The sequence below is a fragment of the Ilumatobacter coccineus YM16-304 genome (assembly GCF_000348785.1).
Classification (GTDB): Bacteria; Actinomycetota; Acidimicrobiia; order Acidimicrobiales; family Ilumatobacteraceae; genus Ilumatobacter_A; species Ilumatobacter_A coccineus.
Genome location: NC_020520.1, coordinates 1089669 through 1147339, shown reverse-complemented (window position 1 = coordinate 1147339; position 57671 = coordinate 1089669). Strand labels below are relative to the sequence as shown.

General features: G+C 67.3%; 48 protein-coding genes (2 of these 48 cut by a window edge). 28 read left to right on the top strand and 20 right to left on the bottom strand.

The features are described from left to right. From YM304_RS25370 to YM304_RS22040, 6 genes are all read left to right on the top strand, one after another. Nucleotides 1-1053 carry the end of a carbohydrate ABC transporter permease gene (locus tag YM304_RS25370; RefSeq protein WP_015440587.1) on the top strand. The gene continues 1275 nt to the left of window position 1, outside the view, so the window shows 1053 of its 2328 coding nt (coding positions 1276-2328); its start codon lies beyond the left edge, outside the window; the stop codon is at nucleotides 1051-1053. Between the two features lie 3 nt (nucleotides 1054-1056). Next, nucleotides 1057-2028, top strand: coding sequence for a carbohydrate ABC transporter permease (locus YM304_RS05135; RefSeq protein WP_015440586.1), 972 nt, complete (start codon nucleotides 1057-1059; stop codon nucleotides 2026-2028). 46 nt (nucleotides 2029-2074) lie between these two features. Then, nucleotides 2075-3343: an aminotransferase class V-fold PLP-dependent enzyme gene (locus YM304_RS05130; RefSeq protein ID WP_015440585.1), complete on the top strand. Its 1269-nt coding sequence runs from the start codon at nucleotides 2075-2077 to the stop codon at nucleotides 3341-3343. Nucleotides 3344-3424: 81 nt separating this feature from the next. Beyond that, nucleotides 3425-4324, top strand: a complete 900-nt coding sequence (locus YM304_RS05125; protein WP_015440584.1) for an aldo/keto reductase — start codon at nucleotides 3425-3427, stop codon at nucleotides 4322-4324. Next, nucleotides 4321-5448 carry an LLM class flavin-dependent oxidoreductase gene (locus tag YM304_RS05120; RefSeq protein ID WP_015440583.1) on the top strand — a complete coding sequence of 376 codons (1128 nt, stop codon included), beginning with the start codon at nucleotides 4321-4323 and terminating at the stop codon, nucleotides 5446-5448. Before YM304_RS05125 ends, YM304_RS05120 begins: the two co-directional genes overlap by 4 nt. A 39-nt stretch (nucleotides 5449-5487) precedes the next feature. Beyond that, the gene (locus tag YM304_RS22040; RefSeq protein ID WP_051071318.1) at nucleotides 5488-6333 is read left to right on the top strand and encodes a hypothetical protein; all 846 of its coding nucleotides are present in this window, start codon (nucleotides 5488-5490) and stop codon (nucleotides 6331-6333) included. A gap of 87 nt (nucleotides 6334-6420) precedes the next feature. Here the strand turns inward: YM304_RS22040 and YM304_RS05110 are convergent, their stop codons facing one another. Further along, entirely contained in the window at nucleotides 6421-7584 is a 1164-nt protein-coding gene (locus YM304_RS05110) for an ABC transporter ATP-binding protein (protein ID WP_015440581.1), read from the bottom strand. Nucleotides 7585-7645: 61 nt separating this feature from the next. Then, on the bottom strand, nucleotides 7646-8059 hold the full coding sequence (locus YM304_RS24570) for a PPOX class F420-dependent oxidoreductase (protein WP_015440580.1): 414 nt from the start codon (nucleotides 8057-8059) through the stop codon (nucleotides 7646-7648). A gap of 24 nt (nucleotides 8060-8083) precedes the next feature. On the opposite strand from YM304_RS24570, the gene YM304_RS24565 reads away from it, so the two are divergent. Further along, the gene (locus tag YM304_RS24565; RefSeq protein ID WP_015440579.1) at nucleotides 8084-8680 is read left to right on the top strand and encodes a hypothetical protein; all 597 of its coding nucleotides are present in this window, start codon (nucleotides 8084-8086) and stop codon (nucleotides 8678-8680) included. A 30-nt stretch (nucleotides 8681-8710) separates the two neighbouring features. Here the strand turns inward: YM304_RS24565 and YM304_RS25650 are convergent, their stop codons facing one another. The 3 genes from YM304_RS25650 to YM304_RS05085 all read right to left on the bottom strand — a co-directional run bounded on the left by YM304_RS25650 (nucleotide 8711) and on the right by YM304_RS05085 (nucleotide 12179). Then, nucleotides 8711-9226 carry a methylated-DNA--[protein]-cysteine S-methyltransferase gene (locus YM304_RS25650; protein WP_015440578.1) on the bottom strand — a complete coding sequence of 172 codons (516 nt, stop codon included), beginning with the start codon at nucleotides 9224-9226 and terminating at the stop codon, nucleotides 8711-8713. Continuing rightward, nucleotides 9223-10803 (bottom strand): DNA-3-methyladenine glycosylase 2 family protein, encoded by a 1581-nt coding sequence (locus YM304_RS05090; RefSeq protein WP_015440577.1) that lies wholly within the window; start codon nucleotides 10801-10803, stop codon nucleotides 9223-9225. The genes YM304_RS25650 and YM304_RS05090 overlap by 4 nt, the downstream gene beginning before the upstream one ends. 92 nt (nucleotides 10804-10895) lie before the next feature. Next, on the bottom strand, nucleotides 10896-12179 hold the full coding sequence (locus YM304_RS05085; RefSeq protein WP_015440576.1) for an MFS transporter: 1284 nt from the start codon (nucleotides 12177-12179) through the stop codon (nucleotides 10896-10898). Nucleotides 12180-12346: 167 nt separating this feature from the next. Here YM304_RS05085 and YM304_RS05080 point away from each other — a divergent pair, with 167 nt between their 5' ends. Further along, a complete protein-coding gene (locus tag YM304_RS05080) occupies nucleotides 12347-12961 on the top strand; it encodes a type IV toxin-antitoxin system AbiEi family antitoxin domain-containing protein (protein WP_015440575.1) in 615 nt (204 codons plus the stop codon). Here the strand turns inward: YM304_RS05080 and YM304_RS05075 are convergent, their stop codons facing one another. Next, a complete protein-coding gene (locus YM304_RS05075) occupies nucleotides 12962-14197 on the bottom strand; it encodes an acyl-CoA dehydrogenase family protein (protein ID WP_015440574.1) in 1236 nt (411 codons plus the stop codon). 561 nt (nucleotides 14198-14758) lie between these two features. On the opposite strand from YM304_RS05075, the gene YM304_RS05070 reads away from it, so the two are divergent. From YM304_RS05070 to YM304_RS05040, 6 genes are all read left to right on the top strand, one after another. Then, nucleotides 14759-16069, top strand: coding sequence for an ammonium transporter (locus tag YM304_RS05070; RefSeq protein WP_015440572.1), 1311 nt, complete (start codon nucleotides 14759-14761; stop codon nucleotides 16067-16069). A 41-nt stretch (nucleotides 16070-16110) separates the two neighbouring features. Then, entirely contained in the window at nucleotides 16111-16449 is a 339-nt protein-coding gene (locus YM304_RS05065) for a P-II family nitrogen regulator (protein WP_015440571.1), read from the top strand. Between the two features lie 230 nt (nucleotides 16450-16679). Beyond that, entirely contained in the window at nucleotides 16680-17882 is a 1203-nt protein-coding gene (locus YM304_RS05060) for an ammonium transporter (protein ID WP_015440570.1), read from the top strand. Nucleotides 17883-17968: 86 nt separating this feature from the next. Then, on the top strand, nucleotides 17969-18307 hold the full coding sequence (locus tag YM304_RS05055; protein WP_015440569.1) for a P-II family nitrogen regulator: 339 nt from the start codon (nucleotides 17969-17971) through the stop codon (nucleotides 18305-18307). A gap of 304 nt (nucleotides 18308-18611) precedes the next feature. Further along, complete coding sequence (locus tag YM304_RS05045; protein ID WP_154723309.1) at nucleotides 18612-21707, top strand: glycosyltransferase; 3096 nt, start codon at nucleotides 18612-18614, stop codon at nucleotides 21705-21707. Beyond that, nucleotides 21704-22969, top strand: coding sequence for a Coenzyme F420 hydrogenase/dehydrogenase, beta subunit C-terminal domain (locus YM304_RS05040; protein ID WP_015440566.1), 1266 nt, complete (start codon nucleotides 21704-21706; stop codon nucleotides 22967-22969). The genes YM304_RS05045 and YM304_RS05040 overlap by 4 nt, the downstream gene beginning before the upstream one ends. Nucleotides 22970-23034: 65 nt before the next feature. Here the strand turns inward: YM304_RS05040 and YM304_RS05035 are convergent, their stop codons facing one another. Beyond that, on the bottom strand, nucleotides 23035-23343 hold the full coding sequence (locus YM304_RS05035) for a hypothetical protein (RefSeq protein WP_015440565.1): 309 nt from the start codon (nucleotides 23341-23343) through the stop codon (nucleotides 23035-23037). A 46-nt stretch (nucleotides 23344-23389) separates the two neighbouring features. On the opposite strand from YM304_RS05035, the gene YM304_RS05030 reads away from it, so the two are divergent. Both YM304_RS05030 and YM304_RS05025 read left to right on the top strand, forming a co-directional pair. Continuing rightward, nucleotides 23390-24316, top strand: coding sequence for an alpha/beta hydrolase (locus tag YM304_RS05030; RefSeq protein ID WP_015440564.1), 927 nt, complete (start codon nucleotides 23390-23392; stop codon nucleotides 24314-24316). Between the two features lie 230 nt (nucleotides 24317-24546). Next, nucleotides 24547-30462, top strand: a complete 5916-nt coding sequence (locus YM304_RS05025; RefSeq protein ID WP_041298023.1) for an RCC1 domain-containing protein — start codon at nucleotides 24547-24549, stop codon at nucleotides 30460-30462. A gap of 34 nt (nucleotides 30463-30496) precedes the next feature. Here the strand turns inward: YM304_RS05025 and YM304_RS05020 are convergent, their stop codons facing one another. Continuing rightward, on the bottom strand, nucleotides 30497-31186 hold the full coding sequence (locus tag YM304_RS05020) for a uracil-DNA glycosylase (protein ID WP_041298022.1): 690 nt from the start codon (nucleotides 31184-31186) through the stop codon (nucleotides 30497-30499). An 8-nt stretch (nucleotides 31187-31194) separates the two neighbouring features. On the opposite strand from YM304_RS05020, the gene YM304_RS05015 reads away from it, so the two are divergent. Genes YM304_RS05015 through YM304_RS05000 form a run of 4 tightly spaced genes read left to right on the top strand, consistent with a single transcriptional unit; the run spans nucleotide 31195 to nucleotide 34241 of the window. Then, a complete protein-coding gene (locus tag YM304_RS05015) occupies nucleotides 31195-31935 on the top strand; it encodes an MSMEG_4193 family putative phosphomutase (RefSeq protein ID WP_015440561.1) in 741 nt (246 codons plus the stop codon). Between the two features lie 25 nt (nucleotides 31936-31960). Continuing rightward, complete coding sequence (locus tag YM304_RS05010) at nucleotides 31961-32467, top strand: DUF3090 family protein (protein ID WP_015440560.1); 507 nt, start codon at nucleotides 31961-31963, stop codon at nucleotides 32465-32467. Then, nucleotides 32449-33324 (top strand): SCO1664 family protein, encoded by an 876-nt coding sequence (locus tag YM304_RS05005; RefSeq protein ID WP_197536931.1) that lies wholly within the window; start codon nucleotides 32449-32451, stop codon nucleotides 33322-33324. The genes YM304_RS05010 and YM304_RS05005 overlap by 19 nt, the downstream gene beginning before the upstream one ends. Before the next feature lie 2 nt (nucleotides 33325-33326). Further along, nucleotides 33327-34241: a 50S ribosomal protein L11 methyltransferase gene (locus tag YM304_RS05000; protein ID WP_015440558.1), complete on the top strand. Its 915-nt coding sequence runs from the start codon at nucleotides 33327-33329 to the stop codon at nucleotides 34239-34241. 4 nt (nucleotides 34242-34245) lie between these two features. Here YM304_RS05000 and YM304_RS04995 read toward each other — a convergent pair whose 3' ends face one another. Together YM304_RS04995 and YM304_RS22035 are read right to left on the bottom strand one after the other, a co-directional pair. Next, nucleotides 34246-34806, bottom strand: coding sequence for a cupin domain-containing protein (locus tag YM304_RS04995; RefSeq protein ID WP_015440557.1), 561 nt, complete (start codon nucleotides 34804-34806; stop codon nucleotides 34246-34248). Between the two features lie 53 nt (nucleotides 34807-34859). Next, nucleotides 34860-36368, bottom strand: a complete 1509-nt coding sequence (locus tag YM304_RS22035; protein ID WP_015440556.1) for an alpha/beta hydrolase — start codon at nucleotides 36366-36368, stop codon at nucleotides 34860-34862. Between the two features lie 64 nt (nucleotides 36369-36432). Between YM304_RS22035 and YM304_RS04985 the strand changes: the two genes are divergently transcribed. Both YM304_RS04985 and YM304_RS04980 read left to right on the top strand, forming a co-directional pair. Beyond that, nucleotides 36433-37008, top strand: a complete 576-nt coding sequence (locus YM304_RS04985) for a hypothetical protein (RefSeq protein ID WP_015440555.1) — start codon at nucleotides 36433-36435, stop codon at nucleotides 37006-37008. 45 nt (nucleotides 37009-37053) lie between these two features. Continuing rightward, nucleotides 37054-38055, top strand: a complete 1002-nt coding sequence (locus YM304_RS04980) for a hypothetical protein (protein ID WP_015440554.1) — start codon at nucleotides 37054-37056, stop codon at nucleotides 38053-38055. A 97-nt stretch (nucleotides 38056-38152) separates the two neighbouring features. Here the strand turns inward: YM304_RS04980 and YM304_RS04975 are convergent, their stop codons facing one another. Both YM304_RS04975 and YM304_RS04970 read right to left on the bottom strand, forming a co-directional pair. After that, on the bottom strand, nucleotides 38153-39118 hold the full coding sequence (locus YM304_RS04975; RefSeq protein WP_015440553.1) for an electron transfer flavoprotein subunit alpha/FixB family protein: 966 nt from the start codon (nucleotides 39116-39118) through the stop codon (nucleotides 38153-38155). 2 nt (nucleotides 39119-39120) lie between these two features. Next, nucleotides 39121-39870 carry an electron transfer flavoprotein subunit beta/FixA family protein gene (locus YM304_RS04970; protein ID WP_231897629.1) on the bottom strand — a complete coding sequence of 250 codons (750 nt, stop codon included), beginning with the start codon at nucleotides 39868-39870 and terminating at the stop codon, nucleotides 39121-39123. Between the two features lie 137 nt (nucleotides 39871-40007). Here YM304_RS04970 and YM304_RS04965 point away from each other — a divergent pair, with 137 nt between their 5' ends. Further along, entirely contained in the window at nucleotides 40008-40970 is a 963-nt protein-coding gene (locus YM304_RS04965; RefSeq protein ID WP_051071315.1) for a diacylglycerol/lipid kinase family protein, read from the top strand. Nucleotides 40971-41030: 60 nt separating this feature from the next. Here YM304_RS04965 and YM304_RS04960 read toward each other — a convergent pair whose 3' ends face one another. Next, on the bottom strand, nucleotides 41031-41744 hold the full coding sequence (locus YM304_RS04960) for a glycerophosphodiester phosphodiesterase (protein ID WP_015440550.1): 714 nt from the start codon (nucleotides 41742-41744) through the stop codon (nucleotides 41031-41033). Between the two features lie 249 nt (nucleotides 41745-41993). On the opposite strand from YM304_RS04960, the gene YM304_RS25530 reads away from it, so the two are divergent. After that, on the top strand, nucleotides 41994-42311 hold the full coding sequence (locus YM304_RS25530) for a WhiB family transcriptional regulator (RefSeq protein ID WP_015440549.1): 318 nt from the start codon (nucleotides 41994-41996) through the stop codon (nucleotides 42309-42311). A gap of 218 nt (nucleotides 42312-42529) precedes the next feature. On the opposite strand, the gene YM304_RS04950 is transcribed toward YM304_RS25530, so the two are convergent. The 6 genes from YM304_RS04950 to YM304_RS04925 all read right to left on the bottom strand — a co-directional run bounded on the left by YM304_RS04950 (nucleotide 42530) and on the right by YM304_RS04925 (nucleotide 48581). Then, a complete protein-coding gene (locus tag YM304_RS04950) occupies nucleotides 42530-43873 on the bottom strand; it encodes a hypothetical protein (protein ID WP_015440548.1) in 1344 nt (447 codons plus the stop codon). After that, nucleotides 43857-44402, bottom strand: coding sequence for an RNA polymerase sigma factor (locus YM304_RS04945; protein WP_015440547.1), 546 nt, complete (start codon nucleotides 44400-44402; stop codon nucleotides 43857-43859). The genes YM304_RS04950 and YM304_RS04945 overlap by 17 nt, the downstream gene beginning before the upstream one ends. A gap of 198 nt (nucleotides 44403-44600) precedes the next feature. Beyond that, entirely contained in the window at nucleotides 44601-46115 is a 1515-nt protein-coding gene (locus YM304_RS04940; RefSeq protein WP_015440546.1) for a sensor histidine kinase, read from the bottom strand. Nucleotides 46116-46140: 25 nt separating this feature from the next. Continuing rightward, on the bottom strand, nucleotides 46141-47325 hold the full coding sequence (locus YM304_RS04935) for an ArsA family ATPase (protein WP_015440545.1): 1185 nt from the start codon (nucleotides 47323-47325) through the stop codon (nucleotides 46141-46143). Further along, nucleotides 47322-48287, bottom strand: a complete 966-nt coding sequence (locus YM304_RS04930; protein WP_015440544.1) for an ArsA family ATPase — start codon at nucleotides 48285-48287, stop codon at nucleotides 47322-47324. The genes YM304_RS04935 and YM304_RS04930 overlap by 4 nt, the downstream gene beginning before the upstream one ends. Before the next feature lie 60 nt (nucleotides 48288-48347). Beyond that, nucleotides 48348-48581: a DUF3107 domain-containing protein gene (locus tag YM304_RS04925; RefSeq protein ID WP_015440543.1), complete on the bottom strand. Its 234-nt coding sequence runs from the start codon at nucleotides 48579-48581 to the stop codon at nucleotides 48348-48350. A gap of 108 nt (nucleotides 48582-48689) precedes the next feature. On the opposite strand from YM304_RS04925, the gene YM304_RS04920 reads away from it, so the two are divergent. From YM304_RS04920 to YM304_RS25270, 3 genes are read left to right on the top strand one after another with little or no spacing between them, the layout of a single operon-like run. Then, nucleotides 48690-50234 (top strand): YncE family protein, encoded by a 1545-nt coding sequence (locus YM304_RS04920; RefSeq protein ID WP_154723307.1) that lies wholly within the window; start codon nucleotides 48690-48692, stop codon nucleotides 50232-50234. After that, nucleotides 50231-51769 carry a YncE family protein gene (locus tag YM304_RS25275; RefSeq protein ID WP_015440541.1) on the top strand — a complete coding sequence of 513 codons (1539 nt, stop codon included), beginning with the start codon at nucleotides 50231-50233 and terminating at the stop codon, nucleotides 51767-51769. Before YM304_RS04920 ends, YM304_RS25275 begins: the two co-directional genes overlap by 4 nt. Beyond that, entirely contained in the window at nucleotides 51766-53310 is a 1545-nt protein-coding gene (locus YM304_RS25270) for a collagen-like protein (RefSeq protein WP_015440540.1), read from the top strand. The genes YM304_RS25275 and YM304_RS25270 overlap by 4 nt, the downstream gene beginning before the upstream one ends. 177 nt (nucleotides 53311-53487) lie before the next feature. Here YM304_RS25270 and YM304_RS22030 read toward each other — a convergent pair whose 3' ends face one another. Continuing rightward, on the bottom strand, nucleotides 53488-57225 hold the full coding sequence (locus YM304_RS22030) for a beta strand repeat-containing protein (protein WP_015440539.1): 3738 nt from the start codon (nucleotides 57223-57225) through the stop codon (nucleotides 53488-53490). Between the two features lie 307 nt (nucleotides 57226-57532). Here YM304_RS22030 and YM304_RS04900 point away from each other — a divergent pair, with 307 nt between their 5' ends. Beyond that, nucleotides 57533-57671, top strand: partial view of a GlxA family transcriptional regulator gene (locus tag YM304_RS04900; RefSeq protein WP_015440538.1) — the beginning only. 902 nt of this gene lie beyond the right edge of the window; the window shows 139 of its 1041 coding nt (coding positions 1-139); its start codon is at nucleotides 57533-57535; the stop codon falls past the right edge of the window.

Sequence of the window (57671 nt, the reverse complement as noted above, 5' to 3'; positions counted from 1 at the left end):
TGGTGGGTCGTGGTCGTCACGCTCTTCTCGACGGCACTCGGACTCGCCGTTGCGGTGCTCGCTCAAGACGCGCCGTTCGAACGCCTCGCCAAGTCGATCATCTTCCTGCCGATGGCGATCTCGCTCGTCGGCGCCTCGGTGATCTGGCGTTTCATGTACGTCGCCCGAGACTCGTCGAAGGAACAGACCGGCGTGCTGAACGCGCTGTGGGTCGGGCTCGGACGATTGTCGACCGGCCAAGGCATCGCCTCGGTCGTGCTCGTGTTCGCCACCATGCTGATCGGCGCCTCGTACGTGCTCCGATCGCTCAAGGCCCGCAAGTGGCTCTACGCCATCGTCGCACTGATCCTCACACCGCTCGCCATGTTCCTCGTGATGATCGTCTGGAACAGCTTGGGCGGCAACGTCATGAAGGCGGTCGTCGGCATCCCGTTGACGCTGATCTTCGTCGCACTCGTCGCCTACGGCGGCCAGCAGTTGACCCGACGGGCCTACGGTTCGGCAGCGATTCCCGCTGTCGCCGCACTCGGCCTCGGCTGGTTCCTCGTTCGATACTGGGGGATCATCGGCGGCGGCGTCGGCGGCCAGCGACGCAACGACGCCGGTGTCCTGTTGGCCGACCCGATCAACTTCGTGCAGGAGCAGCCGTACAACAACGTGTTCCTGATGGTCGTGCTCATCTGGATCCAGACCGGTTTCGCGATGGTCATCCTGTCGGCTGCCATCCAGGCGGTCCCCGACGAGATCATCGAGGCCGCTCGGGTCGACGGTGCCACTCAGTCGCAGATCTTCTGGCGGGTCACGCTGCCGCAGATCGGCCCGACGATCGGCGTGGTCGTCACCACGATCATCGTGCTGGTGATGAAGGTCTACGACATCGTGAAGGTGATGGCCAACGACAAGTTCGAGACGTCGGTGCTCGCCAACGACATGTACAACCAGGCGTTCCAATTCGGCAACACCGGTCGTGGCGCCGCCCTGGCGATGCTCATCTTCGTCAGTGTGATGCCGATCATGATCACCAACATCCGACGCATGCAGCGGGAGAACTGAGCGATGTCGAACGTCCCTCTCATCAGCCCATCCTCGGTCGGCAGCGACGCCGCGTCGTCCGACAGCGGATTCGTCACACGGGTGTACTCGAAGCTGCGCGGTCTCCCCATGTGGGTGCTGTGGGGCATCGTCGTCGTGTGGAGCCTGCCGACCATCGGTCTCGCCGTCAGCGGGTTCCGGTCACGCGATGCGCAGCGCCAGAGCGGTTGGTGGACCGCCGGCTTCGACGACGGTTCCCTCGAGAACTACCGCACCATCCGCGACGCGTCGGCGAGCGGCACCATCGGCGATTCGCTCCTCAACTCGATGGCGATCGCGATCCCGGCGACGATCATTCCGATCGCCATCGCCGCATTCGCCGCCTACGCCTTCGCGTGGATCGACTTCAAGGGCCGCAAGGGACTCTTCATCGCCACGGTCGCCTTGCTCGCCGTTCCGCTGCAGGTGGCACTCATCCCGCTGCTCCAGTTGTACGTCGGCGGGTCGCACCTGACGATCCCGTTGATCGACAAGACGATCACGTTGTTCCCCGACCTCGATCTGCAGGGGACGGCGGCGGCGGTGTGGCTGACGCACACGGGTTTCGCGCTGCCGTTCGCGATCTTCCTGCTGCACAACTACATCTCCGGGCTTCCCGGTGACGTGTTCGAAGCCGCTCGCATCGACGGTGCCGACCACTTCACCATCTTCTGGCGCCTCGTACTCCCGCTCTCGGTTCCGGTGCTGGCCGCGTTCGCGATCTTCCAGTTCCTCTGGACGTGGAACGACTACCTGGTCGCCAACACCTTCGCCGGCAACAACAAGGACGCGAGACCGACGACGATCCTGATCGCGAACCTCGCGGGCGACTTCGGTGCGAACGAACACCTCCTCCCGGCCGCGGCATTCGTGCAGGCGTTCTTCCCGCTGATCGTGTTCTTCGCGCTGCAACGTTTCTTCGTGCGCGGTCTGCTCGCCGGTTCGGTCAAGGGCTGACACTCCCCAAACCTCCGTCGGCGTCAGGCGATGTACGTTGACGCCCATGTCCGATCACGCATCAACTCCGACGCTCGACCTCGACGTCGTGCGGGCCCAGTTCCCTGCGTTCGATCAGCCGATCAACCGTGACCAGTCGTTCTTCGACAACGCCGGCGGGTCGTACGCCTGCCGGCACACGATCGACGCGCTGACCGCGTACTACACCGCCAACAAGGTGCAGCCGTACAGCGAGTACGCGGCGTCGGCCGATGCCGGCGAGCAGATGGATGCGTCGCGTCGACGGTGGGCCGAGGCGCTGGGGGTGGCCACCAACGAGGTCGTGTTCGGCCCGTCGACGTCGATCAACACCTTCGTGCTCGCCGATGCGTTCGCACCGCTCCTCGGGCCGGGCGACGAGGTCATCGTCACCAACCAAGACCACGAGGCCAACACCGGAGCGATCCGGCGCATGGCCGAACGGGTCGGCGCAACCGTGATCGAGTGGCGGATCGACCCCGAGACCGGGCTGCTCGACCCCGACGAGTTCCGGTCGCTGCTGTCGTCGGCGACGAAGCTCGTCACCGTCCCGCACGCCTCGAACATCGTCGGACAGGAGAACGACGTCGCGCAGGTCTCCGCCGCCGCGCACGCCGTGGGGGCCCGGGTGATCGTCGACGGCGTGTCGTTCGCCCCACACACGATTCCCGACGTCGCCGCACTCGACGCCGACATCTACCTGTTCAGCCTCTACAAGACGTACTCGGTGCACCAGGGGCTCATGGTCGTGCGCAACGGACTCCTCGGCGAACTCCCGAACCAGAGTCATTTCTTCAACGCCGACGTTCCCGACAAGCGGCTCAACCCGGCCGGTCCCGATCACGCGCAGGTCGCTGCGGCGGGAGCGGTGCTCGACTACGTCACCGACCTGCATCGTGCGCACGGAGGGTCGAGCGACGACTCACTGCGTGTGATGTGCAGCACCGTGTCGAGCCGGTGGCGCGACCACGAGGATGTGCTGACCGGCCGGCTGCTCGACGAACTCGGCTCCCACGACCAACTCCGCGTCCTCGGCCCCCGAACCGTCGACGCCGCGGGTGGGCACCGCTGTCCGACCATCGCGTTCTCGCCGCTCGATCGCGAGCCGACCGACGTCGCGCACCGGCTCGTCGAACGCGGTGTGCAGACGAGCGCAGGTCACTACTACGCCGTGCGTGTGCTCGAGGGGCTCGGCCTCGACCCGGCACGCGGCGTGGTGCGACTGTCGTTCGTGCACTACACCTCGGCCGCCGACATCGATCGTGCGTGCGAAGCGATCGCCGCCGAGTTCGGCTGAGCCGACGGTCGGCACACTCGGTCACCGATCCTCGATCACCGACGCTCATGGGCACCCGCCGACGGGCGATAGATTCGAGTCGTGACGCTCGTTCAAACGCAGTCCCGGGTCCTCGGCTCGCTTCCACCCGTCGGCCCCATCTCGTACGGATCGTGGCGGTTCACCGACGACGATCTCGCCACGGGGCAGATGCTGCTCGAAACGGCGATCGGGGCGGGCATGAACCTGATCGACACCGCCGACGTGTACGGCTTCGACTGGGGCGGCACCGGTTTCGGCCAGGTCGAAGAGATCCTCGGACGGATCCTGGCCACCACGCCCGGACTGCGCGACAAGATCGTGCTCGCCACGAAGGGCGGCATCGCGCCACCCACCCCGTACGACTCCTCGCCGAAGTACCTGCGGTCGGCCGTCGAGGCGTCGCTCACGCGTCTGCAGACCGACGTGATCGACCTGTACCAGATCCACCGTCCCGACATGTACACGCATCCGGCCGACGTCGCCATCACGCTCAACGCGCTGCGCGAAGAAGGCAAGATCCGTGAGGTCGGCGTGTCGAACCACACGCCCGCACAGGTGGCGGCCCTGCAAGCCCACCTCGAGTTCGGCATCGCCTCCAACCAGCCCGAGTTCTCGGCCACCCACCTCGACCCGATGCGCGACGGCACGTTCGACCAGTGCATGGAGCTCCGGATCACGCCGATGGCGTGGAGCCCGCTCGCCGGCGGCAGCCTCGCAACCGGCGAGGGCGTCTCGCCCGACCTGCTCTCGGTGCTCGACCGTCTCGCCGAGCGTGAAGGCGTCGATCGCAGCCAGATCGCGATCGCATTCGTGCTCGCTCACCCCTCGGCGCCCATCGCCATCGTCGGTACGCAGAACCCCGACCGCATCCGATCGTCGACCGCCGCGCTCGGGGTCAGCCTCGATCGCGCCGACGTGTACGCCATCGTCCAAGCTTCCGAAGGAGTGCCCCTGCCATGAGTCACGTGACTCGTCCCGACGTTCCCGAGATCTCGTGGTTCAGCGCGCTGTGCGACGACGACTACGAGTTTCTCGGCGTGCCCGACGCATCGCTCGCCGCCTCGTGGCCTCACTGCCGTGACATCGTGCAGGCCGCCGACCGGGGCGGTTTCGACAACGTGCTCTTGCCGTCGGGGTATCAGCTCGGCATCGACTCCACTGCGTTCGCCGCAGCGATCTCCACGCACACCGACGACATCAACCTCCTGCTCGCGGTTCGCATGGGTGAGATGTGGTTGCCGCAGCTGGCACGACAGCTGGCGTCGATCGACCAGTTCTCCAACGGCCGCCTGACGATCAACATCATCTCGTCCGACATCCCCGGCGAAGCACTCGACTCGGCACCGCGCTACCAGCGCACCCGCGAGTGGATGCAGGTACTGCGCAAGCTGCTCGACCGCGAATCGATCGACTTCCACGGCGAATACGTGAACCTCGAACTCGACCCACCGCGGGTCGGCACCACCACCGGCACGTGCCCTCCGTTCTACTTCGGTGGCTTCTCCCCCGCCGCGAAAGACGTCGCCGCCGCCGAAGCCGACGTGTTCCTCACGTGGCCCGACACCGTTGCGTCGGTCGGCGACACGGTCACCGAGATGAACGCGCTCGCCCGCGAACGGTACGACCGCGACATCCTCTGCGGGCTTCGTGCACACGTCATCGTCCGCGAGACCGAGGCCGAGGCACGCGCTGCCGCCGAACGACTGGTGTCGAAGCTCGACGCCGACACCGGCGACGCGATCCGCAACAAGTCGCTCGACGCTGCATCGGTCGGTGTGTCACGCCAGGCCGAGCTGCGCGAATCGGCGGCCGACGACGGCTTCGTCGAAGACAACCTCTGGACCGGGGTCGGCCGGGCTCGGAGCGGCGCCGGCGCGGCGATCGTCGGCGACCCCGACCAGGTCGTGGCCAAGCTGCGCGCCTATCAGGAGGCCGGAGTGAGCGCCTTCATCCTGTCGGGCTACACGCACCAGGCCGAGTGCGATCTGGTCGCCGAGCACGTGCTGCCGGCCATCGAGCACGCACCGATTCGGCCGCGTTTCACCTCCGACCTGTCGACCGGCCAGACGACCGGCTCGGCATAGAAGCCTCATCCACACTCCCGCATCGGCCATGATGTGGGGATGAGCAACGACGACGCGAACGGGTTCCCGCCCCAGCCAGGTCAACCGAACGACGGATCGGGCTTCCCCGCCGCGCCGAACTACAACGACCCACCGGCAGCGCCGGGCCAGCCGCCCGCGCCGGGCACCCCGCCGACTCCCGGCACCCCGCCCGCTCCCGGTCAGCCGCCGGCACCGAACTACGGACAGCCCCCGGCCGCGCCGCAGTACGACCAGCAACCCCCGGCCCCGCAGTACGGCCAAGCTCCTCCCCCGCCACAACCCGACTACGGCCAGGCACCCCCTCCTCCGGGCGCCGGCCAACCGCCGCAGCAGCCCGGCTTCGGTGCCCCTCCGGGCTATGTCGCCGCCGGACAGGGCGGCATGGTCAAGGCGCCGCGTCCCGACGTCAAGATCGGCGCCATCCTCGTCATCGTCGGCTCGGTGCTCTCGATCATCGGCGTGTTCCTGCCGTGGGCGTCGGGCGGCGGCGAGTCGGTCAACGGCATGGACGACTTCATCTTCATGAGCGACGGCTCGCTGTACTTCGCCGAGAGTCCCGGCACGATCCCGATCGTGTTCGCCGTCATCATGCTGGCCTTCGGTGTGACCCTGCTGCTCGCCGGACGCGTGTTGGCCGTGGCGATCCTGGCGATCATCGGTGCCGTGATCGCGCTGTTCATCGGACTCGCGATGATCGGCATCGCCACCGGGCTCACCGACGACATCAGCTCGGCTGATCTCGGCATCGGAGCCATCATCCAGCCGATCGCTCCGCTCGTCAGCCTCGCCGGCGCGATCGTCGCCACGTCGAAGCGCCGCAAGATGGTCCCGGCAGAAGGCGTGCAGCCGCCGTTCTACGGCTGATCGGATTCACGAGACATCGAGCGTCTCCGACCCGGTGCCCTCGGTGGCCCGGTCGGAGCGTTCGATGGTCTCAGTGCGGGGCGCCGCTCAGCGGATGGCCTGCTGGTCGGCGAAGTCGAAGAAGTGCATGTTCTCGGTGTTGACCGCAACCGTGACCGGTTGACGCATCCGAGCGGTCGAGCGGGGGTGGAACCGACCGACCGTGTTGGCGGCACCTTCCTGCTCTTCGCCCGCATCGGGGTCACCGGAGTCGACCGTGCGGGCGTCGATGTTGAAGTGCACCATGATCTCGGAGCCGAGCGCTTCGATGAGCGTGACCTCGGAGGTGACCTGGCGATCAGACGTGTCGTGCTCGACCATCGAGGCATCTTCGAAGTCTTCGGGGCGGATGCCCACGATGACGTTCTTGCCGTCGTGATCCCGCAGGCCCGGACGAGCCTCGACCGCCTTCGCATCGAGCCGCAGCGAGTTCGAGCCCAGCTGCACGTTGGCGCCGTGGTCGTCGAACGTGACGACGCCTTCGAAGAGGTTCATCGACGGCGACCCGATGAATGCCCCCACGAACACGTTCTGCGGGAAGTCGTAGAGGTTCTGCGGCGTGTCGACCTGCTGGAGGTACCCGTCTTTCAGGACCGCCACGCGGTCGCCCATCGTCATCGCTTCGATCTGGTCGTGGGTGACGTACACGGTGGTGACCGCGAGCTCACGCTGCAACGCCGCGATCTCGGCACGCATCTGCACACGCAACTTCGCATCGAGGTTCGACAACGGCTCGTCCATCAAGAACGCCGCCGGCTGACGCACGATCGCCCGACCCATCGCCACACGCTGACGCTGACCGCCCGACAACTGACCCGGCTTACGATCGAGATTCGCGTCGAGCTCGAGGATCTTCGACGCATGCCGCACACGACGATCGATCTCGTCCTTGGGCACCTTCGCCAACTTCAACGCAAAACCGATGTTGTCGTACACCGTCATGTGCGGATACAGCGCATAGTTCTGGAACACCATCGCGATGTCGCGGTCCTTCGGCTCCACGTCGTTGACGACCTTGTCGCCGATCTTCATCTCGCCACCCGAGATCGACTCGAGCCCCGCAATCATCCGCAACGCCGTCGACTTACCGCAACCCGACGGCCCGACCAGAACGAGGAACTCCTTGTCGGCGATCTCGAGGTCGAGGTCGTGGATGGCGTGATAGCCGTTCTCGTAGATCTTGTTCACCTTGTCGAGCGTGACGGTTGCCATTGAGGATCCTCCAGAAAGAATGAAAGCGGTTGCAGGTTAGCTCAGAAGCCGGATGAAGGGCTCATGAAGTCGGGGCGTCGAGACGGATCAACACGGCGGCGTTCGACTGTGTCTCGCCCTTCTTGAACAGTCCGCGCACGGCGTTCATCGCCTTGATCACGGTGACCCAGATGCCGTACTTGTCGGCGACCAACGTTCGGACCTGTTCGAACTCCGGGCCTTGGGTCACCTCGGCGGTTCCGGTGACCTCGACGGCGTCGTCATCGACGTTTCCTCGTTGATCGCACGGACGCAACGTGACCTTCGGGGTCTTCTGGATCCGCTTGACTTTCCACGAATCGATCGACGTGGTGAAGCCGACGCGCCCGTCGGGGAGTTCGACGATCCAGACCGGGAGCGGTTTCGGGGTGCCGTCGCTCGTGTACGTCGTCAACGACACGTACTTGTTGGTCGAGATCGCGGTCGTGTTGGTCATGGGCTCACGGTAGCGTCGCTGCCCATGGCCGTGAACCAGATGAAGAACCGTATGCAAGCACTGGGCTTGCTCGATCGCGCCTTCAAGGCGACGACCGACGACGAGTTGATGACCGCGGTCGACGCGCTCGACGACGACCACCGCGAAGGACTCGAGTCGTTCGTCGACGAGATGACCGCCGACGGCATCCGTGCCGGCGTCAAGGCGGGCCGCATCGACGGTGGGATGGAAGCCATCGCCGCCATCACGACCGATGCCTGTCTCGCCGACTGCATCGAGCAGCTCGGCGACCATGCCGACAACCCCTCGACCGATCAGCTCAAAGAGGTGCTGCCGGGTCTCATCGAGCGCCACAGCGTCGGCATCGTGCGCATCATGCTCGCCGGAACGGTCGCCGGTGAGGCGCCCGCCGCAGCAATCATTCGCGACCTGCTGAAGAACGACGACGCGGTTGCGCTGCCCAAGGCCGAGGTGACCGAGATCGCCCCGCTGATCGACACGGCCAAGCGCTCCGACGACGAGCAGGCCGAACTGCGTGCCAAGCGCAAGGCCGCCAAGAAGGCCAAGCAGGAAGAGGCCCGTCTGCGCAAGGCGCAAGCGGCCGCTTCCCGCCGCAAGTAGTCACGATCTTCCGGCGCCGAGCGGTGCGCGTCAGAGCAACGTCTGGCCGGCGACGCGTCGTTCGTGGTCGAGCAAGAATCGCTTGGTGTCGACGCCGCCGGCGAAGCCGGTGAGCGAGCCGTTCGAGCCGACCACTCGGTGGCAGGGCACGATGATCGAGATCGGGTTCTTCCCGTTCGCCGCGCCGACGGCTCGGGCCTTGTTCTTGTCGCCCATCCGTTCGGCTTGCTCGCCGTAGCTCACGGTGGCGCCGTACGGGATCGTGCGGAGTGCGAGCCACGCCTGTTGCTGGAACTCGGTGCCGATCGGGTCGAGCGGCAGGTCGAAGTCGGTGCGGTTGCCGTCGAAGTACTCGCCGAGTTGGCGTTGAACGTCGTCGATCACCGGGTGGGTCCCGGCCGCGTCGGCATCGAGCGAACCGGCGCTGGGCACCCGCCGCTCGTCGTCGGCTGGCCAGAGCACGGCGCGTACGCCGCGGTCGGAGACGACGACGGTGAGTGGACCGACCGGGCTGTCGATGATGGCGGAGACGAGTCGTTCGGTCATGAGCGTGCTTTCGTGCGGGTCGAGCTGACTGGGTTCTTGGTGGTTGGCTTGCTGGTGGTCGGCTTGCTGGTGGTCGGCGGTTGGTCGAGGCTGGCCCAGAGGTGATGGACGGCGTACGAGCGCCAGGGGGCACACGCGTCGAACACGGACGACGACCGGTCGTCGAGACCGAGCGCACGGAGTGCGTGGACGACACCGAGGTCGCCGCCGAGCGGCGTGTCGGGATGGCCGAGACCGCGCATCACGACGTAGTCGGCGGTCCAGGGCCCGATGCCCTTGAGGCCGAGCAGGCGCGCTCTCGCTTCCTGTGGGTCGACGCCGACGTCGAGCCGGAGCGAGCCGTCGGCGACCGCGGCGGCGAGGCGTCTGATCGTGTCGCGCCGAGCCGTCGGCATCGAGAACGCGTCGTCGGGAGCCTCGGCGAGCGCCGCCGGTGTGGGAAACGCGTGCGTGAGCACCGGGTCGTCGACGGCGAGCGGAGCGCCCACGGCCTCGACGATCCGGCCCGCGACCGTGCGTGCTCCGGCGACCGAGATCTGCTGGCCGATGATCGCCCGGACAGCGGTTTCGTACGGATCGACGCTCGCCGGGGCGCGACGGCCGGGCGCGAGTTCGACGAGCGGGGCGAGGTCTGCCTGTGACCGCAGGTGCTCGTCGACCGCCTGCGGGTCGGCATCGAGATCGAAGAGGCGTCGCAGGCGGTGGACGGCCGTGCCGAGGTCGGCCCAATCGGTGAGCACGACCTTCGCGACGAGATGGTCGGCGGCTGGCGCGTCGGGCGTGCCACCAGTGCGCAGGTCGACGATCCCGTGTCCGCCGGGCAGATCGAGCACTCGCCGATACACCGCCGGTTGCTCCGTCTGGTCGTCGGCGCCGTCGTACCGTTCCGACCCGGGGATCGCCCGGCCGCCGATGAAGTCGAGCACCTCGACTGCGGCGAACGGCGGGCGGGTCGGCAGACGAAGTTGTACCGACGCCGCTCCGTTCGCGGCACCATCGGCGTCGCGTCGCGTGGCCGAGGCGGCTCGCAACTCGCTCGGCGCCGCAGCGAATACCTCGCGAATCGTGTCGTTGAACTGGCGCACGCTGCCGAAGCCGGCAGCGAAGGCGACGTCGGTGAGGGTGAGTTCGGTCGTCTCGATGAGGATGCGGGCCGTCTGCGCTCGTTGCGCTCGGGCGACGGCGAGCGGGCCGGCACCGACCTCGTCGGTGAGCAGTCGGTTGAGGTGTCGCTCGCTGTAGCCGAGTTGTCTGGCGAGGCCGGGCACGCCGACTCGTTCGACGACACCGTCGGCGATGAGTCGCATGGCCCGTCCGACGACGTCCTGGCGGATGTTCCAGTCGGGCGACCCGGGTGTCGCATCGGGGCGGCACCGCTTGCACGCTCGGAACCCTCGCTGCTGGGCAGCCGCAGCCGTGTGATGAAACTCGACGTTGGTCTGCTTCGGGGTGATGGCAGGACAGCTCGGGCGACAGTAGATACCGGTCGTGCGAACGGCGGTGACGAACCACCCGTCGAAGCGTGCGTCGCGGCTCGCTGCGGCGGCGTAGCAACGGTCGTGGTCGAGGGGTGGCATGTCGCCAGTGTGGCGGAAATCAGCCGCCCCCACCAGCGGGAATCAGACACGACGATCGCGACCCGCAGGCGCACGTCCTCGGCCAAAGTTGATTACGCGGCTCCCGGAGCGATGTAATCAACTTGGTCGGTGGCTGGGGACAGGGGAACGACTTTGGTGCGCAGCACCCAGATGCCGACGACGCACATCGCGGCACCGGCGAAGAACGCGCTGCGCTCGCTGACGAGTTGCGCGAGTGCTCCGACGAACAGGCCGCTCACGGCCGAGCCGATCTCGAAGAACATCGTGAACGAACTGATCGCGACGGCGCGGTCGGCGTCGGAGACGCGGTTCACGGTCAGCGCCATCAACGACGGGTAGTTGAATGCTGCACCGAGGCCGATGAACACGGCCCCGACCCACAGCGACGGCGCCGTGGCAAACGTGCCCACGATGACGAGTCCAATGACGAAGAAGCCGAGCGCCATCGTGACGGCGCGGCGCGGTCCGAGACGTTCGGGAAGCGTCGCACCGAAGATGCGGATCAGCACGGAGACCACCGAGTAGACGAGGAACAGGCCGCCCGACGAACCGAGTCCGACCGTGCGTGAGAAGTCGGGGATGAACAGGAAGAACGACGTGAGTCCGCCGACGCCGAGCGCCAAGACCGTGCCCGGAAACACGGCGGCCGGATGCACGTACTTGCCGATGCCTCGACGGGGCGGTGCATCGGGTTCGACGACGTCGTCGCCGGTCTGCGCGTCGGGCGACACCACTCGCGACGGCACGAACAAAGCGATGAGTCCGGCCGCGATCGCAAAGCATCCGGCGGCGACGAACGTCCGCTCGAACTGCGTGTCGTCGAGGAGCCACTCGCCGAAGACCGGGCCGACGCCGAGCCCGGTGAACACCGCCACCGAGAAATAGCTCGCCCCTTCGGCGCGCCGATGCCTCGGCGACAGGTCGGCGATCAGCGTGGCCGCACCGACGAACATCGCCGCTTCGCCGATGCCGGTGAGCGCTCGGAAACCGAGCAGGGCGCCGAGTGACGAGATCTGGCTCATACCGAAGCCGCCGGTCGACGCGATGAACGCGCCGCCGATCATGATGACGCGACGCCCGTAGCGGTCGGCGATCCGGCCGAGGAGTGGTCGAGCGACTACTGCTGCCACCGCGAAGACCGCGGCGTTGACCCCCACGCCGAACTCGCCGCCATCGAGCGGGCCTTCGATGTAGAGCGGAATCAACGGCAGCAGCGTGCCGATGTACATGAAGAACGCGAACGCGCTGACCGTGACGGTGACGAACGGCACGGTGATCAGGCGGTCGGGCGGCGCGACGTACGCGCGCTGACGACGAGACGATTCGGTGCTCGTGGAGTCGGCGGCGTCGGACACGCGGTCATCCTGTCGATCAGATCGCGGCGCGACGCGATCCAGGCCGCCGGCATGCCGCATGTCACAGCGACGCCGCTAGCGTTCGCATCTCGGTTGCTCGTCAACTCCCTCGGACTCCCAACACCGGTTGGTCGACGTCCTTCGCCATCTACCGAACGGGAGCTCCCATGAGCCATTTCTCACCCCACCTGCAGCGTTGCGTCCGGCGGCAGCACGGCGTCGTCACCGGCGACCAGTTGCGCGCCGACGGCATCTCGCCGTACACGATCGAACGCTGGCGACTCCGACATCTCCTCGAACCGGTGCACATCGACATTTACCGGCTCGAAGCGGCCCCCGACACGCTCGAAGCCCGGTGTGTCGTGCCCACGCTCGCCCATCCAGGCGCCGTCGTCGGCGGGGCCTCGGCGGCCGCGCTGTGGGACTTCGATCACGTCTTCCGTCCCACGCGCGCCGACTGCGTTCATGGTCGTGATGTCGTCATCGGCCGCCCGGTGGGTGGTGTGTCGTACCGGCCGATGCGTTGGTTGTCCGACTGCGATGTCGTCGAGCGAGGCGACGCCATCCGCGTGTTGAGCCGAGCCGCCACGTGGCTCGATTGCGTGGGTCAGATGAGCATCGAGCACGGCGCGACGTTCACCGAGCACGTCCTCGATTCGCAGTGCGACGTCGACGAACTGTGGAACGTGGTCGAACGACGAGAAGCGGCGAGGCGCGGGCGACCTGGTCGCGCGCACATGCTGCTCAGCGCCGTGCGCCGCCGTGGCCCGCAGGCGGCGTGATCAGGCCGGCTTGGGCTCCTTCGGCAGACCGAGGACCCGCTCGCCGACGATGTTGCGCTGGATCTGGCTGGTGCCACCCCAGATCGTCTCGGAGCGGGAGAAGAAGAATGCCGACATCATCGGGCTGACCGGGTAGCCCTCGCGACGCTTGTCGCGTCCCGAGCCCGGCCAGCTCGCCGGCTCGGGGCCGCTGTCGACGAGCATCGCGTCAGCGCCGAAGATGTCGAGCGCGAGCTCCATCGCCCGCTGGTGCATCTCGGTCCAGAACATCTTGTTCGTCGCACCGAGCGCTGCCGTGCCCATGTCTTTCGTCTTGTTGAGGGTGGCGGTGAGGTTGCGGAACCCGTTCACGCGCAGGATCTGCACCTTCGTGTAGAACTCCATCAGCCGCTGGCGGATGAGCGGATCGTCGATCTTGCCGTTGTCGGTGGCGACCTCGACCATGATGCGATATTCCTCGGCGAAGCGACGGAAGCCGGTCGTGGCCGATTGTCCTCGCTCGAAACCGAGCGTCGAGTTGGCGACCTTCCAACCGTTGTTGACGCCGCCGACCACCGCGTCCTTCGAGCAACGTGCGTTGTCGAAGAACACTTCGCAGAACTCGGCGGTGCCGTCGGGCTGGGTGATCCCACGGACCTCGATGCCCTCCTGCTTCATCGGGACGAGCATGTACGAGATGCCGGCGTGCTTCTTCGCGTCGGGGTCGGTGCGGGTGAGCAGGAAGCAGTAGTCGGCGTGGTGCCCCTGCGTGGTCCAGACCTTCTGACCGTTGATGACCCACTCGTCGCCATCGAGCACGGCCGTCGTCTTGATCGATGCGAGGTCGGAGCCCGAGTTCGGCTCGGAGAAGCCTTGGCACCACTTCGTCTCGCCTTTGAGGATGCCGGGCAGGAACTCCTTCTTCTGTTCCTCGGTGCCCCACTGCAGGATCGTCGGGCCGACGAGCGTGTCGCCGAAGAAGTCGCCGCGCATCGGTGCCTTGGCGCGGGCGAACTCCTCTGACAGCGCAACACCCTGCATGGTCGTGAGGCCCTTGCCGCCGTACTCGGCCGGCCACGTGGCGCAGATCCATCCGCCGGCGAACAGCTTCGCGGGCCATTCGCTGTTGAACGCCTTGCGTTCTTCGTCGGTCATCTCGAAGTCGTCGTCGAACCAGCCTGCGGGAAGGTTCTCTTCGAGCCAACCACGGATCTCGGCGCGGAATTCTTCTGCCTCGGCTGGGTAGTTCAGGTCCATTGGAACAGTGTTGCAGGTCACCCAGAAGTCGCCCCAAGCCACCCGACGAATTCTGCCCAGGCCAGAAATCACCCTCGCGCGACCACATCGAGCCAGGCCAGAAATCACCCCCACGCGACCACATCGAGCCAGGCCAGAAATCACCCCCACGCGACCACATCGAGCCTGGGCAGAAATCACCCCCACGCGACCACATCGAGCCTGGGCAGAAATCACCCCCACGCGACGACATCGAGCCTGGGCAGAAATCATCCTCACGCGACGACATCGAGCCTGGGCAGAAATCATCCTCAGGGGTGTCGCTGGCTGGGCACTTCATGTTGCCGAAACATGTTGAACACGCCGACGTGACGGGCGTTCACCAACACGAAACGTCGGGGCGACAGTCGAGAAACCCCGGCCCCTTAGCTTGCGCATCTGATCCGGGCGGCAGCGTGGCACCTGGCATCTGCATGTATTCAGATTCCGCATTACGCGACTTATTGGAGGACTACCACCGTGCGCAACAGAGCACTACGAATCGTTTCAGGCCTGGGAGGTGTCACTGCGCTCGTCGCATTGATGCCTGGCACAGCACTCGCCCAGGAAGCACCTGAAGTCCAAGCTGTACTCGACAACATCTGGGTGTTCATCGCCGGCTGTCTCGTCTTCTTCATGCAGGCGGGCTTCGCACTCGTCGAAGCAGGCTTGACCCGAGCGAAGAACGTCGTGAACATCTTCGCCAAGAACATGGCGGACGCGATCATCGGCATCCTGGCGTTCTTCGCCACCGGCTACGCCCTGGCGTTCAGCAGCGGCAACGACTTCTTCGGAACCGACGGCGGTTCGTTCTTCATGAACGACCTCGACATCAACGCCCTCGGCGGCAGTGGTGTCATCAACCTGTCGCACGGAACGTTCTTCTTCTTCCAGGCCGTGTTCGCTGCAACCGCAGTGACCATCTGCTCCGGAGCGATGGCAGAACGCACGAAGTTCGTGTCGTACCTCATCTTCGGTGTCGTGATGTGCGCCGTCATCTACCCGGTCGTGGTCCACATGACCTGGGGCGGTGGCTTCATCGCCAACATCTCGATCGGTGATGCCGTGTACTCCGACTTCGCCGGCTCCGGCGTCGTGCACATGACCGGTGGCGTCGCCGCCCTCGTCGGTGCGTTCCTCGTCGGACCCCGCAAGGGCAAGTTCGCCGAAGACGGCACGCCTCGAGCGATCCCGGGTCACAACGTCCCGTTCGCCATCGTCGGTGTGTTCATCCTGTGGCTCGGCTGGTTCGGCTTCAACCCCGGTTCGGAGCTCGCCGCCGACAACTTGGTGACCGGTATTGCCCTCAACACGATCCTGGCAGCGGCCGCCGGCGGACTCGCCACGACCGTGCTCATCTGGGTCAAGACGGGCAAGCCCGACATCGCCTTCATCGGCAACGGCGTCCTCGCCGGCCTCGTGGCCATCACCGGACCGTGTGGCACCGCCACCCCGATCATGTCGATCGTCATCGGCGCCGTCGGCGGCATCATCGTCGTCTTCGCTGTGCTCTTCTTCGACAAGATCAAGATCGACGACCCGGTCGGCGCCATCAGCGTCCACGGTGTCGTCGGCATCTGGGGCGTGCTCTCGATCGGCATCTTCGCCAAGTACGACGATGCGTTCCTCGGTCGTGACGATGCGGGCCTCATCTACGGCGGCGGCTTCGAGCAGCTCGCTGTCCAGTTCCTCATGGTCCTCACGATCATCGTCTGGGTCGGCGTCGCCAGCTTCGCCGTCTTCTCCGCACTCAAGGCCACCCTCGGCCTGCGAGTCAGCGAAGAGGAAGAGATCGGCGGACTCGACATCCCCGAGCACGGCATGGCCGGCTACACGGCAGACGCAACCGCCTGAGCGGTACACACCAAACGACTGACTGAGAAGGAACCAACAACATGAAACTCATCACCGCAGTCATCAAGCCGTTCAAGCTCGATGACGTGAAGGATTCGCTCAAGGAGGCCGGCATCGCCGGCATCACCGTGAGCGAGGTTCGCGGCTTCGGCCGACAGGGCGGACACACCGAGACCTACCGAGGCGCCGAGTACAAGATCGACTTCGTGCCCAAGGTGAGCGTCGAGGTCGTCGTCGACGAGAGCGGTGTCGACACCGCGATCGAGGCGATCAAGAAGGGCGCTGCAACCGGCAAGATCGGTGACGGCAAGATCTGGGTGAGCGACGTCGAGCGCATCATCCGTATCCGCACGGGAGAGGAAGGGATCGACGCGGTCTAGGCCCCACCGGACCTCATACACGTTTCCCCAACGAGGACACGTGCTCCCGGTCCCCCCAGCCGGGAGCACGACACATCGAGATGCAACGCTGCGTCTCTCGAACCCCGGGCCACGGTCATCGTCCTCTGACCATTGGCCCGGGGTTCACCCATTTTCGGCACGTTTCGAACGTGTGAACGCCGCGTTTCGCCTCTATCACCTCGCAGCGATCCGTCCTAGGTTCGCCCGCCATGGATTCAGGCAACACCGCATGGGTGCTCATCGCAGCCGCCCTCGTCCTCTTCATGACCCCGGGCCTCGCCTTCTTCTACGGCGGCATGGTCCGCTCGAAGAACGTGCTCGGAATGCTGATGCAGAACATCTTCGCGATGGGCATCGTCTCGACGCTGTGGGCGGTGATCGGGTTCTCGATCGCCTTCGGTGGCGACAACGCGATCGTCGGCAACCTCGATTTCGCGTTCATGAAGGACGTCACCACGCTCGACGGTGACATCCCCGGATTCGCGTTCTTCGCATTCCAGATGATGTTCGCCGTGATCACGCCGGCGCTGATCACCGGCGCCACCGCCGACCGCCTCAAGTTCGGGTCGTACGCGCTGTTCATCGCGATCTGGAGCATCGTGGTCTACGCCGTCGCCGCCCGTTGGGTGTTCAACGGCAACGGCTGGATCTTCGAGATGGGCGCGCTCGACTTCGCCGGTGGCGCGGCGATCCACATCAACGCCGGACTGGCGGCGCTCGCCGTGATCATGGTGATCGGCAACCGCAAGGGTCACGGCACCGAGCCGATGCCGCCGCACAACCTGCCGCTCACGGTGCTCGGCACCGGCATCTTGTGGTTCGGTTGGTTCGGGTTCAACGCCGGTTCGGCGCTCGCCGCCGACGGTGTCGCTGCGCAGGCACTGGTCAACACGCAACTCGGTGCGGCGACGGGCATGCTCGGCTGGCTGCTCGTCGAGCGGATCAAGACGGGCCATGCGACCACGCTCGGGGCGTGCTCGGGTGCGGTCGCCGGACTCGTCGCCATCACGCCGTGCGCTGGTTTCGTCGGCGGTGTCGCGCCGCTCATCATCGGGTCGATCGCCGGTGCGGCGTGCTACTTCGCACTGTTCATCAAGGCCAAGATGAACTGGGACGACAGCCTCGACGTGATCGCCGTGCACCTCGTCGGCGGCATCATCGGCACCCTGCTGCTCGGCTTCTTCGCCGACACCGCCGTCAACGGCGAGTTCGACGGGCTGTTCTTCGGCGGCGGAGCCGAACTGCTCAAAGACCAATTCGTCGCCGCGGTGGGTGTCGGCGTGTTCTCGTTCGTCGTGACGTACATCATCGCCCTGGCCATCCAGAACACGATCGGACTCCGTGTCGAAGAGGAGTCCGAACTCGTCGGACTCGACCAGTCGGAGCACGCAGAATCCGCGTACACGTCGTGAGCTTCGCGCCGATGGCGAGGCAGCGAGCGTGGCGTCGAGCGCGCTGTGACGAACACGTCATGGCACACTGAGATCAGGAGATCACCATGAAACTCATCACCGCTGTCATCAAGCCGTTCAAACTCGACGAGGTCAAGGACGCGCTCAAAACGCATGGCGTCACCGGCATCACCGTCAGCGAAGTTCGCGGGTTCGGGCGCCAGGGCGGTCACACCGAGACGTACCGCGGCGCCGAGTACCAGATCGATTTCGTTCCGAAGGTGAGCTTGTCGATCGTGATCGACGACGAGCAGGTCGATGGTGTCGTCGACGTCATCGCCAACGCGGCACGGAGCCAGAAGATCGGCGACGGAAAGATCTGGGTCACGAACGTCGATCGCGTCGTTCGCATTCGCACCGGCGAAGAGGGCATCGACGCCGTCTGAGCAGGCGTTGCGCTCGGTCGCCGCGCTCACGACAGACAGCGACGACCGCGGAGCGTACGCATCGGAGCGCGTTCCGTCGCTCCACGTCACCGACGCACCGACTCGCGCCATCCAGCCCGACGTCGTTCGCCCAGGGTCGGCGCCCGGCGCCGGGGTGACGGCTGACACCCCCAGATCACGGGCTCCGCGGCACGATCGTCGCCGATCCTGACGAGCATCGGCGCGCTCACACGCGTCATCGACGACCACGCTGTGCCCTCGAAATCCTCAAGAAGTGCACAAGTGTCGCCGAAACACACAGAAGATGACCTGGTCTCCGCCAACCCTCGATGCACCGCGTCGCGACGACGTGCCGCCGCCGACGCCCGCGTCTCGCGAGTGGACGCCGATCCGCGTACCGGATCGCGCTGACGCCACCGACCGCCTGACGCGCCGACGCCTCACCACCGACACCGAACACCTCCACGGCTGGGCTCGCCGATCGTCTGGCGACTTCGTGGTCTTCCACACGGGTCCGAAACCCGACACCCGCCAGGTCGAGCGCATGATCGACACCCTCGTCGAGGGCGACGACCCGCCCAGCATCTGCATCGCCGACGACCGGTCGAACGAACTCCTCTCGCGTCTCTGGCAGGTGCCGGCTCGGCGCGGGGTGCGCACCGCCACCATCCGCACGCATGCCGATCCGCTCGATCGGTCGGGTGACGAGCGCATCGCATCGCCGATGGTGGTCATTCGACGGAGCCGACTCGATGCTGCGATCGACACGTCGCCTCGCGAAGCGTGGAAGCGTCCGTCGTGGTGGGCTGCCGCGCTCACCCTCGGGCTGTACGGGCTCGTCGAGATGATCCGAACCCTGGCCGCCGAGTCGGGACCCGACCTCTCGGAGCAGGCGTGGCTGCCCGCAGTGGAGGTCGGCTCGGCCTCCGGGTACACCGGCGGCCTGCCCAGCGGATCGAGCGCGTGGCCGGCACTGATGGAACCCGTCTTCGATCTCGGCGGGATCAACGCCGTCCGGATCGTGTCGCTCATGTTCGCGCTGGTCACGATCGGCTGCTCGGCGAGCGCCGCGTCGCGCCTGTTCGGACGGTGGGCCGCACGGCTCACCACCGTCGTGCTCAGTCTCGTGTTCGCGATCAGTGCGGCACCCACCTCGGCGACGCCGACGATGTTGGCCGCTGCCGCCCTGTCGGTCGCGCTGCTCGGCATCGCGCTCGCCGAGTCCGTCGACCGGCCGTCGTGGCTGCTCATGTCGGGTGGCGCCGTTGCGTTCGCGATCGCGGTCGAGTTCCAGACCGTGATCGTCGCGGCAGCGATCACCCCGTTCTTCCTCGTGGTCGGCCGCCGAGACGGGCGCATCGCGACCACGCTCTTCGCCACGACGTGGATGGTCTGTGTCGGCTGGTGGGCGATCCCGCTGCGTGACGGAATCCGCGGGTACGCCGACGCCGCCCAGGTGCAGCTCAGCTCGGGCTCCACGCTCGACAACGCAGTCATCGGAACGAGCGGCCTGATCATCGCGATCGTGTCGACGCTGACGGCTCTCGTCCTGCTCGCACGGGTGAAGTCGAGCCCGGTCCGCCGACGGGTCATCGCCATCGTGTTCGCCGGAGCGCTGCTTCCCACGATCCGGCTCGCGGTCGGAGCGGGTGTGTCGGGCGACGACGTCGTGCTCGCCCTCGTGATGTTGGCCCCCGCCTTCTGCGGGCTCTTCGCCCACCAGATCGCGGCCGCGACCGCCGGACGAGAGGTGGTCCCGCGCCGACGAGACGGCCCCGACCTGCTCACCAACGACTCGTCGAGCGGTCGCTTCGACGGCAACAGCATCCGCTACACCCACCGACAGATGGCCCTCGCCGGCATGTTGCTCGTCGCCATGACAGCCTGGTTCGTGCCGTGGGCACTGGCGCACACCGACTGGGGCAACTGGTGGCTCGCGATTCCCTTCGTCGGGTGCAACGTGTTCGTCGCGTGCACGGCGTTGCTCCTCGCCTTCAACAACAGCAAGCGCTCGATTCCACTGCGCGTCGAGGTCGCCCGGGGGCACGAACCGCTCGTCGGCGTCATCGTTCCCACCGCATCCGAGCCCGTCGACATGGTCATGGCGACGGTCGGGTCCGTGATCGACCAGCGCTGGCCGGAGGACCGACTGCGCGTCGTCGTGTCGGACGACGGCTACTCCGACGAACTCCAGGCCCGTGTCGCAACGCTCGCCGCCGAACTCCCCCACGGCGTGGTCAGCTACTTCCGTCCGCCGAAGCGCGGCAGCGCAGAACGCATCGGCGAGTCGAAGGCCGGCAACCTCAACGCGGCGATCCGTCTCCTGTCGGATGCCAACTGCGAATTCGTCGAGACTCGCGATGCCGACGATCTCGTCGCCGACCCCGAGTTCCTCCGCCTGACGGTGTCGCACATGATGCTCGACGACCGCATCGGATTCGTCCAGACCATCAAGGAGTCGAAGACCAGCGAGGGCGACCCGTTCAACAACAACGAACTGCTCTTCTACCGCGGGATGATGCTCTCGCGGAACGCCGACCACTGTGCCTTTCCGTGCGGCTCGGGCCTCGTGTGGCGACGCGCTGCCTTGCGCGAGATCGGCCACTTCCCGGTGTGGAACCTCGTCGAAGACATCCACTCCGGCGTGCTCGCGCTCCGCCTCGGTTGGCGCGGGCTGTACGTGCCGATCGTGGGCGCCTTTGCTCAGCACGCCCCCGAAGACGTCGCCAACTACTTCAAGCAGCGCGGCACCTGGGCGATCGACTCGATCCGCCTGTTCGCGTTCGACCGATTCCGACACATGCCGTGGCGGATGCGCCTGCACTTCATCGAGCAGACCGCGTTCTACCTGCTGAGCCTGCCGATCATGGTGCTCCTGATCATCCCGATGGCCGGGCTCGCGTTCGGTCAGTTCCCGATCGACGCGGCGCCGATGGACTACGCCGTCCACTTCACCGGGTTCGCCGTGGCGATGGAGTTGACGATGCTCGCGTTCGCCGCCGACCGCCCACTCGGAGCGTTCGTGCGCACCCGTGTGTTCCTGATCGGGATGGCGCCGCTCTATGCGGCGTCGACGATTCGGGCGTTCTGGTACGGGGCGAAGAAGAAGCCGATCTACATCGTCACCCGCAAGACCGACGAACACCGCGTGTACGTCAGCATGTTGAAGGCCCACTGGTTCCTCATCGCGATGATCGTGTTCGTGCTCGTCATGTCGGCCCGACGCGACGACTTCCTGCTCGACTTCGATCCGGGGTCGATCTACTGGGCAATCGTCGGCTTGACCGGGCTCGGCGCGTTCGTGCGCCTGAGCTGGTTCGGCGTCGACGTGAAACGCAACATTCTCTCCCGGCTGCAGTTGAGGTCGAAGCCCGACTCTCACGTACAGTCGGACACATGACGACCGTCGAATCCGACGCCCCTTCGACCTCCGGCGACTCGCCGACGCCTCCCGCAGAAGCCGGACGCTGGACGGCGCAGTGGAAAGAGCTGTACGCCGAGGTCATCACCAATGATCTGTGCACGGGCTGCGCCGGATGCGTGGTGACCTGCCCACACGACGTGATCGGCTACGAACACGAAGAAGGCAAATACATCCCGTTCCACCTCGAAGACGAGTTGGGTCTCGACGACTGCGTGCACGGCTTCGGGTCGGGCGGCGGTTGTACCACCTGCACACGAGCATGTCCGCGCTTCCGTGCGTGGGAGCCGGCTGCCGACATGCACCTGTTCGGCCGCGTTCGCGAACCCGACGAGATGGCCGGAATCTGGAAGCAGCTCTACCTCACCCGCGCCTCCGACGACATGGTCCACAAGATGGGTCAAGACGGCGGTCTCGTCTCGGCGATGCTCATCTGGCTGCGCGAGAACGACTACATCGACGGCGCGCTCGTGTCGGGCGTGGAAGAAGACGACCGGTGGAAGGCCAAGCCCGTCGTCGTCGAGTCGAAGGAAGAGATCCTCGCCACGGCCGGTTCTCGCTACACGTACTGCGCCAACCCGCTCGCGCTGCCCGAGGCCAAGGAGCGCGGCATGGAACGCCTCGCCCTCGTCGGCATGGGCTGCCAGACCTCGTCGCCGCCCGTCATGTGGGACCGCAAGGCCGGCAAGGTGTCGAAGCCGTTCCTGTTCAACATCGGTCTGCTCTGCTCGAAGACGTTCGACGACGCCATCTTCGAGGAACTCTTCGAAGCCAAGTACGGCTTGAAGAAGCAAGACATGGTGAAGATGAACATCAAGGGCGCCTTCCAGATCTGGATGAAGGACGGCTCGTACCACGAGATCAACCTGAAGGAATGCCACGCCTGGACGCGTGAGGGCTGCAAGTCGTGCCCCGACTTCGCCGCCGAACACTCCGATGTCGCCACGGGCGGCATCGGCGAAGACAACGACTGGACGCTCACCATCGCGCGCACCGAACTGGGCCACGAGGTCATCGAGCGGATGATCGCCGACGGTTCGATCATCGCTCGCCCTGCTCAGACCGACGAGACAGCGATGCGACTCCTCCGTCTACTGTCGATCGTCAGCCGTCGTCGTTGGCCCGACAAGGCCGACCCCGCTCCCGCGATCGGCGTCCCGCCACCCAAGAAGAAGAAGGCTGCCGCCGCCAAGGCCGACGACGCTCCGAAGCCCGACAGCGACGCGAAGCCCTCGACCTGACCCACTTGTTTCCTTTGGACCGGGTCTGAGGGAAACAAGCGGATGGCGCGGGGCGCGCTGGTTGCTCAGATGCAGCGGGCGAGCGAGAGTTCGAAGGCGGCCAGCGCGGCTTCGCCTTCGGCGTTGCGATCGGAGTTCTCGGCTTCGATGTTCTCGTCGATCGCCTTGAGTTCGCCGTCGCTGAACTTGTCGAGTTCGTCGAGCAGGCACTGCTCGTCGAGGTCGGGGTTCTCGATCGCTTCGGCTTCGATGATGTCGCGGGCGACACGCTTCGGGCCGGGATCGGACGTGCACGCCGAGAGGCCGACCAGGGCAACGACGGCAGCGGCAGCTGTTGCGCGGATGCGTCGCTTCGAGGGGCCGGAGTCGGTCATACGGTTCGCCTTCACAACGGAGAAAGGCTACTGCCACTATTGAGCGATGCCGCTGAACGCCGAAGCCCGCACGTTGCTCGAGTTGATCGAGCAGATCGGCGCTCCCCCGTTCGAGCAGCTCGAACCTGCGCAGGCCCGTGCGGCTCGCGCCGACATGGCGCCACCGGTCCTCGACCCGTGCCACTCGACCGAGCCGGTCGACGCAGGTGGTGTGCCTGCCCGGCTGTACCGACCGAGCGCTCCGGGCGGGGAGCCGACCGGCCTGCTCGTGTACTTCCACGGCGGCGGCTGGGTCATCGGCGACCTCGAATCGCACGACAACGTCTGCCACGCACTGTGCTCACGCTCAGGACATGCAGTGCTGTCGGTCGACTATCGGCTCGCCCCGGAGCATCCCTTTCCGGCGGGACTCGACGATTGCATCACCGCCACCAGGTGGGCTCACGACAACGCCGCCGCGCTCGGCTGCGACCCTGCTCGAATCGCTGTCGGTGGAGACTCCGCGGGCTCGAACTTCGCCGCGGTGATCGCCAACCTCGCCATGGTGCCGCTCGCGTTCCAACTGCTGATCTACCCCGTGACCGATGCGCGGATGAACACCGCGTCGTACGACGAGAACTCGACCGGCTACTTCCTCACCCGCAGGGGCATGGAGTGGTTCGTCGAGCACTACCTCTCGGGCGATTCGGGGTCGGCCGACGATCCGCGCGTGTCGCCGCTGCTGGCCACCGACGACGAGCTCGCGGCCGGGCCGCCGGCGCTGGTGATCACCGCCGGGTTCGATCCGCTGCGCGACGAAGGCGCGTCATACGCCGATCGGCTCGGCGAACTCGGCGTGCGCACGTCCCACGTGCACTACCCCGGCCAGTTCCACGGCTTCTTCTCGCTCGCGCACATGCTCGCCGACGCACGGGCGGCGCATGCGCTCGCCGCCCAGTTGCTCGCCGACGCACTGGCCCCACCGATGACCTGACCGATCGTCTCCCCTTCGGTCTGGACCGAGGGAGACGAGCGGGCCGCCCGAGCGATGATTTGACAACTCCTCGCCCCGATCACGACGATTGTTGTACGGTCGGCGGCGGCGGTGGCGGCGGACGGTCGTGGCCGAAGGGACGGGGAACAATGGGCGCACGGTCTGGCCACGCGAGAACGACGAATCGTTGGGGGCTCGCAGCGGCGTGTGCCCTGCTCGTGAGTGTTGTGATGGTCGGCGTACCGTCGCCGCCCGCGGCGGCCGATGTCGCCGGCGCCGAACCGGGCTCACCTCGCGGTGCGGCCGCGGTGATCGCTGCGGGTAGGGAACACACGTGTGCCATCGACGAGACAGCCGCCGTGCGATGTTGGGGCGCCAACGGCGACGGACAGCTCGGACTCGGTGACTCGGTCAACCGTGGCGATGATCCTGGAGAAATGGGCGGAGCCCTCGAGGCAGTCGACTTCGGCCCAGGGCGCACCGCCACCGCCATCACCGCCGGCGCGGCGCACACCTGCGCACTCCTCGACAACCACACCACCAAATGCTGGGGCAACGGCTTCGACGGCCGGCTCGGCAACAACGCCACCACCAACATCGGCGACGGCACCGGACCCACCATCGCCGCCAGCCCACCCATCGACTTCGGCCCAGGACGCACCGCCACCGCCATCACCACCGGCAGCGCTCACACCTGCGCACTCCTCGACGACCACACCACCAAATGCTGGGGCTACGGCTTCTACGGCCGGCTCGGCAACAACGCCACCACCAACATCGGCGACGGCACCGGACCCACCATCGCCGCCAGCCCACCCATCGACTTCGGCCCAGGACGCACCGCCACCGCCATCACCACCGGCAGCGCGCACACCTGCGCACTCCTCGACAACCACACCACCAAATGCTGGGGCTACGGCTTCTACGGTCAACTCGGCAACAACGCCACCACCAACATCGGCGACGGCACCGGACCCACCATCGCCGCCAGCCCACCCATCGACCTCGGCCCAGGACGCACCGCCACCGCCATCACCGCCGGCGCGGCGCACACCTGCGCACTCCTCGACGACCACACCACCAAATGCTGGGGCTACGGCTCCGACGGTCAGCTCGGCAACAACGCCACCACCAACATCGGCGACGGCACCGGACCCACCATCGCCGCCAGCCCACCCATCGACCTCGGCCCAGGACGCACCGCCACCGCCATCACCGCCAGCGGCTTCCACACCTGCGCACTCCTCGACAACCACACCACCAAATGCTGGGGATACGGCTTCTCCGGTCAGCTCGGCAACAACGCCACCACCAACATCGGCGACGGCACCGGACCCACCATCGCCGCCAGCCCACCCATCGACCTCGGCCCAGGACGCACCGCCACCGCCATCACCGCCGGAGAGTTCCACACGTGCGCACTCCTCGACGACCACACCACCAAATGCTGGGGCAACGGCTTCGACGGTCAACTCGGCAACAACGCCACCACCAACATCGGCGACGGCATCGGTCTCTCGGTGGCCGCCAGCGACCCGGTCGACCTCGGGCAGGTTGTCGGCGTCGACGCGCCCCCCGTCACGACGCAGATCGCTACCGGCGGCGCGCACACCTGCGCGATCCTCGACGACCACACCACCAAATGCTGGGGCAACGGCTTCGACGGTCAACTCGGCAACAACGCCACCACCACCATCGGCGACGGCACCGGACCCACCATCGCCGCCAGCCCACCCATCGACTTCGGCCCAGGACGCACCGCCACCGCCATCACCACCAGCAGCGCGCACACCTGCGCACTCCTCGACAACCACACCACCAAATGCTGGGGCAACGGCTTCGACGGCCGGCTCGGCAACAACGCCACCACCACCATCGGCGACGGCACCGGACCCACCATCGCCGCCAGCCCACCCATCGACCTCGGCCCAGGACGCACCGCCACCGCCATCACCACCAGCAGCGCGCACACCTGCGGACTCCTCGACAACCACACCACCAAATGCTGGGGCGACGGCGGCTTCGGCCGGCTCGGCAACAACGCCACCACCAACATCGGCGACGGCACCGGACCCACCATCGCCGCCAGCCCACCCATCGACCTCGGCCCAGGACGCACCGCCACCGCCATCACCGCCGGAGAGTTCCACACGTGCGCACTCCTCGACGACCACACCACCAAATGCTGGGGCTACGGCTTCGACGGTCAACTCGGCAACAACGCCACCACCAACATCGGCGACGGCACCGGACCCACCATCGCCGCCAGCCCACCCATCGACCTCGGCCCAGGACGCACCGCCACCGCCATCACCACCGGGCGCTTCCACACCTGCGCACTCCTCGACAACCACACCACCAAATGCTGGGGCGACGGCGCCTACGGTCAGCTCGGCAACAACGCCACCACCAACATCGGCGACGGCACCGGACCCACCATCGCCGCCAGCCCACCCATCGACCTCGGCCCAGGACGCACCGCCACCGCCATCACCACCGGCAGCTTCCACACCTGCGCACTCCTCGACGACCACACCACCAAATGCTGGGGCAGCGGCTTCGAGGGCCGGCTCGGCAACAACGCCACCACCAACATCGGCGACGGCACCGGACCCACCATCGCCGCCAGCCCACCCATCGACCTCGGCCCAGGACGCACCGCCACCGCCATCACCGCCGGCGTCTTCCACACGTGTGCACTCCTCGACGACCACACCACCAAATGCTGGGGCCGCGGCTTCTTCGGCCGGCTCGGCAACAACGCCACCACCAACATCGGCGACGGCCCCACGCGCTCCGTCGCCGACAGCGCTCCGGTGCCGATCGGCGGCCACACGTCTCGATCGCTCGACGCGGGTAGCGAGCACACGTGTGTCGTGCTCGAAGACGGAGGCGTCGCATGTTGGGGTGCGGCCGGGTCGGGCCGTCTGGGCATCGGTGGCGTCGACGATGTCGGCGACGACCCTGCTGAGGTGTCGGGCGGATTCACGCGTGTCGATCTCGGTTCTGGCGTGACGGCCGATGCGGTCGCTGGTGGTTCGGCGCACACGTGCGTGTTGCTCAGCGACGGGACCGTCAAGTGTTTCGGCTCGGGCGGCAACGGCCAACTGGGCAACGATGCGACATCGAACATCGGCGACGGTGGTGTGAGTGTTGCTGGAAGCAGCCCGGTGGTGCTGGGTGCCGCGGCGCGTGAAGTGGCGGTGGGTGGCTCGCATTCGTGTGCGCTGCTCGACAATGCGTCGCTGAAGTGTTGGGGCGCGAACGGTGCCGGCCAGCTCGGGCAGAACGATGCCGCTTCGCGTGGCGACAGCACCGGTGACATGGCCGCGCTGGCGCCGATTCAACTGGGTTCTGGGCTGACCGCGTTGACGGTCACGGCCGGCGAGAACCACACGTGTGCACTCCTCGATGACCTCGCGGTGAAGTGTTGGGGTGCGAACGCCGACGGTCAACTCGGTCAGGGCGACACCGATGCTCGGGGCGACGCCGGTGGCGAAATGGGGGACTCACTTCTCGCAGTGTCGCTCGGCACCGATCGTGTCGCTGTTGCGGTCGCGGCGGGAGCGAACCACACGTGCGCGTTGCTCGACAATCGCGACGTGAAGTGTTGGGGCAACAACGGCGCCGGTCAACTCGGTCAGGGCGACACCGATGCTCGGGGCGATAACGGTGGCGAAATGGGGGACTCACTTCTTGCCGTACCGCTCGGCCAGAAGGCAACCGCGATCGCAGCAGGCTCGTTCCACACCTGTGCCTTGCTCGTCGATCACTCGGTGGTGTGCTGGGGTGGCGGAGCAAACGGTCGACTCGGCCACGGCGGCGGCGACAACGTCGGCGACTCGCCCGGTGAAGTCGCCGCTCAGATTCCGGTCGACCTCGGCGCCGGTCGGCGGGCGGTGGCGATCACCGCCGGCGACGCTCACACGTGTGCGCTGCTCGACGACCAGACCGTCAAGTGCTGGGGTGACGGCGACAACGGACGGATCGGCCAGGGCGACACCGTCGACCTCGGTGACGGGCCCGGCGAGTTGGGTGACGACCTGCCGCCCATTCGGATCAGCGCCGACACCCGCGTGCTTTCCGTGGCGGCGCCGCCCGCAGCTCCGACCGCGGTGACACCCGCCTACAACCCGACCTCGTCGGACATCGCTTTGTCGTGGACGGACCCCGGCGACGACGGTGGCGCAGCGATCACCGGCTACATCGTCCAGACCTCGACCGATGCGTCGACGTGGACCACACGAGCGACCACGGCATCCGCCACTACCAGCGAGAACATCGCGGGTCTCACGCCGGGCGTGCCGCAACGCTTCCGCGTCGCCGCCGTCAACGGTGTCGGGCAAGGGCCGTGGTCGATGAGTTCCGAACTGTTCGTGCCGTCCGAACCGCCGACGGTCATCATCGCTGCGGCCGCCGCTCAGTCCGACCCGACCAACGCCGACAGCGTCGACTTCACCGTCACCTTCGACACCGCCGTCACCGGGTTCACCGCCGACGACATCATCCTCGACGGCACCGCCGGAGCGGCCATCGCAGCGGTCTCCGGCAGCGGCGCCACCTACACGGTCACGGTCTCCGGCATGTCCAGCGACGGCACCATCACCGCGGAGGTGCGTCCACTCGCTGCGCTCACCAGCAACGGCCAGGTCAACCCCCTCGGCTCCAACGTCGCCAGCATCAGCCGCGACGCCACCGGGCCGGTCGCCACCGTCGCGCTCGAATCGGGCCAGGCCGCGACGACCAGCGACCTCCCCGTCGAGTTCTCGATCACCTTCGACGAGAACGTCACCGGGTTCACCTCCGACGACCTCGCCGTCGGAGGCACCGCCGGCGCGACCACCGGCACCGTCACCGGATCGGGCGCCACCTACACCGCCGCCATCGCCGACGTCACCGGCAGTGGCACCGTCACGCTGACCGTCGAGCCGGGAGCGGTCACCGACGCGCTCGGCAACTCATCGACCACCATCGTCACCACCGGCACCGTCACCTACGACGCCACCCCCGTGGTCTCGTCATTGTCGCCGTCACGGTTCGTCGACACCCGACCCTCCGGCACCACCCTCGACGGCCAGTTCGAAGCCGCCGGCAAACGCGACGCCGGATCCGAGTACACCGTCCAGATCACCGGACGCGGCGACGTCCCCGACGGCGCCGAAGCCGTCATCATCAACGTCACCGCCATCTTCCCCGAGAGCGTCGGCTACGTCACGGTCCACCCCTGCGTCACACCGCTCCCCACCGCGTCGTCGCTCAACTACACCGCCGGCGTCAACCTCGGCAACGAGATCATCGCCCCGCTCTCGGCAACCGGAACCATCTGCCTGTTCACCTCGGCGGCATCGCACCTGGCCGTCGACGTCACCGGCTACGTCGCCAACGGCTCCCCGGTCACGCCCATCACTCCTGGCCGGTTCCTCGACACCCGACCCTCCGGCACCACCATCGACGACACCGCCGTCGGCGGCACGAAGCCCGCCGCCGGTTCCACCACCACCATCCCGATCGCCGGACGCGGCGACGTGCCGACCGACGCAGCAGCCGTCATCGTCAACATCACCGCCATCGGCGCCGAAGGCACCGGCTACATCACCGCCCACCCCTGCCTCGACACCCCACCCAACGCGGCGTCACTCAACTACGTCGCCGGCACCAACCGAGGCAACGAGCTCATCGCCACCCTCGACGAATCCGGCGACCTCTGCCTCTTCACCTCCACCACCACCCATCTGTCAGCCGACGTCGTCGGCTACCTCCCCGCCGGCACGACCGTGACCCCGAACGGCCCAGCCCGACTTCTCGACACCCGACCCTCCGGCGTCACCATCGACAGCGAGCACCAAGCCATCGGCAAACGCACGGCCGACGACGAATACACGCTCCAGATCAGCGGACGCTCGAACGTCCCGACCGACGCAACCGCCGCCGTGCTCAACATCACCGCCATCGCGCCCGAAAGCACCGGTTTCGTCACCGTCCACCCCTGCGAACCCACGCTGCCCACTGCGTCGTCGCTCAACCACATCACCGGCGTCAACGGCGGCAACGAAATCATCGCCCGGCTCTCCTCCGCCGGCACGATCTGCCTCTACACGAGCAGCAACACCCACCTCACCGTCGACATCGTCGCCCACATCACCTGACACACCGAACGCGCATCACCCGGCGGCGGAGCGCTCAGACGCCGTCGGCGATGGTGCGGGCTCGGGCGAACACGTCGTCGAGCATCGGTTCGGTGAGACGCTTCGTGAACGTGTTCTGCTGGCTCACGTGATAGCAGCCGAGCAACATCGGCCCGTCGGGAACCTGCACCTCGACGCCGTGACCGAACTTCGGCTTCGGGCGGATGCCGAAGTGCCGGAGCGCAGCGTCGAAACCGAAGGTGCCCAGGCAGATGATGACCTTCGCTTCGGTCAACGCGCCGAGTTCGCGCACGAGAAAGGGCTGGCAGGCGTCGCGCTCGTCGATGGTGGGCTTGTTGAGCGGTGGGGCGCACTTGACCGCCGAGGTCACCCATGCGTCGGTCAGCGCGAGGCCGTCGTCGGCCGACACCGACTCCGCCTGATTGGCGAGACCGGCTCGATGCATGGCGCGAAACAGCCAGTCGCCGCTGCGATCGCCGGTGAACATCCGGCCCGTTCGGTTCGCTCCGTGAGCGGCCGGAGCGAGGCCGAGAATCACGATCCGGGCGGCGGGATCACCGAACCCCGAGATCGGTTTGCCCCAGTAGTGGTCGTCGCGAAACGCGGCTCGCTTCTCGACCGCCACCCGCTCGCGCCACTCGACGAGACGAGGACACGCACGGCAATCGTGAATGTCACGTTGGAGGACGACGAGCGGAGCCACGGCACTCGACAGTAGATTCATTGGTGCTCATGACGACAAACAACGCACGCAAGCAGGCTCCGGCACGCAAGAAGGCCGCCGCCAAGCCCGCCTCGGCACGCAAGAAAGCGGCGCCGAAGGCGGCCGCTGCGAAGCAGGCCGCGCCGGGAGCGACCACCATTCTCCTCGTTCGACACGGCCAGACGCCCACGACGGGCAAGGTGCTCCCCGGCCGCGCCAAGGGCCTGCATCTCGCCGACGAAGGTCGCAAGCAGGCCGAGATCGCCGCCGAACGCATCGGCGCGCTGGGCAAGGTCGACGCCGTGTACTCGTCGCCACTGGAGCGGGCGAAGGAGACCGCAGCTCCGATCTCGAAGGCACTCGGCCTGCGGACGAAGGTCGATCGCGGCCTGTTCGAATGCGACTTCGGCGACTGGACCGGTGCCGAGTTGAAGAAGCTGATGAAGCTGCCCGAGTGGCAGACCGTGCAGCGTGCCCCGTCCACGTTCCGGTTCCCCAACGGCGAGAGCTTCACCGAGATGCAGACCCGCATGGTCACCACGCTCGACCGGCTGCGGCTCGCTCACCCCGGCGGCACGATCGTGTGCGTCAGCCACGCCGACACGATCAAGGCAGCCGTTGCTCACGCCCTCGGCACGCACATCGATCTGTTCCAACGCATCGTCATCAGCCCGGCCTCGGTCAGCGCACTCACCTGGCATGCCGGTGGACCGATCGTGCTGGCCGTCAACTCGACGGGCCGACCTCTGACCGAACTCCGTCCCGCGTGACCGGAGCACTGGCGAAAGGCGACCGATGACCGTTTTCTACGAGTTCGACGAAGTCGACATGTTCACCGTGGGCACGATCGGCCAGCCCGGCTCGCGCACGTTCTTCCTGCACGTGCGCGCCGACGGGAAGCGCATGGCGGTCAAGTGCGAGAAGCAGCAGGCGGCGGCGATCTCGCAGTACCTCGAGAAGGTGCTGAGCGACCTGCCGCCCGTCGAAGACCGCCCGATCTCCGGTGCGATGGAACTGAACGATCCCGGCGAGACCCTGTTCGTGCTCGGTCCGATCGGGCTCGGCTACGACCGCTCCAACGACAAGGTGCTGCTGCAGCTCGAAGAGATGGGTGAACTCGACGACGACGGCGAGGTCATCGACGACGAGAACCGCGGGCACGTCCGGATCTACATCACCCGCGGGCAGGCCGCCGCGTTCGCCGCGCATGCCGGCAACGTGATCGAGTCGGGTCGCCCCGAGTGTCGCTGGTGCGGAAACCCGATCGATCCCGACGGCCACCCGTGCCCGCGGATGAACTGAGCACCGTGCCCGCCGACGACCCCGGCCCGACCGACCACGACGCGCCGCCCGATGTCGATGACGGCGAGTTCGACGAGTTCGACGAGTTCGACGACGAAGACGATGCCGACGAGGAGCCGCGCGGCGTGGAGCTGCGCGTCGACGACGTCGACGACCAGGTGGAGCATCTTCTCCGGGGCGAGATCGAGGTCGAGGGCCGGATGCCCTACAGCTCCAACGGCACGTTTCTCGTCCACGTCGTGCACGACGGCAAGTCGCACCCGGCCATCTACAAGCCGACGAAGATGGAGCGGCCGCTCTGGGACTTCGAGCCCGGCTTGCACCGGCGCGAGGTCGCGGCGTACCGGTTGAGCGAAGCGATGGGCATCGGCATCGTGCCGACGACGGTGCTGCGCGACGGGCCGATGGGCGAAGGCTCGGTGCAGTGGTTTGCGGTCGCCGACCACTCCGAGCACTACTTCACCATCTACGAGAGCATGCCCGAGCTGCACGACCGGCTCCGCGACTTCGCGGCGTTCGACGTGCTCGCGAACAACACCGACCGCAAGAGCGGGCACTGTCTGCTGATCCCCGAGCACGGCGACACGCCGGCCAACGTCTGGGGCATCGACCATGGTCTGTGCTTCGCGGCCGAGTTCAAGGTCCGCACGGTCATCTGGGAATTCGGCGACGAGCCGCTCCCCGACCACATCATCGACGCCGCGAACCGGCTCGTCAGCCGGGTGCCGCTCGACGTGGCCGCGCTGCTGAGCGACAGCGAGGTCGAAGCGATCCAAGGGCGCGCTGCGTGGATGGTGAAGGAACGACGGTTCCCCACCGACCCCACTGGCCGCCGCTACCCGTGGCCACTGGTCTGACGATGACGACGGCTTCCGGCGATCAGCCGCCGCTCGACGGGCTCAACACCGACGGGCTCGACCTCGGCGGTACCGAGACGATCATCGGCGTCACCGTGCCGAGCGCGCTCGGCGACATCGTTGCGGATCGCTTCTGGCAGCTCGGAGTCCGAGCCGTGAGCGAGGTCGACGTCGGCGATGGCCTCGTCGAGGTCTCGTCGTCGGTCGGCAACGAGCAGGCCTCGGTCGACCGCGCGATCGCCACGTTCGATGCCGACTGGTCGGTGCGCGTCACCTCTGCACCCGTGGCCGGGGCCGACGACTGGAAGCAGTTCGCGCGACCCGTCGAGTACGCACCGGGCGCGTTCATCGTGCCCTCCTGGAACCCCACGCCCACCGAGCCACACGTCGAGCGTGTCACCGTCATCGAGCCGGGCAGCGCGTTCGGGCTGGGCGACCATCCGACCACCACCGGTTCGATGCAGTTGGTCGCCGACGTGCTCAGCGGTGCGGCACGTGACGACGAGTCAGCGGTCGAGAGCGTGCTCGATGTCGGCTGCGGGACGGGCGCGCTCGCGATCCTCGCCGCGCAGATGGGGGTCCCGACCATCAGGGCGATCGACGTGGCGATCGCCGCCGTCGACGCCACGCTGCACAACGCCGACCTCAACGACGTGGCCGGCCGCATCGACGTCGACACCACACCGATCGCGGCACTCGAGCGCACCTACGACCTCGTCGTGGCGAACATCCTCGCCCCGGTACTGGTGTCGCTCGCCGACGACCTCGTGCGCCTCACGGCACCGGGAGGTTCGTTGATCATCAGCGGCATTCTCGAGGAGCGCCACGATCATGTCCTCGCGGCGCTCGCTCCACTCGCGCCGTCGCAGTCGGTCGTCCGCGACGGGTGGATCACGATCCGCCTCACGCACCCCTGACCGGTCAGTCGAGCGGCGCCGGTGGCGGGCCGAGCACCTCGATGCCGTGCGCTGCGCACACCGCGGCGACCTCCACCGGGTCGATGTCCATCGGCGCCGGCAGGACCGGCTCGTCGGTGTGATCGCCGAGCGCAGCGACCATCTGGGCGAACTTCGGCGGGGTGCTGCGTGACGCAGTGATCGACACCATGCGGGCCGTGTCGGACAGCACCTGGAACGTGTGCGGCACCCCGTGGGGCAGGTGCACCGTGGCACCGGGCCGAGCGACCGTCTCGATGTCGCCCGATCGGAACACGATCTCGCCGTCGAGGATCACCATCATCTCGTCTTCGTCGTCGTGCTGGTGCAGCGGCGGACCGAACCCCTTCGGCGCCACGAACTCGACGGCGCTCATCGCTCCCCCAGCCGTCGCGCCGATCTTCGTCGTGGCCAGATTGTCGAGGAAGTGATGATGGACGCCCTCGTCGCGCTGCAAGACGTACGGGCGGGACGGATCGGGCAGCACGTGCGCCGTGGTCGTGTGGGTCGTCTGGGCCGTCTGAGTGGTGTCGTTGCTGTTGCTCATGGCCTGATCATCCAGGCCGACTCTTTCGAAATCCTTCCGACGGCGCTGGACGGTCAGCCGGGAGCGGCTGCGCGCCACTCGTCGCGCGCCCGTCGTGCGGCCGCGTCATCGCCGGCGGCCTGGAGCGCGTCGACGAGGGACGCGTGTGCGAGTTCGTCGGTGGGGTCGGCGACGAGCACGCGTCGAGCGAGGTCGATGGCCTCCGACGTGTCATCGGCGTCGATCGCTGCCGTGATCCGACGGTGCGCGGCCGTCGTGAAGATCGATCGCACCCGTTCACGCATCGGTGCCGCCCAGTCGTCGTAGCGCTGCTCGGGCAGGAACTCGCCGTAGTGCTCGACCACCGTGGCGTCGGAGCCGGCTGCAGCGGCATCGAGGTAGTCGAACAGGTCGACGCGTACCTGGTCACGATCGAGCGCCACGGAGTCACGGTCGGCCCGCACGCCACCGCCCAAGACCTTGCGAACGGCCGACAATTGCACCGACAGACGCGCCCCGAGCCTGGTCCGATCCGTCTCGTCGGGCCACAGCAGATCGAACAGTTCGTCACGTGTCACCGGCGCCCCCTCGGCGACGACCAGTCGCTTGAGGAGCACTCGTGCCCGCCTCGATCCCCACGACGCAGCATCGACCTCGACGCCCCCGACCTCCACGGCGAAGCGACCGAGCGTCGTCACCTTCGGCGAGCGCGGCCCCTCGTCGACCGGTCGCTCGCGAACGGTGCCGGTCACCCATCGTTCGACCTCGGTCATCCACGTGTCGATGTCGCCCACGAACGCGAAGTGGTCGGCACCGTCGAGTTCGACGAGCGTCGCGTCGCGAGCGAGGCCGACCAACTCGTGGGCGTACTCGACCGGCATGGCCGTCTCGTCGGACCGGTGCAGCACCAGCATGGGCGCCTCGATCTCGCCGACCACGTCGCGGACGTCCATGTCGAGCATCTGGGTCATCAGGTCGAACACGCCCTGCGCCGACGCTGCGGTGCGTTCGTAGCGCACGAACCACTCGATGAACGCGCGGTCGCCGACCTTCGATGGAGCGAACAACCCGATCGACGACGTGTCGGGGGTCCCCCACGCGTCGGCGAATTTCCGTCGCTTCTCGATCTGATCTCGCCGGACCTCCGGGTCGGCCGCGAGCTCGCTCGGCACGACGCACGCGCCGGTGCCGTGGAGGATCAAGCTCTTCACACGGTGCGGATACGTGGCGGCGAACAGCAACGCCGTCGGTCCGCCTTCACTCTGCGCGAACAGGTGGGCCTGTGCGACACCGGCGTCGTCCATCACCGCTCGCAGATCGTCGACGCGCGTGTCGAGACCCGGAACCTCGTCGCCGCGATCGGAGGCACCGGTGCCTCGCTTGTCGAAGTGCACGTAGTGCGCGAACGATCCGAAGCGCTCGAGCATCGCCCGGATCTCGTGCCACTCCCAGGCCGTCTCGATGTTCTGCGCCGCAGGCGGGATCGCCACGATCGTCTCGTCGCCATCACCCCAGGCCTGCCACGCCAAGCGGCCGCCTGCGACCTTCGCGAAACGCACCGCCGGAACGGGCATGGCTGCCATGCACATCGAGTGTAGAAGGCCCGGCCGAAAGGATTCCCGAAGGGTCGCCGCCGATGATCGCGGCATGATCTCCTCACGACACCGCTCGACCACACGACACACCGGCACGGCGATCGGCCTGCTCGGCGTGGCCCTCGCACTCGTCGGCTGCGCCTCGGACGGCGAGGACGGCAGCGCTGCGACCGTCACCGATGCTGTGCACGACGGCCCGCTGCCGGTCACTGCGATCGACTACGCCTACACCGGCGTGGTCGATCGCGTCCGGGCCGGAACGACGCTCACGCTCGACAACGCGAGCGCGACGGAAGTCCACGAGATCGTGGCCATTCGGCTTCCCGACGACGAGACTCGCCCGGTCGACGAACTCGTCGCCCTTGCGCCCGACGAACTGGCTGCCTTCTTTCCGCTCGTCGAGACCGTGCTCGTCGCTCCGCCGGGCGAGGCCGGCTTCCCCGTGGAGGGCACGGGCGTGCTCGCCGAGCCGGGCCGCTACGCGCTGCTCTGCGTCATCCCGACCGGAGCGGTTCCCGACGACTACCTGGCGGCAGCTGCGGCCGCCGATGGTGAGCCGCCGCAGGTCGACGGCGGGCCACCGCACATCGCGAGCGGGATGTTCGCCGAGGTGCTCGTCGTCGAGTGATCATCGCGTCGCTCCCGCAGGGTCACACCGTGGCACACTGCGGGAATGGACGAGCCGCACGGGCCCGACGAGCGCCTCGACATGCTCGTCCACCGAGGCGATCTCGACGGCCTCGTCCGCATGATCGACGACCGCTGCTCGAGCCGCGACTGGGCGGGCCTGCTCCGCCTGCGCGACCGTGCCCGCCAGGCCGTCGACACCGGCCGGCAACTCTGGCCCGCCGCCACGCTCGCCGAGTACCGCCTCGCGTTGCTCGCCACTCCCGAGTTCGTCGCCGAGGTGCTCGACGAAGCCGACGGTCTGTCCGGACGCTTCACGATCGGACCGCTCACCGAGGTGGCCGCGCAACGCCACAGCTGGGGCGACCTCGGGCCGCTCCTCGAACGCGGACCACGAGCGGCGTTCGTCGCCCACGAACGCGTCATCCGGGGCGAACCCGTCGACGACCTCGATCTCCCCGACGTCCTCGACATCCCGCTCCTACTGCACTCGTGGGAGCCGACCTACGAACTCGCCGTGTACGGCGACAACGACGCCGAGTTCCCCATGCCGGAGCTGCCGGACGACTGGTCGGACGTCGAGGTCACCGCCGACGCCGAAGTGCTCGACGACGACGTCGAACTCGCAGTGCGCCAACTCCTCGAACCGTGGACGACGAGTTCGAACGGGCGAGCAGAAGTGGTGTGCGTCGACGGCGACGCCGGCGCCGCGATCGGAGCCCTCGGCGTGCGGCGCGCCCGCATGGCCGAACTCTCGGCGCAGGAGGCGATCGCCTGGATCGCCTGGGCCGGAGCGAGCGGGGGTGCCCACGGACGCCGCCGTGGTGCTGCCTCCGGACGCTTCGGGGCGTGGTGGCTGCTCGCTGCGTTCGGTGACCTCCTCGACGACTGGCCGCCCGACCCCGACGAACTGGGCGAACTCGCCGACGACCTGCGCTGGTACCGCTGGAACGCCTACGAGCCCGACGTCGGCTGGACGCTGCAACTCGCGATCGAAGATCCCGAAGAAGGCGTCGCCTGGGCAATCACCGCCCAAGACACCCACTGACTGAGCCGAAAAAGCAAGGAGCCAGACCCGCTGCACGGGCCTGGCTCCTCGGTTGTTCGGTGGTTCAGTGCTCAGCAATTGCTGAGGCTGGAACGACTCAGCGGGCGGCCAAAGCCTCCAACAGTTGCGGGAGGACCTTGTGCACGTCACCGACGATGCCGAGGTCGGCAACACCGAAGATCGGTGCTTCCTTGTCCTTGTTGATCGCGATGATGTTCTTCGAGCCCTTCATGCCCACCATGTGCTGCGTCGCACCGGAGATACCGGCAGCGATGTACACGGTCGGCTTGACGACCTTGCCGGTCTGACCGACCTGGTAGCTGTACGGAACCCAACCGGCGTCGACGATCGCACGAGAGGCGCCAGGGGCACCCTTCAGGACCGACGCCAGCGTCTCGATCATCTCGAACTTCTCCGACTCGCCGAGACCACGACCACCCGACACGACCACAGCGGCCTCGTCGAGCTTCGGTCCGGAGGTCTCTTCGACGTGCACCGCGGTGACGGTTGCGCCGCCCGTGGCACCCAGATCGGGAACCGGAGCCGACACGACTTCGCCGGCAGCGCCGACGCCGCCTGCGGGCTCGAAGCTCTTCGGGCGGAACGCAGCGATGAACGGGCCTTCACCGGTGAAGGTGGAGGTGACGATCTTGGCGCCACCGAAGATCGGCGTCTGCACGCTGACCGAGTCGCCGTCGACCGAGATGTCGGTCGAGTTGGTGAGCACGGTGCGGTCGAGCTTGACCGAGAGACGCGACATGACGTCACGGCCTTCGTAGTTCTGCGGGAACATGATGAGGTCGGGCGAATCGCCGCCGTCGATGACGGCCTTCATCGCAGCCGACACCGCGGCACCCGGAAGGGCGCCGGCGAGGTCGCCGGTCTCGTAGATCTTCGCCGCGCCGTGATCGGCGAGGGAAGCGGCGGCGTCACCGGCCGAACCGGCGACGAATGCCGTCACGGTTCCACCGAGCGAGTTCGCCTTGGTGAGGAGTTCGAGCGTGCCGGTCGAGGCGGTTCCGCCGTCGGCCTGAGCAAACACCCAGATGTTGTCGATAGCCATGATCAGATCACCTTCAGGTTGTCGAGGAACTCGACGATCTTGTTGAACGACTCGCCATCGTCTTCGATGATCTCGCCGGCCTCGCGGGCCGGGGCATCTTCGACGTTGGTGATGGACTGTGCCCAGCTGACCGACTCGATACCGAGGTCGGCAGCGGTGACGGTGTCGACCGGCTTCGACTTCGCGGCCATGATGCCCTTGAAGCTCGGGTAGCGGGGCTCGACGACGCCAGCGGTCACCGAGACCACGGCGGGGAGCGGGCAGGTGACTTCGTCGTAGCCCGACTCGGTCTGACGGTCGACCTTGACGGTCGAGCCGTCGACGGCGATCGTCTTGGCGAACGTGACCGACGGGAGACCGAGGACTTCGGCCATCTGCTCGGGCACGGTGCCGGTGTAGCCGTCGGACGACTCGGTACCGGCGATGATGAGGTCGTAGTCGCCGGCCTTGCCGACGGCGCCGGCGAGCACCTTCGCCGTGGTCAGTGCATCGGCACCGGACAGCGAGGGGTCGGAGACGAGCACAGCCTTCTCGGCGCCCATCGCGAGAGCGGTGCGGAGACCCGACACTTCATCGTTCGGGGCCATCGAGACCAGCGTCACGGAGCCGTCGCCCGCAGCACCGACGAGCTGCAGCGCCATTTCAACGCCGTAGCTGTCGGACTCATCGAGGATGAGCTTGCCGTCGCGCTTCAGCGTGTTGGTCGAGGGATCCAGCTCACCCGGCAGCGCCGGATCAGGGATCTGTTTCACACACACGATCACGTTCATAAGGGCACCAAGTTACCGCCCGGTCAACTACGTCCCCCAAATCGTGCGCAGGTGACACGCGTCCTACACACGCCTCACGGGTCGGGGTGGCGGCGAGTACCGTTGCCAGCTTGCGGATCATGCTCATCGTCAACTCGTTCGCCTCGTCGGTGACCGCGCGCAACACCGTGGTGGTGCATCGGCGCCTGAGCGAAGGCGTGCTCGAGCCACACGCCGGTCGACGACGGGCGAAGCACGAGGTCGAAGTGGTCGAGACCAACCGACGCGGGCACGCGACTCGGTTCGCCCACGACGCGGCCCGCCGCGGCTTCGACGTGGTGATCGGATACGGCGGCGACGGCACGCTCAACGAAGTGGCGACCGGAATCGCCGGGACCGACACGGCACTCGGCGTGTTGCCAGGTGGCTCGACCAACGTGTTCGCACGCACGCTCGGGTTGCCCAACGACCCGGTCGAAGCCGTCGAACACCTCGTCGCCGGCATCGACGCCAACGACGTTCGCCCCATCGGTCTCGGTCAGGTCAACGGTCGCTACTTCTGCTTCCACACCGGCGTCGGGTACGACGCAGCGGTCGTCCAGAAGGTCGAGACGCACGGCTCACTCAAGCGTTGGCTCGGTCACCCGCTGTTCATCTACGCGGGCCTGTCGACGTGGCTCACGGGCTACGACCGCAAGCGCCCCCACTTCTCGATCAGCGGTGGTGACGCGCCCGACGAGCCGAACGGCTACTTCACGATCGTGCTCAACACGAACCCGTACACCTACCTCGGCAACCGACCGCTCGACCTCTCCCCCGACGCCGGACTCGACCAGCCGGGTCTCGTGGCGATCTCGTTCACCACCATGAAGGCAACGGCCATCCTGAGTTCGCTCGCCGGCGCGTTGAAGGGTGGCGGCGTCAAACCCTCCGACCACCTCGACGTTCGCACCAACGTCGAGCGACTGGTGCTCGAACACGACGAACCGTTTCCGTACCAACTCGACGGTGACGCGCTCGGCGAGACGACTCGACTCGAGTTCCAGCACGTTCCCGACGCCGTGCGACTCGTGTTCCCGGCGACACCCGGCGGCCAGGCGTAGCGCCGCGGACACCGGGCGGGCCCGACCGCCACTCAGGCCGCGGGCGGCGAGCCTGGCTCCTCAATCGGTGCGGAGGTTCCAGGTCGGCTGGACGAAGTCGTCGGCGACCCGTCCGAGCGCGGTTCGGGCGACGTCGGGAACGTCGGTGCACACACCGTCGACGCCCATGTCGCTGAGCTCGATCAGTCGAGCGGGTTCATTGCAGGTCCAGACGTTGACCGCCAGCCCCGCGTCATGTGCCGTAGCGACGCGCTCGGCATCGAGGAGTCCGTGCCACGGGTGCACCGCCCGGTGACCTCGGTCTGCGGCGGTCTGGATCACCTCGTCGGTCAGCACTTCGACGAGGTACGCCGTGGCGAACTCGGGTGCGACCAGGCGGCAGTGATCGACCGTCTCGATCGAGAACGACGAGATCAGCCAGCGGTCGAGGCGATCGCCGTCGTGGCGGCGCATGGCCTCGATGATCGGCGCCACCATCGACATCGTCGGATCGAACCCGCCGTCGTCCACCGAGTTCTTGATCTCGACGTTGATCAGCATCCGCTCGCCGCACGCCTCGAGCACGTCGTCGAACGACGGCATCGCGTCGAGCGCGTCCTGCTCGTCGGGCAGCGGGTTGTGGAACACGACGAGCCGCTGGGCGCCGTGCCCGTCGGGCGCCGAACGAACGTCGAGTTCGACTCCGTCGGCGCCCATCCGATCGGCGGTGGCAAAGGCCGCCGGGGTGTTCTCTGGTTCGGCGACCGACGCGCCACGGTGTCCGACGATGTTCACCCTCGGAGTATGGCCCAGACCGCGGACGCGACCGCGCGAGCGACGCCAGTTGACAACTCGCGACCGAAGAAGGCTGGGCGGTCATGCGTCACACAAAGTGGCCCTTGCGGGGACGGAAGGTCGCGCCTACTTTGCAGAGCGCAGAGCAAAGTTGTGTTCTGCAAGCACCGCACACAGCGCGGCGGGCCGGGGCGCTCAGTTGGGGCACGTCGGAGCAACCGCGCAACTACTGAGGGGAACCACAGAAACGTGACGATTCTTGCGTCCAGCCTTGCTCTTGGAGCTGCCGACTACGACTGGCGAGACGACGCCCTCTGCCGAGACACCGATCCGGCACTCTTCTTCCCCGTCGGAACCACAGGCAACGCGCTGGTGCAGATCGATCACGCGAAGGCGACGTGTGCCGAGTGCACCGCCGCGAGCGACTGCCTCGACTTCGCCCTCGACACCAACCAGGACTCGGGCATCTGGGGCGGACTCACCGAAGAAGAGCGCCGCGTCATCCGCCGCAAGCGCGTCGCCGCCGCCCGCGCCGAGCGCCAAGCCGCCGCCGCAGCCACCGCCTGACCCCGTTCGCGTCACCGAAAGCGCGAGCCCGTCGCGGAATCGGTCACGCAGAATTCGGCGTTCCCGGTCTGCGTAGTGGGTTGTTTGTGTGACCGAAAGCGCTCCCCACCGTCAGAATCGGTCACACAGACCTCGAAGCTCGCAGTTTGTGCGACCGAAAGCGCGTGCCTCGCGCGGAATCGGTCACACGAACTGCGACGGGGACGCTTGCCGGGTGATCACTCGTCGCGCCAGTCGTCGGCCACGTCGGTGGCGAGCACGTTGCCGTCGATGTCGTAGGCCGTCATCGACTGGATCGTCGGGGGCAGGAAGACCGGGAACTCGCCGAGGTCGAGTCGCTGCCCGATCGGGAACGATCCGACCATCACCCACGCGTCGCGGTCGAGTGCCTCCACGGTCGACTCCGGGCGGACGGTGACGACCTCGTCGTTGAACATCAGCAGTTCGATGCGATCGACGTCGTGGCTCACGAGGCCGTAGGCCGACACTTCGAGTTCGTTCGTCTCCTGGTTGTGGTGCGCGTTGTGGAATTCGACGCCGGTCATCACACCGTCAACAACGTTGTCGTCGCCGCAGATGGTGGAGTAGCCGAGATCGGCCAGCTCGTACCGGCACGTCCAGGGCCCGTCGTGCCCCTCCACGCCGTCGAAGGTCTGGAGCCGCACGCTGTACGACTCGCCGAAGGCCTCGACCTCCGCGATCTCGATGGTGTCGGGGCTCCACGGGTCGATCACGGGCTCGCTGACCTCCGACCGCGGCACGATCGCCAGGCTCTCGACGACTCGCAGAAACTGTTCCTCGCCGATCGCGTTGCCGAACCCTCGCACCACGACCGACCCCTCACCCACCCGGCGCTCAGCAAGATGGTCGTATCCGAGAGACTGACCGTCGGAGGTGGAGAGTTGCCATTCGACTCCGCCGATCTCCATGGTGGCAAGCGCAGACCCGTTGAACGAAGTGATTCCGAGCGGGCGCTCGTTGATCTCGATGTCGATCTGACTCAGCCCGGCTGGTGTCGCGGGAAGCTCGACGCTCGCGTCGTCGGCTCCGACGTCGACGATGGACATGGCCCGAACGCGCACTCTGCTCTCGCCACTGACATCCGGCTCGCCGTCGGGACCGACCCCGAGTTGGTAGTTGATCGATGCCCCGCGCTGTTCGAAGCCGTCGGGCAGGTCGCGCGGGAGGAGCCACTCGTCGACGCCGAGCGAGGTCTCCCGATCTCCCAGCAGCGGGAACTCGGTTGCTTCGAGTGGGTCGACGGTGGTCGTCGTGGCGGGCTCGGTGATGGCCGGCACGGTCGTGTCGACGGTGAGCGGCAGCGTGTCGTCGGGGACCGTTGGCGTCACGGTCGCCTCGGGCTGCGAGGTGACCACACGGTCGGGAGCATCGGCCGTGGCCCGGCCGATCAGCACACCGCCGAGCACGAGGCTCGACACGGTGACCACCGAGACGGCGCCCAGGCGCGTTCTCCGCTGACGAGCGGCGCCTCGGCGCAGCGCGTTGCCCAGTTCGAGCGTGCCGAACTCCGGCGGGTTGGGATCGTCAAGTTGTTCGAGCATCGGTCGTCGCCTCCGTGTGTGCGGTCGAGTCGGTCGGTGATGTGGTGTGAGTGGTCGCCGATGATTCGTCGTCGCCCAGCGCGGTGCGGAGCGCCTCGAGGGCGCGCCGCGCGTGGGTCTTCACGGTGCCGAGCGACAGCTTCAGCTCGGCGGCCACGTCGGCTTCGGTGAGATCGGCGACGTAGCGAAGGGCCACCACCTCTCGCTGTCGCTTCGGGAGATCGAGCAGCACGCGCTGCAGATCGAGCCGTTGCACCGCCGCTGCACCGCCGTCGGTCGGGTCAGGGGTGAACGTCTGCCGGTCGATCGACCGTCGTCGGTTGCGTTTGCGAACGGCTCCGATCGCGTCGTTCGCGGCGACACGGCAGACCCAGGGGCGGGCGTGGCCGCTGATCTTCGACCAGCGTTGCAAGGCCTTCGCCATCGTGTCCTGTGCGATCTCCTCCGCTTCGGAACGCACGCCGACGATCCGGAACGCAGTGCGATACGCCAACGGCGCCAACTCTGCGAACTGCTCTTCGAACGACATACACCCCTACAACGCGCCAGCCTCACCAAACGATGACACACCCACCGATCTGCGTGAGCGAAAGCGCGTGCCACCGTCAGAATCGGTCACACAAACCCGAAGCTCGCAGTCTGTGTGACCAAAAGCGCGCCCCGCCGTCAGAATCGGTCACACAAACCGACTGGGAGGGGGCGGGGCGAGCGGTGTTCCTGCGCGTCGTCAGTCGTCGCGGGTGTGGACGCGGAGTTCTACGACGGTGCCGCGGGCGTTTCCGACGCCTTCGAGCGACACGGCTTCGAGGTCGGCCTGCGTGGCCGGGCGCATCACGATCGTGCCGTTGAGTTCGGTCGTCACGAGCGTGCGCACGATCGAGAGGCCGAGTCCGGTGGCCTGATCGATCTCGAAGCCCGGGTCGAGTCCGCGCCCGTTGTCGATCACGCGCAGTTCGAGATGCTCGCCTTCACGACCGAGCACAACGGCGACCTCTCCCCCGCCGCTGCCTTCGGGGAACCCGTGGTCGACGGCGTTCTGCAGCAGTTCGGTGAGCACCACCGAGAGCGGTGTGGCCGTGTCGGCCGGAATGCGTCCGCCCGAGCCCGTGACCGAGAACCGCACCGGGCGATCGGGCGACTGCAGCCCTTCCTCGGCGAGACGCAGCAGCGGACGAACGATCTCGATGAACGCGATGTCGTCACCGGCCTCGCGAGAGAGCGACTCGTGCACGAGGGCGATCGTGCGGATACGGCGCACCGATTCGCCCACGGCCGCTTTGGCTTCGTCGCTCTCGAGTCGACGGGCCTGCAGGCGGAGCAGCGACGAGATCGTCTGCAGGTTGTTCTTGACCCGGTGATGGATCTCGCGGATCGTGGCGTCTTTCGACAAGAGGAGTCGGTCACGCTTGCGTAGCTCGGTGACGTCACGGAGCAGCAGCAGGCCGCCGGCCACCGTGGCGGAGTCGGGTTCACCGCGGAGCAACGGAACGCAGCGTGCGAGCAACGCCACGTCGGACCCTTGCTCGAACTCTTCGATGACCGGTTCGCGCCGCTCGAACGCCTGACGCGCTGCGCCGTCGTGGAAGCCGAGTTCGGCCAACCGCATGCCGACCGGGTTGGCGTGGATGCCGACTCGGTGCAGCGCGGTCGTCGCGTTCGGCGACACGTACGTGACCGCACCATCACCGTCGAGCATGAGCACGCCGTCGCCCACGCGCGGCGCCGCGCTGGAGTCGGCCACACGACCTTCGAACGGGAACGTGCCGTGTTCGATCATCTCGACGAACTTCTCGAAGATCAGCGAGTAGTGGTGTTCGAGCTCGCCCGGAAGCCGGCCGGCGCGCACGATCCACTCCTTGGTCAGCACCGCGATGACCCGTCCGGCACGTCGGACCGGGATCGCCACGATGCGGGCGATCGACGACGAGTCGGCCGTGTCACCGTCGACGGGTTCGATCTCGCCTTCGATGCGCATGCCGGTCTCGAACGACGCGTTGATCTGGTCTTCGCCCGCCGTCGCCCACTTGCCGACGTGGTCGGTGACGTACATCGTCTGGTTGGTGGCGGGTCGAACCTGGTCGACCACCATCCACCGACCGGACTGTGCCCGGATGTGTAAGAACAGGTCGGCGAAGCACAGATCGGCGAGAAAAGCCCACTCGGCCGACAGCCGATTCAGGTGGTCGATGTCTTCGCGATCGAGAAGGGAGTGTTCGCGGGAGAGGTCTGCAAGCGACGTCATCACTGGTGAGTCTGCCGCATCGGAGTCAGTCGCGCAGGTACTCCGCCAAATTCTGGAGTCCGGCGAGGTCGTGGATGTCGCCCGACAGCCACGGGATGTCGAGCATCAGCGGGGCGATCTCGGCCAGTTCTGCCCGCCGGTCGGCTTCGCGTGCCGCCACCATCGACAGGTCGTCGAAGCGCGTCGCGAGCTGGCGCAACACCCGCCGCACGCGCTTGACGTCGGCGTCGGCCGGCGCTCCGTCGACGAATGCGTCGGCCACGTCGTGGGCGAGCGTGGAGTCGTTGTCGGCGACGGCGGCGAGCAGTGCTTCGGCGGCACGGCGCGACTGCGACTCGGCCAGATCGGACGGGAGGACGCGGTTGGCGATGATCGCCCCCAGCGGCATGTGGCGGTCTTCGAGTTCGCGGGCGAGGAATGCCGCTTCGTGGCTCGGCGCCGTTTCGAGGGTCGACACGATGACGAACGCGGTACGCGGATCGACGAGCAGCGCCTCGACCATTCGGGCGCGTGTGACGAACCCCTTCTCCATCGCCTGGAACAGGATGAAGAAGTCGGCGATGTCTTGCAGGAAGCGGGAGCCGAGCACGCCGTCGGCGACCTTGTAGAACGGCTTGGAAGCGACGGTGAACAGCCGCGAGCGGTACGGCACCGTGAGCCAACGAAGCAAGCGACTCCCGAAGAACTCGGCCATCTGACTCGGAGCATCGAGGATCGTGAGCGCGTTGCGCGACGGCGGCGTGTCGACGATGACGAGGTCGTACTCGCCGGTGGCGTGCAGATCGTGCAGCTGCTCCATCGCCAGGTAGTCGTGACTGCGCACGAAGCGACCGGTGATGTTCTGGTAGAGCGGATTGGCGAGTACCGCGTCGCGCGTGGCGTGATCGGGGGCATGCCGCTCGATGAGTTCGTCCCACCCGGCCTTCGTGTCGAGCATCGCCACGTGGAGCTCACCGCGGGCGGTGATGCCGGCCCGCTTCAGCGCCTTGGGGTCGATGCGTACGGGCGTGTTGCCGAAAGCTTCGAGACCGAGTGCCGTGGCCAAGCGACGTGCCGGGTCGACGGTGAGGACGAGCACCTTGCCGGCATGGCGTTGTACCGCGGCGATGCCCATCGCGGCGGCGACGGTGGTCTTGCCGACGCCGCCCGACCCGGCCACCAGGATCATCTCGCGGCTGGCGAGCAGGGAGTCGAGGTCGCGCTGGCTCATACGTCGAGCTCGTCACTCAGGGAGTCGGCGACGAGCGACACGACGCGACGACCGTGTGATCGTCCAAAGAGTTCGGGGACGGTGAGGATCGGCAGTGGCGCGTCGTCGACGGTGAGGTCGAACTCGGCGATCGCGGTGCGGAGACGATCGAGGTGTCCGGCGCCGATGGTCCGCCGAGCCTCGACGATCGTGCCCGCCTCGACCACCGCGTCGACGCCCGGCCCGATCGCGTCGGTGAGGATCGGCAGCACCTCGCCGAGCCGCTGGGCGATCGGCTGCTCGCGGCGGTTGAACATGGCCGGCAACACGCGGTTGGCGACGACGACTCGAGGATGACTGCCGGTTTCGGCGGTCAGCTTCTCGAGCAGCTCGATCGACTCGGTCACCGGCATCTCCTCCGGCGTGGTGACCACGGCGACACCCGTACGGGTGGGGTCTTCGAGGATGTCGAGCATCCACTGGGTCTGGTCTTTGACGAGGCCGACCTGCACGAGATCGGCGATGACCTTCGGCGCACCGATCTGGCTGACGACGTGGCCGGAGGCTTCGGCGTCGACGATGACGAGGTCGTAGTGCCGCTCTCGCACCTCGTAGCAGAGCTTGCCGACGGCCAGGATCTCCTTGACGCCTGGAGCGGCGTCGGCGACGAAGTCGAACGTGGAGGCGAGGGGGCCGATGCGTCCGAGGAACGGGATCTTGACGAAGAGTCGGAGGTACTCGCGCAGGGAGTCCTCGGTGCTCATCGTCATGGCGTGCAGGTTCGGCTGCACTTCGGTCGGGTCGAACTCGAGCTCGCCGACTTCGAAGGCCGTGGCGAGGGCGCCCTTCGCGTCCATCTCACAGACGAGCACGCGTCGCCCCGACGACGCGGCGACCTCGGCGATGGCGGCCGCCACGGTGGTCTTGCCCACGCCGCCCTTCCCGGTCACCCAGAGAAGGTCGAGGTCGAGAAGCGAGTTCATGTTGTGATGGGGTGCTGCTGCGACGGGCTCGTCACCACAGCGGGTCGTGGGTGAGCCGCGTCAGCTACCGAAGCCGATGGAACGGCCGCCCTCCTGGGAGCCGAGTTCGACGTAGGCGATCTTCGCCGACGGGACGAACGACTCGTTGCCACGCTTGTCGGTGATGGCCAGCACGTCGGAGGCTCCCGACAGCGCCGCTTCGATGCGAGCCTTCAGATCGGCACGATCGGCGTCGTCGCCGAGTTCGATGCTGATCTCACGAGGGGCCTGGGTCACTCCGATGCGTACGTCCACGCCTCCACGCTACCGGTCGACGCCGCTTCGACTGCCGCGCCGCTCGCCGATCTGCTCCCGCGCAGAACTCTGGACGGCCGCCGATTGCCATGGGCTATGGTCGGCCGCGTGCAGGGACGGGGGTGGAACATCGCGGCGGCCGCGTCGATCTTCGCTGCCTGCGCTGTCGTCGGCACGCAGATCGCCTCGGGTGCCGGCGAGTCGGCCGAGTCGGTGTTCGTGTCGATCACCCCCTGCCGCCTCATCGACACCCGACCTGGTGACGATGTCAACGTCGGCCCGCGTGCAACCGCCATCGGCGCCGAGGAGACGGCCACCTTCACGGCGTGGGGTTCCGGCGACGCCGACTCGCCCTGCGACATCCCCGCGACCGCGACGGCGATCGCCACCAACACCGTCGCCATCGCCCCCACCGCACGCAGCTTCATGACGCTCTACCCGGCCGGCGTCGACAACCCCGGCACCGCCAACCTCAACTACACCGCCGGCCAGGCTCCCACTCCCAACGCCGCGAACGTGCCGCTGTCGGCGAGCGGTGAGTTCAACGTGTTCAACGCGTTCGGCACGGTCCACGTCGTGATCGACGTCAACGGGTTCTTCCAACCGAGCGACGACGTCGGCGCGAAGGGCCCGCAGGGAGACCAGGGTCCCACCGGGCCCGACGGAACCGATGGTGCGGTCGGACCCGCTGGTGCCTCTGGCGACCCCTACCGATTCGACCCGGCTGACATGCGCGACGAACGGTGGGAACTCGACCCCGCCAAGCCGGCCACCATCGGGCCCACCGGCGACGTCCCGCATGCGATGGTCACCGATGGCGACGTGGTCTACGTGGCCAACTTCAGCAACACCGGTAGCAGCGAGGTGACGGTGATCGACCCCGGCACGAACTCCGTGGTCGCCCGAGTGCCGGTCGACGGTTACACCAATGATCTCCACGTGCACGACGGACTCGTCTACGTCGCTGTCGGTCACCCGGATGGCGTCTCGCCCGGAACGGTGCGCACGATCGATCCGGCGACGCGGGCGTTCACCGGCACGTCGGTCACCGTCGGGGTCATCCCGGCCGGCATGACGGTGGTCGACGACGTGCTGTTCGTCGCCAACGCCGCCAGCAACTCGGTGAGCGTGGTCGACCTCGCCAGCGGGACGGTCGTCGCAACGATCTCGGTCGGCGCGTCGCCACGCGGTGTCGCCCGCTCGGCGACCGACGTCTACGTGGCGAACGCGCTCGGCAACACCGTGTCGGTGATCGACCCGAACGACCTCGGATCGGGAGCGACGTCGATCACGGTCGGCCTCGGTCCCAACGATGTCGCCTACGGCGCCGGCCAGATCTGGGTCGCCAACACCAACTTCGCCAACACCTCGGGCGAGAGCAGCGTGTCGGTCATCGACCCTTCGACGAACACCGTGACGAACACGATCCTCCTCGGAGAACCGACCTCGCCGACCGCCGTTGCCTTCGACGGCACGTCGGTCTACCTCGCCAACTACTACTCCAACACGGTCGATGTGATCGATCCGCTGTTCCAGACCGTCGTCGGAACGATTCCCGTCGGCGCTGGGCCGTGGGGAGCCATGTTCGACGGCACCAGTGTCTGGGTGTCGAACTCCTTGGACAACACGGTGCAGAGGATTCTTCCGCGATGAGTCGCCGCACACTCATCTCCGCAACGGTCGCTGTGACCCTGGCCGCGTCGGGTGTCGCCGTCGGCACGCAGTTCGCCTCGGGCGCCGGTGAATCATCGGAATCGATCTTCGTCTCGATCACCCCGTGCCGACTCGTCGACACCCGACCCGGCGACATCAACGTCGGCCCACGCGACACCAAGATCGGCCCCGACGAAACCGCGACCTTCACAGCGTGGGGCACCGGCGACGCCGACTCCCCCTGCGACATCCCGGCAACCGCCACCGCGATCGCGACCAACACCGTTGCCATCGCCCCCACCGCACGCAGCTTCATGACGCTCTACCCGGCAGACGTCGACAACCCCGGCACCGCCAACCTCAACTACACCGCCGGCCAAGCGCCTACTCCCAACGCCGCCAACGTCCCCCTGTCGGCCACCGGCACGTTCAACGTCTTCAACGCCTTCGGCGAGGTCCATGTCGTCATCGACGTCAACGGCTACTACCAACCGTCGTCGAACGTCGGGCCGCAGGGTCCGACCGGACCGCAGGGCAATGCCGGACGAAACGGCGTCAACGGCTCCGTCGGCCCCGACGCCAGGGATGGCGTCTCGAACCGCATCAGCGACGAGCAGATCGCCGAACTGCGCTGGTTCGAGGATCCCGCCGACCCCGTCACTATCGCTGTCGAATCTCGACCGAAAGCCTTCGCGTCCGACGGGACGTACCTGTTCGTCACCACAACCGACGGCGTGATCGTGATCGACCCGTCCACGAACGAGCAGGTCGATGCCGACCCGACGACGCCGGGGACCCAACCCATCGCCCTCGATCCCGGATCCGGACCGCTCGGGATCGCCTACGGCAACGGCCGGCTGTACACGGCGAACATCAACTTCCACACCGTCAGCGTCATCGACCCGACAACGCTGCAGCGCGACGGCGCAGACATCGTGCTGGATCCATCGACCCTCCCTGCGGATCTCGCCGTCGGCGACACGCAGTTGGTCGTCTCACTCAACGCCAGCGACCAGGTCGCCGTCATCGACCTCGCGACGCGCGCCGTCGAGTTGGTCTCCGTCGGCACCGAACCCGAGCAGGTCGTCATCGTCGGCAACGAGGCCTGGGTGTCGGGCTATGACGGCAACATCGCGATCGTCGAACTGGATTCGCTCTCGACCCCCGCCGGCTTCGTGTCGGTCGGCACCAGCATCACCGGAATGATCGGCACAGGCGACTACGTCTGGGCAACGAACGGAGGCGAGGGCTCGGTGAACAAGGTCGAGGTCGCAAGCCGTCAGGTCGTCGACATCGACCCTGGCATCGGTACCGGGATTCCCGCCTCGCCCGCTCCACGAGAACTCGCCTACGACGGTCGGTGGCTGTACCTCACGGAGGCCACCGCGGACACGGTCATGGTGATCGACCCGGTCACACACACCGTCGTCGGGTCGGTTCCCGTCGATGACCCTGAAGACATCTACTTCGACGGCACCAGCGTGTGGGTGTCCAACCCTGCAGCCAACACGATCCAACGATTGTTGCCACGATGATGTCGACCCGCCTTGCTCAACTCACCACGGTCGCCGCACTCGCCGTGACCGGTGCCGTGATCGGTACCCAGTTCGTGTCGGGTGCCGGTGAATCGTCGGAATCGATCTTCGTCTCGATCACCCCGTGCCGACTCGTCGACACCCGCCCCGGCGACATCAACGTCGGCCCACGCGACACCAAGATCGGCCCCGACGAAACCGCCACCTTCACCGCGTGGGGCACCGGCGACGCCGACTCCCCCTGCGACATCCCGGCAACCGCCACCGCGATCGCCACCAACACCGTTGCGATCGCTCCCACGGCGCGCAGCTTCATGACGCTGTACCCAGGCGATGTCGACAACCCCGGCACCGCCAACCTGAACTACACCGCGGGCCAAGCCCCCACACCCAACGCCGCCAACGTTCCGCTGTCACCGACGGGCACGTTCAACGTGTTCAACGCGTTCGGCGACGTCCACGTCGTCATCGACATCAACGGCTACTACCAGCCGGCGACGAGCGACGCTCCCGCCGGCGACCCGGGCCCGAAGGGCGACCCTGGGCAACCGGGAGCCACCGGCGCACAAGGCCCTCCCGGTGACGCTCCCGACCCGAACCGGATGCCGCTCGACGACATCCTCGAAGGCCGCTGGGATCGCGACCCCGGCCGATTCCGAACATACGACGTGACAGGGTTGCAGTCGGAGGCCGTGTGGTCCGACGGCACCGACCTCCTGATCGGCTTCAACGGCGGCATCGAGCGACTCGCCATCGACACCGGAGCGACGCTCGCGGCGGGCAGCGCGAGCCCCGCACAGGGCCGTGCACGTGACATCACCGTGTTCGGTGACGACGTCTACGTCACGGCGTTCGATCCGTCGAGTCCGTTCTCGTCGCCCGGTTCGATCCAACGCTTCGACCTGGCCACGCTGGCACCCATCGGCGCGCCGATCGCGGCGCCCACCGGTGCCGAGTACGCGGCCGTGGCCAACGGTCGGCTGTACGTCGGCGGTTCCGTCGACTCGTTCGTCACCGTCGTCGATCTCGCGACGGGTCAGCAGGTCGACGCCAACCCGTCGACGCCTGGTGTCGTCGACGACATCGGCTTGGCGGCCCCCACCCGCGGCATCGCTGCGGTCGGAACCGACGTCTTCGTCGCGATCAACAGCGCCGCCGATCAGATGGTCGAGATCGATGCCGATCTCGACGTGCAGACCCTGACCGGCATCGCCGAGGATTTCCACCACCTGGCCTCCGACGGCACGTTGCTCTACGGCTGGGACATCGATGACCAGGTGATGCGCACGATGGACCCGACCACGGGTCTGGAGGTCGGCTCCGCGTTCGCGATCGGGGCGAGCGTCGACGTCGGACCGATCGAGTACGACGGGCGCTGGCTCTACGTCGGCAACCCGACCGAAGCCGAAATCATCATCGTCGACCCCACCACTCGGAGCAAGGTCGGCGCCATCCCGGACATCTCTCCGCGGTCCATGCACTTCGACGGCGCATCCCTCTGGTCGGCCGGATACGTCGTCGCACGACACCTCCCACTCTGATCGCTGGGGTCGGCGCAACGTCGGCGAGCGTTGCGATGTGCTGCTGACCGGCCATTCCTGACCCCTTCGCTGACCGGTCTCCGCGCCCGTTCGCTTGCCGGAGCGGGCCAGGTTCCCGCTGGGCGGCATCGCCGACACGTCGAGGACTCCCCGTCGTGTCGGCGTTGCCCGCCTCGATCAGCTGCGGCGGACCCGCCGGCTCGACCCCGAGAGGAACGTGCCGAGGGCGATGGCGAATGCTCCGAGGAGCAGCCACGGGTGGACCCCGCGACCCGTGGCCGGGAGCGACGGACCGCCGGACGCACCGGCGACGACCATCTCGATCGTGAACGGCGTCGAGTTGCCGGCACCATCGGTCGCCGTGCACTCGATGTCGTGCACACCGACGCCGAACGTGCTCCCCGACGCCGGGGTGCAGGCCACCTCGACGGCGCCCGCTGCCTCCACGATGTCGGGCAGTTCGTAGTTGATCACGCCACTCTGCGCACCCGCCGGCAACACGAACGACTGGCTCAGTTCAGGCGCGTCCGACGGGACGGCCGGAGCGGTCGTGTCGGCCACGGTGACGTCGAAGGTCGTCGACGTCGAGTTGCCGGCCGCATCGGTGATCGTGCAGGTCACCGCGTGTGTGCCGATGCCCATGGTCGAACCCGAAGGCGGATCGCACTCCACCGTCGCCACACCGACGACGTCGGAGACGTCGAGGTCGAAGGTGACCGGCGCCCCGTCGAGGCCGGTCGCTTCGGCGACGATCGTCGGCGCGTCGACGACAGCCGGCGGCGTGGTGTCGACGATCGTGATCGAGAAGCTCACGGCGGTGCTGTTGCCCGCCGCGTCAGCGACCGAGCAGGTCACCTCGGTGGTGCCCACGGCGAACGTCGACCCCGGCTCGTGGTCGCAGACGATGGCATCGACGCCGACGGCATCGTCGGCCGGCACGGCGAACGCGACGGTCGCGCCGTCTGGGCCCGCCGCCTCGGCCACCACGTCATCGGGAGTGGTCGCAGTCGGAGCGGTGGTGTCGCTCACCGTGACGGTGAACGTTGCCGATCCGGTGTTGCCCGCGGCATCGGAGGCACTGCACGTCACCGTGGTCGCACCGATCGCGAACGTCGTCCCCGAAGCCGGGGTGCACCCCGACGACTCGACGCCGACGACGTCGACGAAGCTCTGTCCGCTGTAGTCGGCGACAGCCCCGTCGGGGCCTGCCGCCTCGGCCACCACGTCGGTCGGGACGGTCACGGTCGGCTCGGTGGTGTCTTCGACCGTCACGGTCGCCATGGCCCTGGTCTCGTTCGACGATGCGTCGGTGATGGTGCAGTCGATGGCGGTGGAACCGATCGGGAACACACTGCCCGACAAGGGAGTGCACACGACCGAGTCGATCCCGTCGACATCGGTGGCGTCGACGGTGTAGGTCACCGTCGCACCGCTCGGGCCGGTGGCCTCGAACGTGTCGTCGACGACGATCGACGCAGCCGGAGCGGTCGTGTCACGGACGGTCACGACGAACGAGTCGTTGGCGTCGTTGCCCGCGGCATCCTCGGCCACGCACGTCACGAGGGTCGGGCCAGGAGAAAACGTCAAACCCGATGCCGGAGCACAGCTCGAGCTCGTCACGCCGACCGCATCGGCGAACGTCGCGCTGTACGTCACCACCGAACCGGCGGCCGAGTCCTGCTCCACCTCGAAGTCACTCGGCACCACGATCGTCGGAGCGACCGAGTCCGAGACCGTGACGACGAATGAATCACTCGCATCGTTGCCCGCAGCATCCTCGGCCTCACACGTCACCGTCGTCGCTCCAGGCCCGAACGCCGACCCCGACGCCGGCACACACGACGAACTCGTCACGCCGACCGCATCGGTGAACGTCGCGCTGTACGTCACCACCGAACCAGCAGCAGATTCCTGCTCCACACCGAAATCGCTCGGCACCACGATCGCAGGGGCGACCGAATCGGAGACGGTGACGACGAATGAATCACTCGCATCGTTGCCCGCAGCATCCTCGGCCTCACACGTCACCGTCGTCGCTCCAGGCCCGAACGCCGACCCCGACGCCGGCACACACGACGAACTCGTCACGCCGACCGCATCGGTGAACGTCGCGCTGTACGTCACCACCGAACCCGCGGCAGATTGCTGCTCCACGCCGAAGTCGGCAGGAACGGCGATCGTCGGAGCGGTCGTGTCGACCACGGTGACGGAGCCGCTCGCCGACGTCGAGTTCGACGACGGATCGGTGACCGTGCAGTTGATCGTGGTCGTGCCGATACCGAACGTCGAGCCCGACGGCGGGTTGCACACGACCGAGTCGATGCTGTCGTCATCGGTGGCGTCGACGGTGTAGGTCACCGTGGCTCCGGATGAGCCGGTGGCTTCGACCGGCGAGCTCACGATCACCGAGGCGACGGGCGGCGTGGTGTCGCTCACCGTGATGGTGAACGTGTCGGTTCCCGTGTTGCCGGCGGCGTCGGCCGCGTTGCACACGACGGTGTTCACACCGATCGAGAAGGTGGATCCCGATGTCGGGCTGCACCCCGAGCTCACCACGCCGACCGCGTCGCTGTACGTGGCAGCGGGATACGTGACCACCGCGCCTGCCGAACTCGTCGCTTCGCGAACCATGTTGCTCGGCGCCACGACGACCGGGTCGGTCGTGTCCTCCACCGTGATGAGGAAGCTGTCGGAACCGGTGTTGCCCGCGTTGTCGGTGGCGGAGCAGGTCACCGTGTTGGCGCCGATCGAGAAGGACGTGTTGCTCGCCGGGCTACAACCGGAGCTGACCACGCCGACCGCATCGCTGTAGGTCGCAGCGGGGTACGAGACGGTGGCACCCGACGGACCGGTCGCTTCGGAAACGATGTTGCTCGGCACGACGACGGTCGGGTCGGTCGTGTCTTGAACGACCACGGTCGCCGTGTCGCCGCCGGTGTTGGACGAGGCGTCGCTCGCCGTGCACGAGATCGTGGTCGAGCCGATCGGGAACGTCTCCCCGGAGGCCGGCGAACACGAGTCCAACGATGCTGTTGCCGAATCGTCGGCGACCGACACCCAGAACGGGACCGGCGCTCCGCCCGGACCGGTCGCCTCGACGGGCGAGGAGACGATGATCCCCACCACCGGGTCGGTGGTGTCCTGGACGAGGACGGTGAACGTGTCGCTCGCCGTGTTCCCGGCGGCGTCGGAGGCGGTGCAGGTGACCGTCGTCGGGCCGGGCCCGAATGTCGAACCGGATGCCGGCGTGCAACCCGACGAGGTCACCCCCACGTTGTCGGTGAACGTCTGGCCGCTGTAGGTCACGACGGCCCCGGCCATACTCGTCTGCTCGGCGACCACGTTGGACGGAACGGTGACGACCGGCGGCGTGGTGTCGGCGACCCCGGCGGTGTAGTCGTAGGTCATCGTGACCGTGCCGGTGACGGCTGCCTCGACGCCCCAGGGGAAGGTTCCGCTGATGCCGGTGTACCTGATGAGGAGGTTGCTCGGCGAGAACGTCCCGGTGCCGAGGTGACCCGATGTGACCGGGGCACTCCCGACGAGGGTGAACGTCTTCTGCGGTGTGTCGTAGGTCAGGGCCTCGGCCGCGAGGTCGCCGCCGTACGAGAGCCTGAGGGTGCCCCTCGATCCGCCGCTTCGCTCGCCGGTGATGCTCAGGTTCCACGACAGGGTGGCGCTGTTGAGCGTGTTGGCCGAGTCGTCGAACTGGGCGAACGAGATCGGTGCATCGTGGAGGGTCCGGTCGCCCGCGCTCGACTGGTTGGTTCGCGAGACGTTGACCGACACCGGGAGGTTCTCGGCCGACGTCAGGGCGGCGACAGGTCGGTCCGGAGCGATGGCGAGTCCGCCCACCGCGGCGAGAAGTGCGAGTGCCGGAGCGAGCACTCGCGAGCGTCGTGACAGTCGTTTCATCTGGTCCGAATCCTCCCGAATTCAGCGGTGCTCTCGACGACGATTGCCCCCGATGCAGTCGCTTTGCGTGCGTCGAAAGATACTTAACGCGGTTTCGAGAACAACGCGAATGACGAACTTTTGAGCGTTCTTTCACGCTCCGTGGCAGCGACAAAACGCCAGCGTATATGCCACTTTTGTCGTTCTCGCACGACGAGAATGCCGCCTCGCCAACCGAAACAGGTGTTGCCTCGCCGCCGGCCATCGTGGCGTGATTTGTTGGGATCGTGTCATTGACGCCAGCTCCGATTTCCCGCAGGATTGCGTCATGCATCGAGTGGTCGTGGTCGCCTTCCCCGGAGTCCAGTCGCTCGACGTCGCCGGACCGGCCGAGGTGTTCGCCGGGGCGAACAGCGTGATGAACGCGACCGGTGCCGACCGGGCGGCGGGCTACCACGTGACGATTG

Excerpts from the sequence above, each read along its gene's own strand:
- YM304_RS04965 (WP_051071315.1), top strand. The coding sequence starts at position 40,008 with ATGCTCATCGTCAACTCGTTCGCCTCGTCGGTGACCGCGCGCAACACC.
- YM304_RS05060 (WP_015440570.1), top strand. The coding sequence starts at position 16,680 with ATGGATTCAGGCAACACCGCATGGGTGCTCATCGCAGCCGCCCTCGTC.
- YM304_RS05080 (WP_015440575.1), top strand. The coding sequence starts at position 12,347 with ATGAGCCATTTCTCACCCCACCTGCAGCGTTGCGTCCGGCGGCAGCAC.
- YM304_RS05015 (WP_015440561.1), top strand. The coding sequence starts at position 31,195 with ATGACGACAAACAACGCACGCAAGCAGGCTCCGGCACGCAAGAAGGCC.
- YM304_RS04945 (WP_015440547.1), bottom strand. The coding sequence starts at position 44,402 with ATGTCGTTCGAAGAGCAGTTCGCAGAGTTGGCGCCGTTGGCGTATCGC.
- YM304_RS05010 (WP_015440560.1), top strand. The coding sequence starts at position 31,961 with ATGACCGTTTTCTACGAGTTCGACGAAGTCGACATGTTCACCGTGGGC.
- YM304_RS05055 (WP_015440569.1), top strand. The coding sequence starts at position 17,969 with ATGAAACTCATCACCGCTGTCATCAAGCCGTTCAAACTCGACGAGGTC.
- YM304_RS04935 (WP_015440545.1), bottom strand. The coding sequence starts at position 47,325 with ATGAGCCAGCGCGACCTCGACTCCCTGCTCGCCAGCCGCGAGATGATC.
- YM304_RS05135 (WP_015440586.1), top strand. The coding sequence starts at position 1,057 with ATGTCGAACGTCCCTCTCATCAGCCCATCCTCGGTCGGCAGCGACGCC.
- YM304_RS04995 (WP_015440557.1), bottom strand. The coding sequence starts at position 34,806 with ATGAGCAACAGCAACGACACCACTCAGACGGCCCAGACGACCCACACG.
- YM304_RS22040 (WP_051071318.1), top strand. The coding sequence starts at position 5,488 with ATGAGCAACGACGACGCGAACGGGTTCCCGCCCCAGCCAGGTCAACCG.
- YM304_RS05070 (WP_015440572.1), top strand. The coding sequence starts at position 14,759 with ATGCCTGGCACAGCACTCGCCCAGGAAGCACCTGAAGTCCAAGCTGTA.
- YM304_RS05090 (WP_015440577.1), bottom strand. The coding sequence starts at position 10,803 with ATGCCACCCCTCGACCACGACCGTTGCTACGCCGCCGCAGCGAGCCGC.
- YM304_RS05020 (WP_041298022.1), bottom strand. The coding sequence starts at position 31,186 with ATGAATCTACTGTCGAGTGCCGTGGCTCCGCTCGTCGTCCTCCAACGT.
- YM304_RS04950 (WP_015440548.1), bottom strand. The coding sequence starts at position 43,873 with ATGCTCGAACAACTTGACGATCCCAACCCGCCGGAGTTCGGCACGCTC.
- YM304_RS05030 (WP_015440564.1), top strand. The coding sequence starts at position 23,390 with ATGCCGCTGAACGCCGAAGCCCGCACGTTGCTCGAGTTGATCGAGCAG.
- YM304_RS05025 (WP_041298023.1), top strand. The coding sequence starts at position 24,547 with ATGGTCGGCGTACCGTCGCCGCCCGCGGCGGCCGATGTCGCCGGCGCC.
- YM304_RS05130 (WP_015440585.1), top strand. The coding sequence starts at position 2,075 with ATGTCCGATCACGCATCAACTCCGACGCTCGACCTCGACGTCGTGCGG.
- YM304_RS04980 (WP_015440554.1), top strand. The coding sequence starts at position 37,054 with ATGGACGAGCCGCACGGGCCCGACGAGCGCCTCGACATGCTCGTCCAC.
- YM304_RS04940 (WP_015440546.1), bottom strand. The coding sequence starts at position 46,115 with ATGACGTCGCTTGCAGACCTCTCCCGCGAACACTCCCTTCTCGATCGC.
- YM304_RS05040 (WP_015440566.1), top strand. The coding sequence starts at position 21,704 with ATGACGACCGTCGAATCCGACGCCCCTTCGACCTCCGGCGACTCGCCG.
- YM304_RS05065 (WP_015440571.1), top strand. The coding sequence starts at position 16,111 with ATGAAACTCATCACCGCAGTCATCAAGCCGTTCAAGCTCGATGACGTG.
- YM304_RS04985 (WP_015440555.1), top strand. The coding sequence starts at position 36,433 with ATGATCTCCTCACGACACCGCTCGACCACACGACACACCGGCACGGCG.
- YM304_RS05110 (WP_015440581.1), bottom strand. The coding sequence starts at position 7,584 with ATGGCAACCGTCACGCTCGACAAGGTGAACAAGATCTACGAGAACGGC.
- YM304_RS05045 (WP_154723309.1), top strand. The coding sequence starts at position 18,612 with ATGACCTGGTCTCCGCCAACCCTCGATGCACCGCGTCGCGACGACGTG.
- YM304_RS24565 (WP_015440579.1), top strand. The coding sequence starts at position 8,084 with ATGGCCGTGAACCAGATGAAGAACCGTATGCAAGCACTGGGCTTGCTC.
- YM304_RS05120 (WP_015440583.1), top strand. The coding sequence starts at position 4,321 with ATGAGTCACGTGACTCGTCCCGACGTTCCCGAGATCTCGTGGTTCAGC.
- YM304_RS05000 (WP_015440558.1), top strand. The coding sequence starts at position 33,327 with ATGACGACGGCTTCCGGCGATCAGCCGCCGCTCGACGGGCTCAACACC.
- YM304_RS24570 (WP_015440580.1), bottom strand. The coding sequence starts at position 8,059 with ATGACCAACACGACCGCGATCTCGACCAACAAGTACGTGTCGTTGACG.
- YM304_RS05035 (WP_015440565.1), bottom strand. The coding sequence starts at position 23,343 with ATGACCGACTCCGGCCCCTCGAAGCGACGCATCCGCGCAACAGCTGCC.
- YM304_RS25275 (WP_015440541.1), top strand. The coding sequence starts at position 50,231 with ATGAGTCGCCGCACACTCATCTCCGCAACGGTCGCTGTGACCCTGGCC.
- YM304_RS22030 (WP_015440539.1), bottom strand. The coding sequence starts at position 57,225 with ATGAAACGACTGTCACGACGCTCGCGAGTGCTCGCTCCGGCACTCGCA.
- YM304_RS05075 (WP_015440574.1), bottom strand. The coding sequence starts at position 14,197 with ATGGACCTGAACTACCCAGCCGAGGCAGAAGAATTCCGCGCCGAGATC.
- YM304_RS25270 (WP_015440540.1), top strand. The coding sequence starts at position 51,766 with ATGATGTCGACCCGCCTTGCTCAACTCACCACGGTCGCCGCACTCGCC.
- YM304_RS22035 (WP_015440556.1), bottom strand. The coding sequence starts at position 36,368 with ATGGCAGCCATGCCCGTTCCGGCGGTGCGTTTCGCGAAGGTCGCAGGC.
- YM304_RS04975 (WP_015440553.1), bottom strand. The coding sequence starts at position 39,118 with ATGGCTATCGACAACATCTGGGTGTTTGCTCAGGCCGACGGCGGAACC.
- YM304_RS04930 (WP_015440544.1), bottom strand. The coding sequence starts at position 48,287 with ATGAACTCGCTTCTCGACCTCGACCTTCTCTGGGTGACCGGGAAGGGC.
- YM304_RS25650 (WP_015440578.1), bottom strand. The coding sequence starts at position 9,226 with ATGACCGAACGACTCGTCTCCGCCATCATCGACAGCCCGGTCGGTCCA.